Raw genomic sequence first — 56,416 nt, forward strand, 5'->3', positions numbered from 1 at the left:
CGAGTTTTGCGCCTGGGTGGTGGTTTGGGTCTGCCGGTGGGCCGCCCCGCGGGGGGGGGGGGGGCGGCGCCCCGGCCCGCCCCCGCCCCCCCCCGCCCCCCGCGGGGGCGCCGGGGGGGGGCGGCCGGCTAGTCCTTCCGGTCCTTACGGTCCTTGTGCTTGCCGCGCAGGACGACGCCGATGTGGGCGGCGGCCGTGGACAGGTGGCGGCGGACCTCGCGGAGCTGCTCGGCGTCGACGCCGTTGTCCCGGGCGGCGTCGCGGACGTCGTCGCGGAAGCGGTCGAGGAGGCGTTCCAGGTCGCGTGCGGGGTCGTCGGTGACGGCGGCGTCGTCCGCCCCCCACTCGGGGGTCTCGGCGGGCTCGGGCCTGCCGTTCGCGGACGAGTCGGAGGTACGGCCGAACGCGCCGAGCTCACGGGTGAGTTCGGCGAGGCCCTCACGGACGCCCGCCTGCCAGTCGCCGCGCCGGACGTGGTCCTGGACCTCCTCCTGCACGCGGCGCGCGATGCGCTGCACCTCGTCCCGGGCGGCGTCCTGGGCCTCCCTGGCGGCACGGCGCGCGCTGTGGGCCTCCTCGCGGGCCTGCCGGATCTCCTCCTTCGACCGGCGCATCTGCTCCTTCCAGTCGGACTGGGGGTTCTTCGGCTGCGTGCGCGTCGCCTGCTGGGTGGCGGCCCGGATCTCGCGGCGCAGGTCGCCGGCGGCGCCGCGGACGTCCTCGCGGATCTCCGCGGCCAGGGAGGAGACCGAATCGCGGATCTCGTTCTCCAGGTCGGCCAGTTCGTCGTCGCGGGAGGCGAGTTCGGCGCGCCCGGCGTCGGTGATGGAGTACACCTTGCGGCCGCCCTCGGTGGAGTGGGTGACCAGGCCCTCCTGCTCCAGCTTGGCCAGCCGCGGGTAGACGGTGCCGGCGGAGGGGGCGTACAGGCCCTGGAAGCGCTCCTCCAGGAGGCGGATGACCTCGTAGCCGTGGCGGGGCGCCTCGTCCAGCAGCTTCAGCAGGTAGAGGCGGAGCCGGCCGTGGGCGAAGACGGGGGCCATGTCAGACGCCCTTCCGGAACGGATCCGCCGCGTCCGTCCCGTACGCGCCGTCCGGGGAGGGCGGCCGGCGCAGCAGGGCGATCGCGCCGGAGACGGTGGTCGCCTTCAGCCGCGTGCCCCCCGTTCCCAGCCGGCCGGAGATCCGCTTGGCGCCCCACTGTCCGCTCACCCGCAGCTCGTCGAAGGCGCAGGAGACATCGCCGCTGGTGGTGTTGGCGTCCACCTCGGCGTCGCCCGGGTCGGGGATGCGGATGGCGATCTCGCCGGAGACCGAGGTGAGGCGGACCTCGGAGCCGCTGCGCGGGTCCAGGTCGAGCACCATGTTGCCGCTCACCGAGTCGGCCTTGACGTGGCTGGCGCTGCCCTCGACCACGGTGAGGTCCCCGGAGACGGTGTTCACCCGCAGGTCACCGGAGACCGCCTGGGCCTCCACGTTCCCGGCGACCGTCTCGGCGGTCACGGGCCCGGCCTGCCCGACGAGCGTGATGTCGCCGTTGACCCCGCGTACCGCCGTGCGGTCGGAGATGCCCGAGACGACCGCGCTGGCCCCGACGACCCCGACCGAGACCTGGGTGCGCTGCGGCACCGCGAGCGAGACCACGGCATGCCGCCGCCAGCCCTTGCGGTCGAGCCACTTGAGCAGGCCCTTCCACGGCAGGTCCTCGTAGGAGACGGTGAGGGTGCCGCCCTCGTGCGTCACGATCAGCGGCGGCCCCTCCAGTTCGCCGACCTCCAGCCGTGCCGGGCCCTCGTCGACGCCGACGACGTTGACGGCGCCGTTGACGATGCGCACATGCAAGGTGTCGACGGTTCCGTCGAAGACCATCTTGTGCGGCTCGGTGATCTTCCACTCCCGTGTGCCGGGTGTTCCGCTCATTCCGCCCCTCCTCGGGGTCGCCGGGCGCGTGGGCCGCGCCGACACCGACAACGCAACATATCGCGTCTCTCGATAGACACGATATATCGCGTAACGGGGAAGTCAAGCGTCCTCGCGCACCGCGCGGCGCGGAGTCCCCGCCGGGCCTGGGTGTTTGGGGACCGGTTGCCCAGGGCTACCGGTCGGTCGGGTCATCGCGGTGGTGGCGCGGTCACTGCGGCGGGTCCGGGCGGACGGGCCGCCGCGGGGTCATTCGTCCTCGTCGTCGTCCAGCCGGGCGAGCCAGGTGGCCAGCCGTTCCACGGGGATCTCGAACTCGGGGCTGAGGTCGACGAACTCGCGCAGCCGCTCGGCGAGCCACGCGAGAGTCACCTCCTCCTCGCCCCGGCGGTTCTCCAGCTCCTCGATGCCGCGGTCGGTGAAGTACAAGGGGTGCTCCGGATAACTCGGTAAAACGCAGACGGACGCAGACTGACGCTGACTGACAGTGACGGACGCTGACCGCCCTGACGGACGTTTCGCCCGGTCAGGATAGGCGGAATCGGGATTCTCCCGTGCAATGGCCCTCACGGCGATAGCCTGATCATTCGTCATCTCGTGGGGCGGAGGGTTCGATGGGGGAGCGAGCGCGGCCGATCCGGCTGCCGGACGGCACACAGATATGGGCCCGGGTGTCGAGACTCGACGTCGAGGCCGACGGCGCGTACGAGGACGAGTGGGAGGACGTCGGCCTCTGGGACACGGTGACCACCAGGGTCGAGGGGCTGCGGGAGATGGTCGGCGGGGTCGCCGCGTCCGTACGGGAGGCCGCCGCCGCCGCGAAGCCGCAGGAGTGGAGCGTCACCTTCGGTGTGGAGGTGGCCGCCAAGCCGGGCAAGGCCATCGCGCTCCTCGCCGACGGCGAGGCCAAGGCGAATCTGTCGATCACGCTCACCTGGCGGGACGCGGGACAGTGACGCGCCCCCAGGGTCTTGGCGACCGTTCCGGCCAGGACCACCTCGGCGAACTGCTGCGCCTGGTCGGGGAGGCCACCGTCGGCATCCGGGCCCTGCCGGGCCCGCGGGGTGCCGGGCGGGCCAAGGGGTGGGGGAGCGGCTTCCTGGTCGCGCCCGGCTGGGTGCTCACCTGCGCGCACGTCCTGGTGCACTCCGACGGCAGGCGCCGCGGCACCGGCCGCGACGAGGACATCGGCATCGTGGTCGGCGGGCGGGTCGTCCGCGGCCGGCTCGCCTACCACCTGGCCGGGGATTCGGCGGCCGTGGCGGCCCGCTGGGACGGCGGCACGGACTCCGAGCCGTACACGCCCTCGGCGATGGGCATCCACCCCGACCTCGCCCTGATCCGCCTGCTGGAGGACGTGGCGGACCAGTCGTGCGTCTGGCTCACCGACCGCACCTGGGTACCGGTCGGCGACGCCCACATCTTCGGGCGCCAGGACGACGGCGACGACGACCCCGCCGCCGGACCCTGGGAGATCGACTGCCGCCTCGCCGGGCAGGACCGCGGGCAGATCCTGCTCGACGCGGCCGCCCGGCCGCGCCCCGGTGTCTCCGGGGGCCCGCTGGTCGACATGGAACGCGGCGAGGTGGCCGGGGTGGTGAAGGCCCGGGGCCGCGAGGGCACGACCACCGTGCTGGCCGTCCCCCTGTCCGCGCTGCGCGCGCTCACGGCCGACCACCACGTGCCGGGCGCCCCCGACCTCGGACCGCTGCCGTACGACGCCCTCATGCGCCTGCACGACCGGTGGCACGCCGACCGGCAGCGGCCCGGCGGCGGCACGGTCCGCACCTGGGCGGACGTCCAGAAGCACCTCCCGGCCGTCGCGCCCGGCCGGCGCGCACTCGACCGGCTGCGCGCGCTGGAACTCCTTGCGAGCCTGCCCGCCCCGCGCCATGCCGGCCAGGTGGAACGGATCGCCGCGGAGGCGATGCGCGCGCCCGGCCGCACCTGGCCCCAGCCGCTGCCCACGTGGCGCGACGGTCACGGGGTGCTCTACGACCCCGATCCCGGCCGCGAGTCGCGGATGGTCCTGCGGTACCTGCTGTTCGCCGCGGCCGAGGCGGAGCGCGCCGCCCGGGACGGCGAGGACAAGACGTCCCTGGGCCATGCCGAACGGCTGCGGGAGTGGGCGGAGGAGCGCGCCCGTTACCTGGACGTGGACGAGCGCGACGAACTGGGGCGGGTCGGGCGCCGGCTGCCGTCCTCGGTGCTGGTGGAGTTCGAGCCCCGTGCGTACGACGAGGGGACCCCGGTCTTCGACTGGACGATCCGCCTCGGGTACGGCGCCGGCGAGTGGACCTTCGAGAGCGTCGGCGACGACCCGCGGGGGTTCCCCTTCGACTACGCCGTGCGGCTGGTGGAGCACCGGCTGCGCGAGGTGCTGGACGGCGCGGACGGCCCCGGGGGCACCCCCGCCCGGCTCGAGGTGGCACTGCCGGACGAGCGTCTCGGCACCGCGGCCCACCGCTGGCTGATCGCGCAGAACCGCACGGTCGGCCTCGGCCGCGCCGTCGTGGTGCGGGACGTGGGACGCCGCGGTGTCCCCGACCCCCGGTGGGAGGCGCGCTGGCGCCGGCTCACCGGCGCGGAGCGGCTGCAGCCGCTGCGCCTGGCGCGCCCGGGGAGCGTGCTCGGCCGCCACGAGATCGACGCCGGGGCCGACGGGGCGGTGCCCGTGCTCTGCCTCGCCGTCGGTGACGGTCCGGGCTCCGACGCCGCGGGCGTGACCCTGGAGAGCGGATACGCGGTCGCGGTGTGGCGTGCCGACGGCCATGCGCCCGAGCGCTGCGCCGAGGACTGCGACCTCTTCCACTCCCGGATCACCGCCCTCCTCGACGCATCCGGGCAGGGCAGTATGAACGGCTCCGGGGTGTTGCGTGAACTCCCGTGGAGGCTGGGGCAGTTGAGGGAGGACGCGACGAACGGGGCGGCCGCGGCCGGATGGGTCGCGCAGGTCATCCTGCTCTACGACGATCCGGGCAATCCACTGCCCCAACTCTCCGGCCCGCCAGTACACTTCCCCCTTCCGCGGGGCCGGTGACCCGACCGGAATCCGTCGTGACCTTCCGTATGCGTGGGTACTGTCATAGCGTCCCTGTTGAGAGCGTGGACGCCGTCCGACCGCCCCCACCGCCCGACCTCTGACGACGACCTGCTGGCCCGCCAGCGATGAGGAGTGCGACGTGAGCGAGTGGCTGATCTACCGTGGCGCGGGCGCTCCGCACGACGGGATCACCGAGCTGCCGCCGCCCCCGCCCTGGCGGGATTTCGACGGCGAGCCCCTCGTGCCGGAGCCGGCCCCGCTGGACCCCGCCTCCGAGCGCAGGCTCGGTGTGCAACGCCGCCAGGCGGCGTTCCACCGGCCCGGCAACCAGGAGCGCGAACTCGTCAACGCCGCGCTCTACCTGCGCCGCCCGCTGCTGGTGACCGGCGAGCCCGGCAGCGGCAAGAGCACGCTCGCGCACTCCGTGGCGTATGAACTCGGCCTCGGCCGCGTGCTCAACTGGCCCATCGTCAGCCGCAGTACGCTGCGCGACGGCCTCTACCAGTACGACGCCATCGGGCGCCTCCAGGACCTGCAGATCGAACGCAGCGCCGGCGGCTCCGCCTTCGCCGAGGCGAGCCGCGGCGACGAACCGGGCGGCGGCATCGGCCGCTACATCCGGCTCGGCCCTCTCGGCACCGCGCTGCTGCCCTCCCGGCGGCCGCGCGTGCTGCTCATCGACGAACTCGACAAGAGCGACATCGACCTGCCCAACGACCTGCTCAACGTGCTGGAGGAGGGCGAGTACACCATCCCGGAGCTGGAGCGCATCACCGACCGCGCGCGCGAGGTGCCGGTGCGCTGCGACGACGGCACGGTGGTCACGGTCCGCGACGGCAAGGTGCGCTGCAACGCGTTCCCCTTCATCGTCCTCACCAGCAACGGCGAACGGGACTTCCCCGCCCCGCTGCTGCGCCGCTGCATCCATCTGCAACTGGCCACTCCCGACAAGGAGCGGCTGGCGGGCATGGTGCGCGCGCACTTCGGGGAGGCCGCGGCCGAGCGCTACGACTCGGTCATCGAGAGCTTCCTGGCCCGCTCACCGGGCGACGTGCGGGCCGTCGACCAGCTGCTCAACGCCATCCACCTGATCCAGCAGGCCGGCTGGACCGACGAGGAGGAGACCCGGCAGCGGCTCACCGCGGAACTTCTGCGCCCGCTCGACCGGACGAGGTGACCGGCTGTGCCCACCGGGATCGGGGAGGCCGGCCGCCGGCCCCTCACGGACCTCGTCGGGCGGTTGCGGGCGGCGGGGGTCGACCTCGACGCCGAGGGAATCGCCGACGCCCTGTGGCTCGCGCAGTGGGTCGACCCGGGCGACGGCACCGCCGGGGCGGAAGCCGCGCCGGCCGGCGGCGCGACGGCCGACGCGCCAGATCAAGCCAATCTGCGACCGGACTCCGACACCACCGGCACCGGGCCGGAAATCGGCACCGGCACAGGCCGGACCCCGCCCGCCGACCCTGAGCGGGCGCACCAGGGCCGCCGCACCGTCGATCTGCTGCCCGTGCGCAGCGGCGGCCCCGCGGGCGGCCGCGGCCCGCTCAGCGAGATCGCCGTGCCCACCGCGTCCGCCTTCCCCGCGCTGCTCCCGCTCCAGCGCGCGCTGCGCCCCATGCAGCAGTACCGCCCGCCCGTCGCGCCCGCCCGCACCGAACTCGACGAGGACGCGACCGCGGAACGCACCGCCGGCTCCGGCCTGGTCTGGCCCGTCCTGCGGGGCGTACGGCGCCATGAGGCGGACCTGCAACTGCTCATGGACGGCTCGGCCTCGATGGCCGTGTGGGAGCAGATGCTGCAGGAACTGCGCGAGGTCGGCGAACGCGTCGGCGCCTTCCGCAATGTGACGGTCCGTTATCTGCGGCCGTATGCCACCGGCGTCGGCGCGGCCACCGCGCCCGGCCCCGACGAGCCCCTGAGCCCCGCCGAGCAGCTGTACGACCCCACGGGCCGCCGGCTCAGCCTGGTCGTGAGCGACTGCGCGGGCCCGCTGTGGCAGGACGGCCGCATGCACCGCCTGCTGCGGCGCTGGGCGGAGCACGCACCCGTCGCCGTCCTGCAGCCACTGCCGCAGCGGCTGTGGCCCCGTACCTTCCTGCCCGCCGTGCCGGGCGTCCTGCGGCGCCGGCCGGGCCCCTACCGCGCACTGGAGTTCCGTCCGCAGCGCCGGCGCTCCGCCGCGCAGGCGCCGCCGGGCGCGCTGCCCGTACCGGTGCTGTCGGCTGTCCCGGCGGCTCTGGGCTCCTGGGCGCGGCTGGTGTCGGGCACCGCCGGGGTCACCCTGCGCGGCGCCGCGGCATGGGTCGCCGCCGACGCCGGACCCGACCTGCCCGTCGTGCCCGACCTGCGCGACCGGGACCCCGGGGAACTGCTGCACGCCTTCGAGACCTCCGCCTCGCCGCAGGCCCGCCAGCTCGCCGTGCACCTGTCGGCGGCGCCCCTGGCGCTGCCCGTCATGCAGCTCGTCCAGCGCGCCATGCTCCCGCAGACCGGCCCCACCGAACTCGCCGAGGTGCTGCTCAGCGGCCTGGTCGTGCCGGTCGGCCCGCAGGAACCGGCCGGGCCGGCGGGGGACGCGGGCGAGAGCCCCTGGTACGACTTCCTGCCCGGCGTGCGCGACCTGCTGCTGCGCCGGCTGACCGCGGGCGAGGCGGCGCTCGTCCTCAAGCACTGCTCCCTCTACATCGAGAAGGCCTTCGGCCGCAGCGCCCGCAACTTCCCCGCCGTGGCCGTCGCCTACCTCTCCGGGGCGGGCCGCGAACCCGAGACCGGGCCCGACGCCGTGCCCGAACCCTTCGCGCGGGTCTCCGAGCGGGTGCTGCGCCGCTTCGAGCCCTCCCTCGACTTCTCCGTCACTCCCACCTGGCAGGACCCGCCGCAGAACGGCCCCGCCGGACCCGCCGCGCTGGGGATCGCCCGGCTGGAGCGGTACGAGCGCGGGGGCTCCGTCCGCGATCTGCTGGAGGCGGTGCGGCTGCTGCGCGCCGCGGCCGGTCCGTCCGCCTCCGGCACGATCGGCAGCAGGCTCGCCGACGCCCTCCGCCACGCCTGGCGGGAGTGGGGCGACTCCGACGTCCTCGGCGAGGCCGAACAGGCCGCCCGGGCCGGGCTCACGGCCGGCGGCGGCCCGTACGCCCGCCTCGCCCTGGCCCGCGTGCTCGCCGAGCGCGCCGACGCGGGGATCGCCGCCGGACGTGCCGACGCGGCCCTGCCCGGCCTGCGCGAGGCCGCCGGCCACTGCCGGGCCGCCCTGGCCGGCGAAGCCGGCGCGGGCCCGTCGCTGCTGCTGTCCTGCGCTCTGCAGCTCGCGGAGTGCCTGCGGACGCAGTACGCCCTCGAACCCCCGGGTCCGGCCCGCCACGCGCTGCTCCAGGAGGCCGAGGACGTCTGCAACGCCCAGCTGCGCCGCTGGCGTTCGGCGGAACTCCCCAGTGCCCTGCTGCTCGGCCGCGGCCGCGTGCTGCTCGACCGCGCGCGTACCACCGGCGAGCAGTCCTTCGCCGTGCGGGCCGCGGCCGACCTGCGCGCCGCCGTCGGCCTCATGCGGGCCGACCAGGTGCCCGCGGCGGAGCTGCGCCGGCCGCTGCTCGACCTCGCCGAGGCGCTGACCCTGGAGCCCGGCGGGCGGGGCGTGGACGAGGCGCACGACCTGCTCACCGAAGCCGCCGCCATCGCCCGCGAACTGGGCGACGGCCCCGCCGAGGCCGAATGCCTGCGCCGCGTCGCCGAGACCTGCCGGGCCCGCTGGGAGCGCACCGGCGACGCCGCCCATCTGCGGGCCGCCGACACCGCCCTCACCCGGGCCCAGCGCCTCGTCCCGCACGACGCGCCGGTCCATGTGGAACTGCTCGTCGCCCGCGGCGAAGTCGCCCTGAAACGCGCCGAGCTGGACCCGCGGAACACCCGCGTCGTCACCGAGGCCGTCCACGTCCTGCGCGAGGCCGTCGCCGAGACCGCCTCCCACGCCCCGCGCGCCGCCGCCCGCCGGCTGCTCTTCGGGCAGGCCCTGCGGTTGCGGCACGAACGGCAGGGCGGCCTCGCCGACCTCCACGAGGCCGCTTGGGTACTCGAACTCGCCACCCGCGCCGAGGACGCCGAGACCGCCGCCCGCGCCTGGCTGGAGCTCGGCGACGTCCAGGACCTCCTCGCCCGCCGCACCGGCGCCGTCGCCCCCCTCACCCGCGCCGCCGAGGCCTACGCCGAAGCCGCCCGGCGCACGGCCGGCCCGCTCCTCGCCGCCAGGGCCCACCACCGCCGCGCCGTCGTCCTGGAGCGCACCGCGGGCGCCGCCGTGGCCCTGTCGGTCTACCTCAAGGCCGCCGACGCCTGGGAGGCCGCCGGCGCCGCCGACAGCGACGAGGCCCACCGGACCGCGGACCGGATCCGGGCCCTGCGCCCACGACATTGACGCCACATGTGTTTCCCGGGACGTCAGTTCGGGCATCCCCGTCCAGCAGGCCATCCCCAGAGGAGAACAGAGTGCACAGTCCTCCGACGAGCGGACCGCCGGAGGAGCGCCAGGAGCGCACGGAGCCGCTCCCGGACTTCTCCGGAGTCGATGTCCCGTCGCTGCGGGATGCCCCCGGGCACCCGGTGCTTTCCGCGGTCGTGGCCGATCTGCTGGACCACTGGCCGGCGGAGGGGGAGGCGGTGGCGTACTACGACGACAGCCCCGGGAGCGGTGGTTAGCGGGGTCCCGGGCCGGGCCTGAGACGCCTGCGGAACCCCGGCCGGTTCGCGCCGGTCGACCGCACGGGCCGGCGCCCGCCCTGCTGACAGTTGCCCCCTGCATGAAGCATCATCGGGCCGGGTGGCAACCGAGCCGCAGGGAGACTCAGGGGGCAGTGTGGTCGGCACAGCCGGTACGTCCCCGACGGAAGACGACTCCGTACGGCACGCTCCCTGGCCGCTGCGTCTGCTCGACGTCCCTGCCCTGCGCAGGGCGGGCACTCCGGCCGTCCCGTTCCGGCAGTTCGTGCTGAAGCTGCACAGCCGCTGCAACCTTGCCTGCACCTACTGCTACATCTACCAGGGAGCCGACACCAGTTGGCGGGACCGCCCGGTGAGTGTGGCCCCGGCCACCATGCGCCGGACCGTGGCACGTATCGCCGAGCACGCCCGTACCCACGCCCTGCGCAATGTGCAGGTGGACCTGCACGGCGGCGAACCGCTGCTCAAGGGCCCGGAACCTCTTCTCGCGACCGCCGGTCTGCTGCGTTCGGCACTGCCGCGCTCCTGCGCCCTCACCATCGGCGTGCAGACCAACGGAACGCTTCTCAGCGGCACCGTGCTTGCCGCACTCGCCGACGGCGGCATCCGTGTGGGGCTGAGTCTGGACGGCGGTACCGCGGAGCTGAACCGGCGCCGGATCGACCACGCCGGGCGGCCCTCCTGGACGGCCGTATCGGATGCCGCGCGGCTGCTCCGGGACCATCCGCGGACGTACGCCGGTCTCCTCGCCACCATCGATCTCGGCAGTGACCCGGCGTACGTGTACACCTCGCTGCTGGCGCTGGACCCGCCGTTCCTCGACCTGCTCCTCCCGCACGCGAACCGGAGCAGCCCGCCGCCCACCGGTGACGGCGGTCCCGTGCCGTACGGCAGGTGGCTGTCCGAGGTCTTCGACCTGTGGTGGGACGCCGCGGTGCCGGGGCCCCCGGTGCGTCTGTTCCGCGAGATCCTCGGGCTGCTCCTGGGGCGCCCGGGCACCAGCGAGTCCGTGGGGCTCTCCCCGGTGGCGGCCGTCGTGGTCGACACGGACGGCTCGATAGGGCAGGTGGACTCCCTCATGGCGGCCTACCACGGCGGGATGTCCACCGGGCTCAGCGTGTTCACCGACTCCTTCGACACCGCTCTCGACCACCCGGGGATCGCGGCCCGGCAACTGGGGATCGACGGTCTGTCCGACACCTGCCGGCAGTGTTCCCTGGTCAGGGTCTGCGGCGGTGGCAACTATGCCCATCGCTTCTCGGAGGGTAGTGGCTACCTTCACCCGTCCGTGTACTGTTCCGATCTTGAATTTCTGATCCGGCACATCGCCGACCGGCTCACCGCCGCCCTTCCGCCAGCCCGGACGGGCCCCGAATGGGTCAACACGACTGCCTGCAGATCTGTCTGACGGTGCACCATATCCATTAGGGTTTTGAGCCCTACGATGACGTTTGCTCGCAGTAGGGAGACGGTCGCATGGCCGAGCAAGCCCGGACGCCCGGCCCTGGCGAGCATTTCACCATCAGCTATGCGGGCTTCAACCGTCCCTGGGCCGCCTGGATCTCTCACCAGCTGGAGCAACTGGGACACCGCACGGCGATGCTGCGCTGGGATCCGGGAGCCGAGGGGCCGCTGAGCGATGCCCTGCAGGATCTGCTGCGGGCCCCCGGACGCGTCCTGCTCCTTCTGGACAACTGGTACTTCCGGCTCGGTCCGCGCACCCGGGAGGAGTGGACCTCGGCGCTGCGCGAGGTCGTCCCGCCGAACGCCGACCGGTTCGCCGCGGTGAGCGTCGCGACCGAGTCCCTGCCGCCCACCGTCGCCGCTCTGCGCCCCGTCGACCTGCACGAGCTCGCGGCATCCGAGGCACGCCGCCGCATCCTGCGCCGGCTGGACATCGACCCCGCCAGAGTCCCCGCGAACGGCGCGGAGAAGGCGCCGCGCTTCCCCCTCGACCCGCCGGAAATCCGCAGGACCCCTCGGCGCAACGACCGCTTCACCGGTCGCGACCCCCTTCTGGAGAAGCTCCACGACCTGCTGACGTCGGGTGGTGACGAGGGATCGCAGTGCGCCCTGTACGGGATCTCCGGTGTCGGCAAGAGCCAGATCGCCCAGGAGTACGCGCACCGCTTCGGCAACGCCTATGACGTCGTCTACTGGGTCAGCGCCAACTACCGGGGCACCGCGCGCGAACAGCTGGCAGAACTCGCTCCGCGGCTGAACCTCCAGGTCGGCCAGGAGATCGGCGACCGCATCCGCGCGGTCCACGAGGCCCTGCGCACCGGCCGCCCGTACGGACGCTGGCTGCTGGTCTTCGACGGCGCCGACTACATGGACCAGGTCGAGGATCTGATCCCCGAGGGCCGCGGCCACGTGCTGCTGACCACCCTCACCCGCGACTGGTCCGCCGCCGGCCGCACCCAGGAGATCGAGGTCCGCCCCTTCATCCGGGGCGAGAGCGTCGCCTACGCGCTGCGTCGTGCTCCCCGCCTGACAGCCGAGGAGGCCGACGACCTGGCCGAGGCCGTGGAGGACCTTCCCCTGCTCCTCGCCCAGACCACGGCCTGGCTGGACACCAACCCGATGCCGGCCAAGGAGTACATCGGGCTGATCAAGCGCGGCGAGCCCAACCAGTTGGGGATCGGCATCGGTGACAACTACCCGATGAGCTTCCAGACCAGTTGGTCGATAGCTCTCAACACGCTCCGCGAGCGCACTCCCGGGGCCGCCGAACTCCTCAAGCTCCTGGTCTTCTTCTCGCCGGACGCGATCCCCGTCCGGCTGATCCAGTCCGCCCGCGCCCGCGACCTGCCCGAGCACCTCGCCACGCTCGTCGCCGACCCGATCGGCTGGCACACCGCGCTGCGCCGCCTGTCGGAGGCCACCGCCGTGCGGCTGGACTACGAGACGAGCCCCGGCCAGGAGACCGTGGTCGACACCGTGCAGATGCACAAGCTCTACCACGGCTTCCTCCGCAACGACCTGAGCGAGGACGAGCGCGACACCCTGGCCCTGGCCGCCTGCCGGATCCTGGTCCGCGCGGACCCGCGTCGTCCCACGGAACCCGGGGAGTGGCACCGCTACGCCGAGCTGTTCCCGCATCTCAAGCACTCCGGAGCACTGGAGAGCAGCGACGAGGACGTGCAGGACCTCGTCCTCAACTGCATCAACTACCTTCGCACGCGCGGCGAGTACCGCACCGGCCTCGCCCTGTGCGAACAGGCGCTGGCGCGGTGGCGCGGCCGTATCCCGCCGACCCGCCGCATCATGCTGATCGCGATGACGCTCCACACCAACCTGCTGCGCAGGTCCGGCCGTTACCGCGAGGCCGAGGCAGTGGGGCGCTCGGTGGTGCACGCCTTCGCCGACCGGTCGCCGGACGACCCGGACCTGCTGACCGCCCGCAACGCCCTCGGCGGCGCCCTGCTGGCCCTGGGCCGGTTCCGTGAGGCCCGCGAGCTCTACGACGACATGCACGGCCAGTACCAGCGCACCGTCGGACTGGAGAGCCCGCGCACCCTCCAGGCGAGGGAGAACCTGGGCCTCGCCCTCGGACTCCTCGGCCGCTACGAGGAGGCGCTGGAGGCACACGACGACAACGTGGTCGTGCGCACCCGGCTGTACCGGGCCGACAACCCCGACACCCTCCGTTCCGGACTCGCCTCCGCCTGGATGCTGCGGCTGCTGGGCCGCTACACGGAGGCCATGTCCAAGCAGGAGCTCAACGTCCGCCTGCACCGCCAGCGGCTCGGGCCGAACAACCCCGAGACGTTGCGGGCCGAGCACAACCTCGCGCTGTGCATGCGCCGTCAGGGCGACCTGGCGGGGGCCGAGGCGCTGATGAGCAGTGTCGTGGCACGCTGCGCGCAGGTGCAGGGGCCCCGCCACCCGGAGACGCTGATGGTGCAGGCGGACTTCGCCACCTTCACCCGGGAGCACGGCAATCTCGACCAGAGCCGCGAGCTCTCCGAGAGGGTCGCGGAGCGCTACCGCGACCTGGTGGGCGAGGACCACCCGTACACCGTCGGCACCTACGGCAACACCGGCCTGGTGCTCTGGGAGTACGGAGAGCGCGAAGCCGCCCTGGACATCGCCGAACGAGCGCTCGTCGGCATGCGCCGGGCCGTCGGCGACGACCACCCCTGGGTCCTGGGCTGTGCCCTCAACACCTCCGGTGCCCGGCACCTGGCGGGCCACGAGGAGGACGCCCTCGAGTTGAGCCGCCGCAATGTCCAGCAGGCCGTCCGCGTCATGGGCGACACCCACCCCCTGACGCTGTCCAGCAAAGCGGCCCTGGCCGACGACCTGAGGACCCTGCGCCGCGCCGAGGAAGCGAACAAGCTGGAGCGCGAGGCGCTGCAGCAATTGACCGACACTCTCGGCGCCCAGCACCCGCACACGATGTCCGTGCGCCGCCGTGAGCGGCCGTACTGGGACTTCGAACCCCAACCCATCTGAAAGGCGCGACAACGATGCACGACACCCATGAGCCGGTCTCGGACGAAGCGCTGCCGGACCTCTCCGGTCTGGACGTGAGTTCGCTGGCCGGCCGTGCGGGGCGCCCGGCGCTCACCTCGCTGGCACCGGTGCTGCAGGCCCGAGCCGAGGCCGGCGGGACCATGGTGGCGTTCTACGAGGACGGCATCTTCATCGCCTGATCCCGCGATCACACGCACTATGTGGCCCTTGCAGACCCTGGACGTCGCCGGTGTGCGCCGTGCGGGAGTCGCCCCCGTACCGTTCCGGCAGTTCGTGCTGAAGGTGCACAGCCGGTGCAATCTGGCGTGCACGTACTGCTATGTCTACCGGGGAGCCGACGAGAGCTGGCGGGATCGTCCGGCCCGGGTGCCGGAGGAGGTCGTGGCCCAGGCGGCGGAGCGGATCGCGGAGCACGCGCAGACGCACCGCCTCACCACCGTGCACGTCAATCTGCACGGCGGCGAGCCGCTGCTCGCCGGGGCCGCCCCGCTGGTGGACTACACCGCCACGGTGCGGCGGGCCGTGCAGGCCCGGGTGCCGGAGTGCCGGGTGCACGCCTCCGTGCAGACCAACGGCACGTTGCTGACGGAGGCCGCCATCGCGGCGCTGGCGGACGCCGGCATCCGCGTCGGGGTGAGTCTGGACGGGGGCACGGCGGCGCTCAACCACCGCCGCGTGGGCCACAACGGACGGCCGTCCTGGCCCGCCGCGACCCGCGGACTGCGGCGTCTGGCCCGGCGCCCGGAAGCCTATGCGGGCGTGCTGTGCACCATCGACCTCGCCTCCGACCCCGTCGAGGTCTACGAGTCGCTGGCGGCCCTGGAGCCGCCCTCGATGGACCTGCTCCTGCCGCACGCCAACTGGTCGGCCCCGCCGCCCGGCAAGCCCGCCGGCCGCGAGCCCGCCCGGGGCGGCCCCACTCCGTACGCGGACTGGCTGATCCAGGCCTTCGACCGCTGGTTCGGCGCCACGAGCAGCGCGCCGCCGGTCCGGCTCTTCGCCGAGATCATCGGGCTGTTGCTGGGACTGCCCAGCGGCGCCGAGGCGGTCGGCACCTCGCCCGTCGCGGCGGTGGTCATCGACACGGACGGTGCGATCGAGCAGGTCGACTCCCTCAAGACCGCGTACGAGGGCGCTCCCGCCACCGGTTTCGACGTCTTCCACAACTCCTTCGACGACGCCCTGGACCACCCCGGCGTCGTCGCCCGCCAGCTCGGCCCGGACGCCCTCCCGCCGATCTGCCGCTCCTGCCCCGTCGTCGCGGTCTGCGGCGCGGGCAACTACGCCCACCGCTATCTGTCAGGCGCCGGTTTCCACAACCCGTCCGTCTACTGCGCCGACCTGGAGAAGCTCATCCGGCACGTGGCGACCCGGCTTCAGGGCGCGGCGGGCCCGGCGTCGTCCTGACGTCCCGCCCCGCGCCCGTCCGCGGAACACGCGAGGGGCCCCGCACTCGGTGAGTGCGGGGCCCCTCGCGTTCACGGGACCGAGAGCTACGGGGCTACGAGCCTCAGAGCTCGAAGACCTCGTGCACCAGATGCTCCTGCTGCTCCTGGTGCCGCTTGGCGGAGCCGACCGCCGGCGACGAGGAGGACGGGCGCGAGACGCGACGCAGCCGGTCGGCGTTGTCGGGGGCGGCGCCCAGGACCAGGTCGAGGTGGTCGATCAGGTTGAGGGCGATGAAGGGCCAGGCACCCTGGTTGGCCGGCTCGTCCTGGGCCCAGACGTACTTCTGGGCCTTGGTGAACGGGGCCAGGGCGGCCTGGATCTCCAGGCCCGGGAGCGGGAAGAGGCGCTCGATCCGGATGAGGGCGGTGTCGAAGGCACCGCGCTTCTCCCGCTCGGCGACGAGGTCGTAGTAGACCTTGCCGGAGCAGAAGACGACCTTGCGGACCTCTTCCGGCTTGACGGCGGTGTCGCCGATGACCGGCTGGAACTGACCGGAGGTGAACTCCTCGGTCGTCGAGGTCGCCGCCTTCAGGCGCAGCATCGACTTCGGGGTGAAGACGATGAGCGGCTTGTGGTGCGGGTTGTGGACCTGCCACCGCAGGAGGTGGAAGTAGTTCGCCGGGGTGGTCGGGACCGCGACCGTCATGTTGTTCTGCGCGCACAGCTGGAGGAAGCGCTCGATGCGCGCGGACGAGTGGTCCGGGCCCTGGCCCTCGTAGCCGTGCGGGAGGAGCAGGGTGACGCCGGAGGTCTGGCCCCACTTCTGCTCGGCGGAGGAGATGAACTCGTCGACGACGGTCTGCGCGCCGTTGACGAAGTCACCGAACTGGGCCTCCCAGGCCACCAGCGCGTCCGGGCGGGCGAGCGAGTAGCCGTACTCGAAGCCCATCGCGGCGTACTCGCTGAGCAGCGAGTCGTAGATGTTGTAACGCGCCTGGTCGTCGGAGAGGTAGAGCAGCGGGGTGTAGTCCTCGCCGGTCTCCCGGTCGACCAGGACGGCGTGCCGCTGGCCGAAGGTGCCGCGGCGGGAGTCCTGGCCGGCGAGCCGGACCGGGGTGCCCTCCATCAGCAGGGAGCCGATGGCGAGGGTCTCGCCCATGGCCCAGTCGATGGTGCCGTCCTCGACCATGGCCGCCCGGCGCTGCAGCTGCGGCAGCAGACGCGGGTGGACGGTGATCCGCTCGGGGATGTTGACCTGCGAGGCCGCGATCCGCTTGACGGTCTCCTGGCTGATCGCGGTCGCGACCGGGACCGGGAACTCCGGTCCGGTGGACGCGTTCTCCTCCTCCTGCGAGGTGGCGGGCGCGGTGGCCTCGCGGACCTCGGTGAAGACCTTCTCCAGCTGGCCCTGGTAGTCCTGCAGCGCCTGCTCGGCCTCTTCCAGGGTGATGTCGCCGCGGCCGATCAGGGACTCGGTGTAGAGCTTGCGCACCGAGCGCTTCTTGTCGATCAGGTCGTACATCAGCGGCTGGGTGAAGGACGGGTTGTCGGCCTCGTTGTGACCGCGGCGGCGGTAGCAGATGAGGTCGATGACGACGTCCTTGTTGAACGCCTGGCGGAACTCGAAGGCCAGTCGCGCGACGCGGACCACGGCCTCGGGGTCGTCGCCGTTGACGTGGAAGATCGGCGCCTCGATCATGCGCGCGACGTCGGTGCTGTACATCGACGAGCGCGAGGACTCCGGGGCGGCGGTGAAGCCGACCTGGTTGTTGATCACCACGTGCACGGTGCCGCCGGTGCGGTAGCCGCGCAGCTGCGACATGTTGAGGGTCTCCGCGACGACGCCCTGGCCGGCGAAGGCCGCGTCACCGTGGAGGACGACCGGCATGACGGTGAAGTCGGTGCCGCCCTTGCCGATGACGTCCTGCTTGGCGCGGGCGATGCCCTCGACGATCGGGTCGACCGCCTCCAGGTGCGAGGGGTTGGCGGCAAGCGAGACCTTGATCTGCTCGCCGTCCAGGCCGGTGAAGGTGCCCTCGGCGCCCAGGTGGTACTTCACGTCGCCGGAGCCGTGCATCGACTTCGGGTCGAGGTTGCCCTCGAACTCCCGGAAGATCTGCGCGTACGACTTGCCGACGATGTTGGCCAGCACGTTCAGCCGGCCGCGGTGGGCCATGCCGACGACGACCTCGTCCAGGCGCGACTCGGCGGCCGCGTCGATGACGGCGTCGAGCAGCGGGATGACGGACTCGCCGCCCTCCAGCGAGAAGCGCTTCTGGCCGACGTACTTGGTCTGCAGGAACGTCTCGAAGGCCTCGGCGGCGTTCAGCCGGCGCAGGATGCGCAGCTGCTCGTCGCGCTCGGGCTTGGTGTGCGCGCGCTCGACGCGGTCCTGGATCCACTTGCGCTGCAGCGGGTCCTGGATGTGCATGAACTCGATGCCGACGGTGCGGCAGTACGAGTCGCGCAGCACGCCGAGGATGTCGCGCAGCTTCATCAGGGACTTGCCGGCGAACCCGCCGACCGCGAACTCGCGCTCCAGGTCCCACAGGGTGAGCCCGTGCTCGGTGATGTCGAGGTCGGGGTGCTTGCGCTGCTTGTACTCCAGCGGGTCGGTGTCGGCCATGACGTGGCCGCGGACCCGGTAGGAGTGGATCAGCTCGAAGACGCGGGCGGCCTTGGTGACGTCGTCGTCGTGGCTGGCGTCGATGTCCTTGAGCCAGCGGACCGGCTCGTAGGGGATGCGCAGCGACTCGAAGATGTCGTCGAAGAAGTTGTTCTCGCCCAGCAGCAGCTGGTTCATGATCCGCAGGAACTCGCCGGAGGCGGCACCCTGGATGACCCGGTGGTCGTAGGTGCTGGTCAGCGTCATGACCTTGGCGATGCCCAGCTTGTTCAGGGTGTCCTGGGAGGTGCCCTGGAACTCGGCCGGGTAGTCCATCGAGCCGACGCCGAGGATCACCGACTGCCCGGGCATGAGCCGCGGCACCGAGTGGACGGTGCCGATGCCGCCGGGGTTGGTCAGGGAGGCCGTGACGCCGCTGAAGTCGTCCATGGTCAGCTTGCCCACGCGGGCGCGCCGGACGATGTCCTCGTAGGCCTGCCAGAACTCGAAGAAGTTCAGGGTCTCGGCCTGCTTGATCGCCGCGACGACCAGCTGGCGGTCGCCGTTGGGCTTGACCAGGTCGATGGCCAGGCCCAGGTTGACGTGGTCGGGCTTGACCAGCGTCGGCTTGCCGTCCTTCTCAGCGAACGACCAGTTCATCGACGGCATGATCTTCAGCGCCTGCACCATGGCGTAGCCGATGATGTGCGTGAAGGAGACCTTGCCGCCGCGGGCGCGCTTGAGGTGGTTGTTGATGACGATGCGGTTGTCGAACAGCAGCTTCACCGGGATGGCGCGCACGGACGTGGCCGTGGGCACCTCCAGCGAGGCGTGCATGTTCTTCGCCACGGCCGCGGACGGACCGCGCAGCGTCACGAACTCGGGACCCGCGGCGCTGTCGGTGACCGGGGCCTTGGGGGCCGGGGTCGGATGCTGCGCCGGGGTGGGCTTCACGACGGCGGGCTTCGCCGGGGCGGGAGCCGCGGCGGCGGCCGGGGCCGGGGCGGGCGCGGCAGGGGCGGCCGCGGCCGGCTTCACCGGCGCGGGGGCCGGAGCCGAAGCAGCCGGAGCCGGAGCCGCGGGGGCCGGCGGAGCGGCCGGCGCTGCGGCGGGGGGCGTCTGAGGACGGCCCGTGGCGACCGCGGAACCCGTATCCGCTCCCGGCTTGTAGTCGGCGAAGAAGTCCCACCAGGCTCGGTCCACCGAGTTCGGGTCCTGGAGGTACTGCTGGTAGATCTCATCGACAAGCCACTCGTTCGGCCCGAAGCCGGCGGCAGGGTCCTGACCCTGCCCGTCGGTCACGGGCCTGGGGGTACCGCCCGGCCGGAGGCTGGGGGAACTCGAGCTATTGGGGGACTGTGGCGACACGGCGGTAACCGCCCTCTTCCGCTTCACAAGGTGATGGACAGCGGGAATAAAGGCTACGCCTATTGGACCGGTTCATGCAGGCCCGGGGGCCAGTCGTCGCCTAAGTCACATCGAAAGTGCGGTTTCGGCGCGGAGATTGGCGGGAAAGGGGTCCCGAATCGACTGCCTCTGGCCGGGCGCGAGCCGCCGCCCGGCCGTACGGCGCACCTGGGTTACTTGCGTCACGTGCGGTGTGTGCGGTGCGTGCGTTGCGTCAGGCAGGCGCCGGGGCGGACCCCGGCAGGGCGACGTGGATGCGGCAGCCGCGCGGGGACTCGGCCACCTTGATGTCGCCGCCGTGCAGGTCCACCGCCCAGCGGGCGATGGCCAGCCCCAGTCCCGTACCGCCGTCGCCGGGGCCCGCGCTGCCGCGGTTGAAGCGCTCGAAGACGCGGGTGCGCTCCGCCTCGGGGATGCCGGGGCCCTCGTCCAGCACTTCCAGGTCCAGGCTGCCGGGACCGGCGCCGCGCCGGGCGCGGACGGTGACCCGGCCGCTGGGCGGGCTGTGCTTGACGGCGTTGTCGACCAGATTGGCGACCACCTGGTGCAGCCGCTCGGCGTCCGCGTACGCGGTGAGCTCCGGCGGCGAGACGTCCAGGTGCAGATGGACGTCCTTGCGCGGCCGGGCGCCCGGCCCGCTGTCCTGAAGCCCGAGGCTCGCGGCCTTGAGCACCGCGGACAGATACGGCCACACCTCGAAGCGCTTGGCGTCCAGCGGCACGATGCCGCTGTCGAGGCGGGACAGGTCCAGCAGGTGGGCGACGAGCAGGCTCAGCCGCTCGGCCTGCTGCAGCGCGGTGCGCATGGTCTCCGGGTCGGCCTCGGAGACGCCGTCGACGACGTTCTCCAGGACCGCGCGCAGCGCGGCGATCGGCGTGCGCAGCTCGTGTGAGACATTCGCCACCAGCTCCTTGCGGTGCCGGTCGACGGCCTCCAGGTCGGCGGCCATCCGGTTGAAGGCGTCGGCCAGCTCGCCGACCTCGTCACGGCGGGCGGCGGTGACCCGGCGGCTGTAGTCGCCGCGGGCCATGCCGATGGCCACCGAGGTCATCTCCCGCAGTGGCGCGGTCAGCCCGTGGGCGACCAGCTGGGAGATGAGCAGCGAGGCGATGATCGAGAAGATCGTGATGATCCTGATCTCGGTCGCGGAGTGCATCGCCACATAGATGAGGAATGTGGTGATCGCCACGGAGGCGATGACCAGGAACTGCAGCGCCGCCTTGATGGACCGGAACGGGTCCCACGGCCGCAGCGCGGCCCACACGCGGTCCCGCAGGCTCGGCGGGCGTGGCGCGCTGTAGGGGCTCATGGCGTGGGGGTCTCGAGGGCGTAGCCGACACCGTGGACGGTACGGATGCGCTCCGCGCCGATCTTGCGCCGCAGGGCCTTGACGTGGCTGTCGACGGTCCGGGTGCCCGAGGCGTCGGCCCAGTCCCAGACCTCCGCGAGCAGCTGCTCGCGGGAGAGCACGGCGCGCGGCTGCTGCGCCAGGCACACCAGCAGGTCGAACTCGGTGGGCGTCAGGTGCACGTCCGCGCCGCGGACCCGGACCCGTCGCTGGGCGTTGTCGATCTCCAGGTCGCCGAGCTGCATGTTGGCGCCGCGCGGGTCGCGGGCGGCGATGGTGGCCCGCTCCACGCGGCGCAGCAGGACGTGCACCCGGGCGACGAGCTCGCGCAGCGAGAACGGCTTGGTCATGTAGTCGTCGGCGCCCACGCCGAGGCCGACGAGCATGTCGGTCTCGTCGTCGCGCGCGGTGAGCATCAGCACCGGCACGGGCCGCGCGGCCTGCACGCGGCGGCAGACCTCCAGGCCGTCGTAGCCGGGCAGCATGACGTCGAGCACCAGCAGGTCGGGCTGCCAGGAGGCGGCGGTCTCCACCGCGGCCGGCCCGTCGCCCGCGGTGCGGACCTGGAAGCCCTCCGCCCGCAGGCGTACGGCGATGGCGTCGGCGATCGTCGCGTCGTCCTCGACCACCAGCACCCGGCGCTGCGCGCCGGGGGTGGCCGCGACCGCTGCGGCGTCGCCCGGAGTCTGAGTGGTGTCCATGTGCGGTCCCCCATGGTCGTTTGCGTTGCGCAGCAGCGTACGGGGCACGACGGCGCCGCGGCTATCCGGGTGTGATTGCCAGGTGCACGACATCCGGAACGCCCCGATTCACGGGGGTCTCCATCGTCCGGACCTGCGTGAACCGCGCAGACCGCAGTGCGTCCTCGAACGCGGCGGACGGCTTGGCCGACCATACCGCCAGTACGCCGCCGGGTGTGAGCCGTGCCCGGCAGGCCGCCAGGCCCTCGGGGCCGTACAGCCCCCGGTTGTCGTCGGTGACCGTCCAGTGGGGGCCGTTGTCGATGTCCAGGCACAGGGCGTCGTAGGTCGCGTCCGCCTCCCGCAGATACGCCACGAGGTCGCCCTCCAGCACCGTCACCCGCGGATCGTCCAGCGCGTGCTCGGAGAACGGCGCCAGGTGTCCGGCGCGGTGCCAGTCGACGACCGCCCGCTCGCGCTCGGCCACCGCGATCCGCTCCCAGCGCGGCTCCCGCACCGCGTGGGCCAGGGAGAAGCCCACGCCCAGGCCGCCGATCAGCACCGACAGGCCGGTTCGGTCCGCCGGCAGGGCGGCCAGGGCGGCGTCGACCAGCAGCCGTTCCGAGCGGCCGTCGGAGGTGTCCATCAGAAAGGTGCCGTTGGCGATGATCTCGAACCGCTCGCCGTGCCGGCGCAGGGCCACCTCGCCGTACGGTCCCTCGCGGCGGTCGAGTGTGACGGGTCGTCCCTCTTCGTTCGCGTGCATGGACTCAGCGTAATGAGCGGCAGGTCAGCGGCCGGTCGGGGGCCGGTCGGGGGTCGATCGCTCAGAGCGAACACGGTCCGGGGAACACCGGGGGCATCAGAAGCATTGAGTCTGCATAGCTCAACTTGATTGCTTAGGGAGAGATAATGGCTCAATCGTCTTCGTCGGCGTTCGCGCCGCTCACCCTGCCCGTGCTGCCGCTCGACGACGCGGTGGTCCTGCCGGGCATGGTCGTGCCCGTGGACCTCACCGACGCCGAGGCGCGTGCCGCCGTCGAGGCGGCCCAGGCCGCTCAGCGGTCCGGTCTGCCCGGTGTCGGCAACAAGCCGCGGGTCCTGCTCGTTCCCCGCGTGGACGGCGACTACGCGGGAGTGGGCACGCTGGGCACCGTCGAGCAGGTGGGACGGCTGTCGGACGGCGATCCCGGGGCCGTGATCCGCGGCGTCAGCCGTGTGCGCATCGGCGCGGGCACGACCGGACCCGGCGCCGCCCTGTGGGTGGAGGGGACCGAGATCGCGGAACCGGTGCCCGCCGAGGCGCCCGGCACCGTCGCGGAACTCGTCAAGGAGTACAAGGCGCTGGCCACCAGCTGGCTGCGCAAGCGCGGTGCCTGGCAGATCGTGGACCGCGTCCAGCAGATCGACGACGTCTCGCAGCTGGCCGACAACGCCGGCTACTCCGGCTTCCTCACCACCAAGCAGCGCGTCGAGCTGCTGGAGACCGTCGACCCAGTCGCCCGGCTGAAGCTGGCCACCCAGTGGCTGCGCGACCACCTGGCCGAGCAGGACGTCGCCGAGACCATCCGCAAGGACGTCCAGGAGGGCATGGAGAAGCAGCAGCGCGAGTTCCTGCTGCGGCAGCAGCTTCAGGCCGTCCGCAAGGAGCTGGCCGAGCTGAACGGCGACCCGGAGGACGAGGCGGACGACTACCGTTCCCGCGTCGAGGCCGCCGACCTGCCCGAGAAGGTGCGCGAGGCCGCCATGAAGGAGGTCGAGAAGCTGGAGCGGTCCAGCGACGCGTCCCCCGAGGGCAGCTGGATCCGCACCTGGCTCGACACCGTCCTGGAACTGCCGTGGAACACCACGACCCAGGACGCCTACGACATCCCCGGCGCGCGGGCGGTGCTGGACGCCGACCACGCGGGCCTGGACGACGTGAAGGAGCGCATCACCGAGTACCTGGCCGTGCGCAAGCGCCGCACCGACCGCGGTCTCGGGGTCGTCGGCGGGCGCCGCGGAGGCGCGGTGCTGGCCCTGGTGGGCCCGCCCGGCGTCGGCAAGACCTCGCTCGGCGAGTCCGTTGCCCGCGCGATGGGACGGAAGTTCGTGCGCGTCGCGCTCGGCGGCGTCCGCGACGAGGCGGAGATCCGCGGCCACCGGCGCACCTACGTCGGCGCGCTGCCCGGCCGCCTGGTGCGCGCCATCAAGGAGGCCGGGTCCATGAACCCGGTGGTCCTGCTCGACGAGATCGACAAGGTGGGCTCCGACTACCGCGGCGACCCGACCGCGGCCCTGCTGGAGGTCCTGGACCCGGCCCAGAACCACACCTTCCGGGACCACTACCTGGAGGTCGAACTGGACCTGAGCGACGTGGTGTTCCTCGCCACCGCCAACGTCCTGGAGGCCATCCCGGAGCCGCTGCTGGACCGCATGGAACTGGTGCGGCTGGACGGCTACACCGAGGACGAGAAGCTCGTCATCGCCCGCGACCACCTGCTGCCGCGCCAGCGCGAGCTGGCCGGGCTCGGCGAGGACGAGGTCATCGTCGACGACGCGGCCCTGCGCAAGCTGGCCGGGGAGTACACCCGCGAGGCGGGCGTGCGCACCCTGGAGCGGTCGATCGCCCGCATCCTGCGGAAGGTCGCGGCCAAGCACGAACTCGGCGAGCACGAGCTGCCGTTCACGGTGACCCCGGAGGAACTGCGGGATCTCATCGGGCGGCCGCACCACGTGCCGGAATCGGCGCAGGACCCGCAGGAGCGGCGCACGGCGGTGCCGGGTGTGGCCACGGGCCTGGCGGTGACCGGCGCGGGCGGCGACGTCCTCTACATCGAGGCGTCGCTGGCCGACCCGGAGACCGGCGGCAGCGGACTGCAGCTCACCGGTCAGCTGGGCGACGTGATGAAGGAGTCCGCGCAGATCGCGCTCTCCTTCCTGCGCTCGCACGGCGCCGAACTGGAACTGCCGGTCGGCGACCTGAAGGAGCGCGGCGTCCACATCCACGTCCCCGCGGGCGCGGTCCCGAAGGACGGCCCGAGCGCGGGTGTCACCATGACCACCGCGCTGGCCTCGCTCCTGTCGGGGCGCCGGGTCCGTGACGACGTGGCGATGACCGGCGAGGTGTCGCTGACCGGGCGCGTGCTGCCCATCGGCGGCGTCAAGCAGAAGCTGCTGGCCGCGCACCGCGCCGGGATCACCACCGTCGTGATCCCCAAGCGGAACGAGGCGGACCTCGACGACGTCCCCGCCGAGATCCTGGAGAAGCTGGAGGTCCACGCGGTCTCGGACGTCCGGCACGTGCTGAAGCTGGCCCTGGAGCCCGCCGTGACCGGCGCGGACTCCGGCCTGGAGGTCTCGGTCGCGGCGTGAGTGAGGCCCTGACCGGGTGAGAGAAGAGAGCGGCCCCTCCCAAGCGCCTGAGGAGGGGCCGCTCTCGTGTGCGCGGGGGCGGCGGCGGGGCGGGGCGCGTGGCACGTGGTGGGGGAGTGACACCGGCCGCGGACGTGCCCCTGGTCACGTCGTTGATCCACGTCTGCGAAATACTGGGGACGCTGCGCATACGGCGGCCCCTGAAGAGAAGTTTCCGTCCTGAAAGCGGGTGACCGCGTGGCCGAGACGGCCGGGTCCCACGGAGGTGCCGACCCCGTGATGGAGGCGCTCGAACGCGAACTGACCGTCCTGTTCCGGCGGGCCAGGGCCTCCCAGGGCGAAATGGCCCGCGAGGTCCACCCCGAACTCGAACCCGCGGCGTACGGGCTGCTCGCCCGGCTCGCCGAGACCGGGCCGCAGCGGGCGACCGTCCTGGCCGGGTACTTCGGGGTCGGCAAGGCGACGATGAGCCGCCAGCTGCGCGCCCTGGAGGAACTCGGGCTGATCCTGCGCGAACCGGACCCGGCGGACGGCCGGGCCTTCCTCGTCGAGCTGACCGAGGAGGGCGACGCCCGCTTCGCCCGCGTGCGGCTCGCGCGCCGGGCCCGCTACGTCAGCCGGCTGCGCGGCTGGGACCGTGGCGAACTGTCCGAACTGGCCCGTCTGCTGGGGCAGCTGAACGATTCGCAGGAAGGTGTGTGAGCGCTGCGCCGCACTGCGCTGCGTTGCACCCGGGCCGGGCCGGGCCGAGTGACCGGGTCTGTCCGGCGTCAGAGCTCCACGAACACCGCGGTGGCGTCGTCGCTCGCCTTGCCGCGCGGGAAGCGGGTGCCGTCGGGGTCGGCGGACTCCGCCGTGCGGACCCGGCGGACGAGTTCGTCGGGCCCGGCCTTGCGCAGCAGGGCGACCAGGCCCGCCCGGTCGGTCTCGCCGAACACGTCGGCGAGGCGGGTCGCTCCGTCGGTGAGGGCGGCGATCGCGCGCACCGACGTCCTCGGCCGTACACCGGTGACGGCGGCGCGGGCCGCCACGCCCGGGTCCGCCGCGGCGGTGAAGAAGCCGCCCTCGGCGTTGCGGAGCGCCTCGACGGCCTCGACGTACGCCGCCGCGGCCCGTGCGCGCTCCGCGGTGCCGCGCGGCAGCGCGCGGACGGCGGCGCGCAGCGCGGGCACCGGAGCGGGCAGGTGGTCCAGGCGGTCGTCGAGGACCGCGGCCACCGCGCCGGACGCGTCCTCGATGAGCAACTCCGAGTCGGATAGCACCAGATGCTCCACGCTGTCCGCATTCCACCGGACCGCCACGACCGTCGCCTGAGGGGTGCGCCGGTGATAAAGGTCACAGGTCGCGCGGTGCGTGTCGGCGGTCCGCGCGATGGCCTGTGCGAGACACTCCGCCAGCGGCGGTGCCGAGAGCGAAACGGACAGTTCGATCATGGAACCGCCCAGCTCGGAGACGTACCAGGGGACCGAGTGGCGGCAACCGGTGGGGCCGTCGGGCGGGGTGACGCCGTCCAGCAGGACCAGTGAACCGCCGCCACCTGATGCGGGCATGGCGACTGCCACGAAGTCCTCGTTCGGGCGATCGGGGGTGCCGGGCTCGGTGGCCGTCTCGACGCGCATGCGTCCAGTGTGCGGCAGCCGCTCGCGCGGCCTGTTCGAACCCCGGCGGCGGTCCGTCGCGAGGTCCGGGCGGTGAAGGGGCGCATCCTGCCAGGACCGCGCGGAGGACGCCAGTTCCCCGCCGTTCGCGCTCGCGAACCCGCGGGTAACGATCCCGCGCGGGAGTTGGACGTCAACTTGTGCGTGCGATTCACTCGTTCGGGTGTCGAGGTCAGGGACGCACATCTGCATTCCGGGTCGGCCTGAGATGGTCGGGACGATGCCGGGAAGAGGCCAGACGTTGCCGTGCTCGGCGCTCGGCCGATGTGTCGTCATCTCGGGACAACTTGGACCAGGCGAGACGGGATAGCGAGCACCGGTGCGAACACGACGTAACCCGCGGACCAAGCGCGTGCGGCAGAGACTGCTCGGTGCTCTGCTGATCTGCGCCGTCACGGTTCTGGCCGCCTCCGCGCCGGGGGTGGCGACCGCCGTACGGGACCTCGCGGAGTCCCAGCGACTGATCGGCATGGCCCGCCTGCAGGCGCAGGCCGTCTCCCTCAGCCACGCGCTCGCCGACGAGCGCGACGACATGGCGGTGCTCGTCGCCACCGGCCGGTCCACCGCGGGCGGCACGGGCGTCTCGGAGACCGAGCGGGGGCGTGTCGACCGGCAGATCAAGGAGATCCGCGCGGCCGCCGCGGACGCCGACACCGCCGACGCCCCGGCCTTCGCCGCCGCGCTCGCCGAGGTCGACCGCCGGCTCGGCGAACTGCCCGCGATCCGGCAGAAGGTGCTCGCCGGCCCTGGCGGCGTCGTCGCCGCCGGCACGGCCTATCAGCCGCCCATCGACGCGCTGAACGGTCTGGGCGCGGCCGTCGCCCGTTCGCTGCCCGCCCGCGGCGGCTCCGCCGACACCACCGCGCTGCCCTTCCTCGCGCGCGCCGTCGACCAGGCCTCGTTCCAGCGCGGCCTGCTGGTCGGCGCGCTCGCCGCGGGCGGCCCCCAGGCCGAAGCGGTGGGCGCCGCGCAGGCCGCCGCGGTGCGCGAGCGCACCGCGCTCGCCGACTTCCACGCCACCGCGTCGACCGCCGCCGGCGAGCAGTACGAGCAGACCGTCACCGGGTCCGACGTCACCACCGCCGACCAGCGGCTGAAGTGGCTGCTGGACGCGGGCTCGCTCTCCGTCACCGACCAGGCGCTCAAGTCCGCGTCCGTGCAGTCCGCGCTCTCCGCGCGGATCGACCTGATGCGCGGGGTCGAGTCCTCGCTCGCCGCGGCTTCCGCCGACCGCCTCGCCGCGCTGCGCGCCGACGACGTGACCGGCCTCGAACTGCATGTCGCGCTGGCCGGCGTCTGCTTCCTGCTGGTGCTCGGCACCTGCGTCTCCACCGCCCGCTCGATCACGCGTCCCGTCGCCGCCCTCAACCGCTTCGCACGCGGTGACGTCCCGGCCGACGAGCAGGTCAAGGCCGTCGGTTCGGACGAGTTCGCGGCGGTGGCCCGCGCCGTCAACGCGCTACGGGCGGAGAACGCGGGCCTGCGCGAACGCGTCGCCGCGCAGGACGCCGAGCACACACGGGTACAGGGCGTGCGCGACGCGCTCGCCGCCGAACGCGACCTGCTGCGGAGCCGGCAGGAGGCGCTGACCGCCGAACTCGCCACTCTGCGCGGCAGCGTCAGCGCCACCTATGTGAACCTCACGCTGCGCACCCTCGGCCTGGTCGAGCGGCAGCTCACGCTCATCGAGAAGCTGGAGGAGCTGGTCCACGACCCGGACGAGCTCGCCCAGCTGTTCCGCCTGGACCACCTGGCGACCCGCATGCGCCGCAACAGCGAGAACCTGCTGCTGCTCGCGGGCACCGAGCACGGCCACGCGCACCCCCGGCCGGTCCCGCTGGTGGACGTGGCGCGTGCCGCGGTCTCCGAGATCGAGAAGTACGAGCGGGTCCGCATCCAGCAGCTGCCCGCCGGGCGGATCGCCGGATTCGCCTCGGACGACCTCAGCCACCTCGTCGCCGAACTGCTGGAGAACGCCACCACGTTCTCGGCGCCGGAGACCGAGGTGCAGCTGTCCGGCTGGCTGCTGGAGAGCGGCGAGCTGATGCTGTCGGTCGAGGACGGCGGCATCGGCGTCCCGGCCGCCCGGCTGGAGGAGCTCAACGCCCTGCTGGCGCAGAACGACCCGGCCGCGCCGGCCTCCGAGTCCACCGGCATGGGTGTGTACGTGATAGCCCGGCTCGCGGCCCGGCACGGCATCCGCGTCCAGTTGCGCGAGGCCAAGCGCGGCGGCACGACCGCGGTCGTGGTCGTCCCGGCCTCGCTCACGGCGCCCGCGGAGGACCCGGAGGGCCCGCAGACCCCGGTCGAGGCCGCGGTCGCCGGGGAGCCCTGGCAGCCCCGCGCCGCCCGGTCCGCCCGGTCGTCCGCACGATCCGCGCCGCTGCCGGCGCCGCGCGAGGAACGGGACGGACTGCCGGCCGGCGGGGACGCGGGGGAGCGCGTCGCCGCGGCGGACGAGGCCCGGCACGAGCCGATCGAGCACGCCCGCGCCGACCAGCCGGTGCCCGAACCGGCGCCCGGACCCGCGCCCGAACCCGCCCAGGGCGGGGAGCGGCTGACCGCCAAGGGGCTGCCGCAGCGCGTCCCGCGCGCCACCGGCCTGTCGGGCGAGCCCCAGGTCCGTGACGCCCGCCAGGGCAGCGCGGTGGACCCGGAGGAACTGCGGCGCAAGCTCGGCGGCTTCGCCCAGGGCCTGCGCGAGGGACGGGCGGACGCGGACGCCGAGACACGCGAGATCCGGCGCGACACGGACGCGCCTTTGGGGACGACGGAAGCAGCGGAAGAGAAAGTCAGCCCGGGGGGACCACAACAAGTCGAAGCCGAAGGCGTCGAGGAGGCACGCGGTTGATGTCGGCCAGAACGGACACCCAGAGCGAGCGGGACCTGAGTCACGAGGCACGCAATCTCCAGTGGCTGTTGCGCAATTTCGTGGATGACGTGCCGGGCGTCCGCTCCGTGGCCGTCGTCTCGTCGGACGGACTGCTGCTGCTGAGCTCCGAGTCGGACGAACCCGAGGCCACCGTGGACGCGGCGGACCAGGTGGGGGCGGCGGACGCGGCTGACGCCTCGGACGCGTCGCCGTCGGAGCAGTCCGCCGGCGGCGCCGCCGCAGGACGGCCCAAGAGTCCGGCCGGCACCTTCGCGAACCTGGCGACGGTGGTCTCCGGCATCGCCTCGCTCACCGACGGCGCCGCGCGCCTGATGGAGGGCGGCGGGGTCCGGCAGACGGCCGTCGCGATGGAGAACGGCAGCGTGTTCGTGATGACGATCAGCGACGGCTCGCTGCTGGGCGTCCACGCGGACGCCGAGTGCGACATGAGCATCGTGGCGTACCACATGGCCCTCTTCGTCGGCCGGGCCGGGCATGTGCTCACCCCGCAACTCCGCACGAAACTGCGGCAGGCGATCGAAGGAGCCCTGTGATGGCCCGGCACGCCGGGGCGCTGCCGGTGCGCGGCGCGGGGCGCCGCTCGGCCCGGGTGCGCCCGTACGCGCTGACCGGCGGCCGGACGTCCTTCGGGCATGTGCTGCTCGTCGAGACCTTCGTGGCCACGATCGACGGCGCGCAGGAGCGGCGGGAGCTGACCTCCGGGGGCTGGGCGGAGCGCGTGATGCCGGAGATGCGCGCCATCGTCGAACTGTGCCGCCGGATGCGCTCGGTCGCCGAGATCTCCGCGCTGCTGCGCATGCCGCTGGGCGTCGTCCGCGTGCTGCTCAGCGATTTGGCCGATCAGGGAAGGATCCGTGTGTACGGGACCGGGCACGGGCCCGGCAGCCCCGATCGCGCGCTGCTGGAGAGGGTGCTCGGTGGACTTCGCAGGCTCTGAGATGACGTCGGTGGTGGAGGAGGAGGGCCTGCAGGAGTGGCAACTGGACATGAGCCGCGCGCCCACCTCGACCAAGATCGTCGTGGCGGGCGGCTTCGGCGTCGGCAAGACCACCTTCGTCGGCACGGTCTCCGAGATCACCCCGCTCACCACCGAGGCGGTGATGACCCGGGCCAGTGAGGACATCGACGACCTCGGCTCGACCCCGGACAAGACCACGACCACGGTGGCGATGGACTTCGGCCGGATCACCCTCGACCGGGAGCTGGTGCTGTACCTGTTCGGCACCCCCGGCCAGCAGCGGTTCTGGTTCATGTGGGACGACCTGGTGCGCGGCGCGATCGGCGCGGTCGTGCTGGCCGACACCAGGCGGCTGGCGGACGCCTTCCCCGCCCTGGACTACTTCGAGAGCAGCGGCCTGCCGTACGCGGTCGCGGTGAACCACTTCGAGGGCACCACCGCCTACGACGAGATCGACGTCCGTGAGGCGCTGGCCGTGCCGGACGAGATCCCCGTCCTGATCTGCGACGCGCGCGACCGTCCCTCGGTGATCCAGGTGCTGCTGGCCCTGGTCAAGCAGGCCCTGGTCGCCCACCCGGAGTAGCGGTCCCCCTGGGGCGTGCCCCCCGGGGGCGCCTCCGGCATCCCCACCCACCTCACCCATGTTCAGCAGCACCGTACGAGAGAGCGTGCCGTCTTGCGCAGAATACTGATCGTGGGGGCCGGGCAGTCCGGCCTCCAACTGGCCCTGGGTCTGCAGTCCCACGGGTACGAGGTCACCGTCATGTCCAACCGCACGGCGGACGAGATACGCGAGGGGCGTGTCATGTCCACCCAGTGCATGTTCGACACGGCCCTGGGTCACGAGCGGGACCTCGGCCTGAACTTCTGGGAGGACCAGACCCCCCGGATCGAGGGCCTGGGCGTCTCCGTCGCGGCCCCCGACGGTTCACGTCCGATCGACTGGGTCGGCCGGCTCGACGGGTACGCCCAGTCCGTCGACCAGCGGGTGAAGATGGCCGGCTGGCTGGAGACCTTCGGCGAGCGCGGCGGCAAGCTGGTCGTCCACGGTGTCACCCTCGGCGACCTGGACTACTTCTCCCGCGCCTACGACCTGGTGCTGGTCGCGGCCGGCAAGGGCGAGCTGGTCTCGATGTTCGGCCGGGACGCCGCCCGCTCCCCGTACGACAGCCCGCAGCGCGCGCTGGCCGTCGCCTATGTGCACGGCCTCGGCCCGCGGCCGGAGCATCCCGACTTCCACGCGGTGCGGCTCAACATGGTCCCGGGGGCGGGTGAGTTGATCGTCATCCCGGCGCTGACCACCTCGGGCCCGTGCGACATCCTCTTCTGGGAGGGCCTGCCCGGCGGCCCGCTGGACGTCTTCGCGGGCGTGAAGGACCCGGCTGAACACCTGCGCATCACCCTCGACCTGATGAAGCGTCACCTTCCGTGGGAGTACGACCGGGCCCGCGACGTCGAACTGACCGACGCCGGCGGCACCCTGGCCGGACGCTTCGCCCCGGTCGTCCGCCGGCCGGTCGCCGAACTGCCCTCGGGCGGACTCGTCCTCGGCGTCGCCGACGTCGTGGTCGCCAACGACCCCATCACGGGCCAGGGTTCCAACAGCGCCTCCAAGTGCGCCGCCGCCTACCTCGCCGCGATCGTCGAGCGCGGTGACGAGCCCTTCGACCGCGACTGGATGGAGTCCGCCTTCGCCCGCTTCTGGGCATCCGCCGAGCCGGTCACCAAGTGGACCAACGCCCTCCTCGGCCCGCCCCCGGAGCACATCCTCGGCCTGATCGGCGCGGCCGGCCAGTTCCCCGCGGTGGCGAACCGCTTCGCCAACGGCTTCGACGACCCGTCCGACTACGAGTCGTACTTCTACGACCCGGACAAGACCGCCGCCTACCTGGCCTCGGTCGCGGGAGCCTGACGGGCTTCCGGCCGTCGTCACCCGCCGCTATCGGCCGCCCTCGGACGGCCCGGAGACGGCCCCGGTTCTTCTGCCGGGGCCGTTGACGTTTCCACTACCGGCCGAGGGTGCGGTCGCTGCGCAGCAGCAGCACCATCACCGCTCCTCCTCCGATGAGCCAGGCGATCAAGGCGACCGCGCTTTGCCCCATCCCGGCGGCAACGGGTATCACCGACAAGGCAACCGTCAACAGGCCTGCGGCCGCCCGGCCCATTCCGCCACCGCGCCACACCTCCCGAAGCATCCCGGGGCGACGCCACATGATCACCATGGTGACCAGGTAGCAGACGGCAAGCCAGACCATGAACGTAGCGGAAACCGGGGCAATGCGCGCGGGCCCCGCATTCCCTTTCAAGAGGTCGAGCGCGCCGACGAAAATCGTGACAGGTCCGGCGATCGCGAAAACGGCGGCGATACGCCGAGCGCGAGGCAATGACCTGCCGGCACTCGCTCGCCCGTGTTCGGGATCGTCCACCCACCGGAACGACGATGCCATTCCGGCCAAGTCCACGAAGCGCTCCGCCGCGCCTCGATAGTTGGCGGCGATGATGACGCCGAACCCGGTGGCGCCGAGGCCCCAAATAAGCTCGAACAGGCCGGAGTCGGATTGTTGCTTCACAGCGGCATACATCGACAGGTCCCCCTCGGGCCACCCCGGCTGTGCGGGCGTGTTGGTGTCAGGTGGTGATGTCAGGAATGGGGCTGCCCTTGAGGTGCGTCCGCATCGCCATTCGCGGTGCGCTTGGCTCTCACCGGCCTGCCGAGGACCTGAAGAACCGCGCCGAGTACGACCAGAGCCAAGGCCACGGTGGCGAGATCCGCACCCACTCGATAGGACCACCCGGCCAGCCTCGGTACCCCCTCCAAGGCCAGGCCGCCGCCCATCACGATCGCACCCCAACCGGCCATGTGGTGCTGCCGGTACTGCGCCGCTCGCCAGCCGTTCAAGGTCGATGTCCCCATGGCTGCCATCACGCATCCACAGGCCAGCATGATCCACGCTGTCATGACACCCCTCCGCCAGGAAGTTACCGCGTGGGCGGTCGGGTCTCCATGGGCGGGTCACGTTCATGAAAGGGCCTGAAAACCGTCGGTGGCAGCGGGGGTGCCCCTTCCCGCGGACGTCCGCAACATCGCCCGCGGATCCGCTCGGCGGACCAAGACGTTGTCCCTTACGGCGGTATGGTCGTGGACATGGCGGGCGGATCGCGAGGACTGGACCGGGACGACTGGTACGGGCCCGGTACTCCGCTCGTACAGCGCGTACGGCACTATCGGCCCAATCGCAAGGGACGGATGAAGCTCGTGCGCTGGCTACGCGTCGGTCTCTGCCGGATGGTGGCCTGCCTTCTCGCCTGCATGGCCCTTGTCGTTGTGTCGGATTCCTCGATCGATCGTGTGGGTTGGCATCGCGCCCTGGTGGGCGCTTGGGTACTCCTGCTGGCATCCGTCTGCTGGCGCTTCTCCCTCATCAGGGTGGTGCTGCGACCCGGTGAGATCGTGCGCTGCGGTGTGTGGCGCCACGTTGTCGTGCCCTGTGCCGCAGTGAAGCGATTGCACCGGGAGTCGTGGCGCGGTGGCCTCATCCTTGAGACGCGTGCAGGGGACGAGATCGACTTCGCCTGGTTCGACGGCTCCCTGTGGGACCTGCTCTACAACTTCTCTGCCGTCTGCGAGGACGCGATGCGGAGTCATGCAGGCTCCACCGGGGGCCGGGCCCCATCCCGCGGAACCTCCGGTCTCCGGCGGCGGTTCACCTGGTCGATCGGTGCGGATCTGCCCGCCGCCGGCGCCGTGGCCTGTGTGGTCGTGGGCCTGTTCGCGGCAGCGGGCGGCTGACAGGCGCGGGCCGTCCCGGCACGGCCCACCGCCGGCCCGAAAGACCGCCGCGGCGGTCAGCGGGCGAGGAACGGGACGAGCGCCGCGAGGAGTTCGGTGGGTGAGTCGAGCGCGATGAGATGGGCCGCGGCCGGGAACTCGACGAACGTGGCGCCGGGGATCTCGGCGGCGTAGCGGCGGGCGATGTCCTGGAAGTCGGCGATGTCGAGCCGCCCGACGCCGACCAGCGTGGGGACGGTGATCGTGGCGACGTCGCGGTCCGTGCCGCCCTGGGAGTGCTGCCCGACGACGTCCTGATGGGTCAGTGCGATCCGCATCGGTTCCCGGAGTCGGTCGGCGAGTCCCGGGGCGACGTCCTGCCAGCCGCGGCTCGGGCCGCGCAGCCACATGTCCAGGTTGACGCGGACGGCGGTGTCCAGGTCGCCCGCGGCCAGGGCCGCCGTCTCGGCCTCGTCGTACGCGACCATCTCCGCCGACCAGTCGTATCCCCGCCACGGCGGGGCGAGCATGGTCAGCGAGTGGACGCGGTCCGGGTGGGTGAGCGTGAAGTCCGCGGCCACGCGGCCGCCCCAGGAGGCGCCGACGACCCGGACCCGGTCGTGGCCGAGGTGGTCCAGGAGGCGGCGCAGGTCGTCGGTCTCGCTGAACGGGCCGGTCGGTGGCGGGGACTGGCCGAAGCCGCGCAGGTCGTACCGGATGACGGTGTACCGCTCCGCGAGGGCGGGCGCGACCGCGTCCCACATGCGGTGGTCCGCGACGCCGGCGTGCACGAGCACGACGGGCGGGCCTTCGCCGCCGACGGTGCAGGAGAGTCGGCCGAGTTCGTCTATGAGAGTGAGCATCCGCGCATGTTCGCAGGCCGGTCCCGCACCGGCCACCGAATTGACGGCCGGACCGGACGCGGGCCGGTCAGCCGCGGACGTCGACCACGACCGTGTGGCCCTCGCGCACACCCGCATGGTCCACCAGGCGCTTCCGGGCGGTGACGAAGACCAGCGGCAGGGCGCCGGTCACGAGCCGGTGGAGCCCAGCGGAGTCCGGTCCTTCGCCGTGTCCGGAGCGGTCGGCGGGACGTAGTGCTTCATCGACGGCTCGTCGGAGTCCGGGCGGACCGCGCCGAGGATCGGGTTGGCGGCGATCGGGGAGATCTTGACGACGTCGCCCGTGCGGGGCGCCTGGATGACCATGCCGTTGCCGATGTACATGGCCACGTGGGTGGCGCCGGGGAAGTAGACCACGAGGTCGCCGGGGCGCAGCAGGTTGAGCGGGATGTGGGGCAGCCGCTCCCACTGCTCCTGGCTGGTGCGCGGGATGGGGGTGCCGGCGTGCAGCCAGGCGCGCGAGGTGAGCCCCGAGCAGTCGTACGCCTTCGGGCCCTCCGCGCCCCAGATATAGGGCTTGCCGATCTGTGCGTAGGCGAAGGACAACGCGCTGTTGCCGACCTTGGAGGGCGCGAGCGAGAGGCTGCCGAGCTGCCCCGATCTCAGGAACGCCTCCTGAGCCTGGTCGATGCCCTGTTCCTCCAGCTTCTGGAGGTCGGCGAGCTGAGCACCCGTCAGGCCGGCGAGGATCTCCTCGACGTTCGCGAGCTGCTTCTCGACCTCCTCCTTGGCCTCGCGCTGCTGGTCCGCGAGCTGCAGCGAGCCGTCCAGCGCGTGCTGCTGGGCGCGGCTGAGGGCGGCGATCCGCTTCTCGCCGTTCTCCAGCTGGGCGACCAGCTCGGCCTGGCTGCCGGCGGCGCGGTCGAGCATGTGGCCCTGGGTGAACGCGTCCTGCGGGTCGCCGCTCAGCAGCAGGCTGAGGTACGGGGAGACCCCGCCCTCCTTGTACTGCTCGCGGGCGAGCTGCCCGGCCAGCGCGCGGGCGTCCGCAAGCGCCGTGCGCTCCTCGGCGAGCTGGCGGTCCAGGCGGTTGGCCTTGCCGCGGTTCTCGCTGAGTTCGGACTCGGCCTGGTCGTAGGTCTCGGTGGCCTCTTCGGCCTTGAGGTACAGGTCCTGCAGCCGTTCCAGCAGGACGACCAGGGTCGGGCCGGTGGGTTGCGGGTCGTCGGGCACCGCGAACGCGTTCTGCGCGGGCAGTCCGAGGGCCGCGGCGGCCAGCAGCGTCCCGCAGACGAGTGCCCTGCGCACCCACTCCTTGGGTCTGCTTGCTGCTGACATCCCTTCACCTCCGACTGTATTACGGTCTGCTTGCCGGTAGATCCTTACATGACCGGGTCGCCTGCGACAGGGTGACCCGGCCGGAATGGGTGGCTCCGAGGCAATTGGAGCCACCCGTTTCCCGGATGTCAGCCGAAGTACGAGTCGAAGTTCCGCTGGAATTCCCAGTTGCCGAACTTGTCCCAGTTGATCGACCACGTCATCAGACCGCGCAGATTCGGCCATGTTCCGTGTGTGGCGTAGGAGCCGCAGTTGGCCCGCTTGGTCAGGCAGTCGAGCGCTTTGTTCACTTCTGACGGAGTTGTCCATCCGTTGCCCGCGTTGGAGGTCGCGGGCAGTCCGACGGCCACCTGGGAAGGCGCGAGCGCCGGGAAGACGTTGGCCGTGTTGCCCGCCACCGGGAAGCCGGTGAGCAGCATGTCGGTCATCGCGATGTGGAAGTCGGCGCCGCCCATCTGGTGGTACTGGTTGTCCAGGCCCATGATCGGCCCGGAGTTGTAGTCCTGAACGTGGAGCAGCGTCAGGTCGTTGCGCATCGCATGGATGACGGGGAGGTAGGCGCCGGCCCTCGGGTCCTGCGCGCCGTTCGGGCCCGGGCCGTAGAACTGGTAGCCGAGCTGCACGAAGAAGGTCTCGGGTGCCATCGTCAGCACGAATCCGCTGCCGTATCTGGCCTTGAGGGTCTTCAGCGCGGAGATCAGATTGACCACGACCGGTGTGGTCGGGTTCTTGAAGTTCGTGTCACCGGCGTTGAGGGAGAGCGAGTGGCCCTCGAAGTCGATGTCGAGACCGTCCAGTCCCCAGGTGTCGATGATCCTGCCGACGGAGGAGACGAAGGCGTCACGGGCGGCGGCGGTCGTCAGCTGCACCTGGCCGTTCTGGCCGCCGATGGAGATCAGCACCTTCTTGCCCTGCGCCTGCTTCGCCTTGATCGCCGCCTTGAAGTCCGCGTCGGACTCCACGTTCGGGCACTCGGAGACGGGGCAGCGGGTGAAGCGGATGTCGCCCGAGGTGGTCGTGGTCGGCTCGCCGAAGGCGAGGTCGATGTAGTCCCAGCTCGCGGGGACGTCGGCCATGCGCACATAGCCGGAACCGTTGGCGAAGCTGGAGTGCAGGTAGCCGACCAGCGCGTGGGAGGAGGGGCCCGTCGGGGTGTCGGTCGGCGTCGGGGTGGGCGTCGGCGTGGGTGTCGGGGTCGGGGTCGGCGTGGGGGTGGGGGTGGGGGTGGTCGGGCCGCCCGGGCCGGTGAGCGAGACGTCGTCGGCCCAGAACGTGGGCTGGGCGTACCAGCCGTGCACGTAGACGGTCGCGCTCGTCTGGCTCGCGCCGGTCGTGAAGCTCACGCTGAGCTGCTGGTACGCCCCGCCGGTGCCCGGGGTCCAGGTGCTGGTCCCGCCGTCCACGCCGATGTAGACGTAACTGCCCTTGACCTGCGCGGAGTAGGTGTACGTGGTGCCGGGCGCCACGCTGACCGTCTGCTTGCACTGCGCGGTGCCGGACGAGCCCGGGGTGCCGGCCAGGGCCCAACTGCCGCTCTTCGCCTGGCCGGTGACGGCCTGGGTGGTGCCCGCGTCACAGCTCCAGCCGGTCAGGTTGCCGTTCTCGAAACCGCCGTTGACCAGGAACTCGCCCGCGTGCGCGGAGGGCGCGAGGGCGACCAGCCCGCCGAGGGCGGCGGTGAGGGCGAGGGTCGCCGTCACGGCGACGAGGGATCTCATGGGGACCGCTCCTTGGGGGGCGAGGAGATGTGCGCATGACAATCCGCAGCAAACAGGTCTGGACCAATCCTGTCAATGGTCCGGACCAGAACACGGCACCGGTGCCCCCGGCGGGAGCCCGGCCGCGGCGCTCAGGCGCGCGGCTTCGACCAGGGCCAGCGCGGCTTCTCCGGCCGGTTCCCCTCGGGGTCGTAGACGAAGACCCACCGCGTACGGCGCTGCGCGCGCGTCCCCGGGCTGGGCTCGCGGTGGTAGACGTGCACGACCGGGGCCGCGCCGTCCGGTTGCGGCACCGGCACCTCGTACACCTTCGGGGGCTGCCCGGTGATGCCCGTCAGCACCCCCAGCACGCGGCCGTCCAGCGGCCCCCCGACGAATTCCGTGTCCTCATGCCTCACGGGGTCAGAGTAGGCCCTAGGGCGGGGCCCGTGTTCATGGAATGGCAGGTGGGAGCAGATGTGCGACGGCCTGTGCGAGCGGCGCGACCCGGCGGGCCAGATCACCTGCGGGGCTGCCCGGGCTCTCCCTCCCCAGGGCGGCCAGCGCGACCTCGGCGGTCTCCTGGTCGGTCGTGGAGCTGACCAGCAGCAGCGCCGTGAAGTGGTCGACCAGCCACCGGCGCAGCTCGTGGGCCGGTGGCTGCTTGCCCTCGTCGATCCAGGTCAGCGACACGGCCTCGACGCTCGCGATCCACGAACGCACCATCATCGCCAGCCGCGGACCCGGCCGGGGGGCGCCCAGGTGCAGGAGGATCTGCTCGGCGGCACTGCGCCGCACCTCGTCCACGATGGCGCCGGTGCGGCTGGTCTCTGCGACGCTGCCGCCGCGCAGCAGCGCGGAGTACGCGGCGTCGTGCTCGTCCACGTACGACAGGTAGCGGTCCAGCGCGTTCGACAGGCGCTGGGTCATCTCGCCCGCCGCGGGCTCCACGAAGCAGTCCCGCAGCTCGTCGGCGGCACTGCGCATGGCGGCCTCGTACAGCTGCTGCTTCCCGCCGGGAAAATAGCGGTACACCAGGGGGCGGGAGACCCCGGCGGCGGCGGCCACGTCGTCGACCGACACGTCCTCGGGGCGGTGGTGCCCGAAGAGCGCCACGGCGGCGGCGAGCAGCTGGGTACGGCGCTGCTCGACGCTCAGCCGGCGGTAGGCGGGGGCGGCGGGCGCCGGCGTCGAACGGCCGTTCATGACCGCCAGCGTATCCGGCCCGCCCGTCGTCCTACCCGAGAAGCCCCGAGCTGCGCCACATCCGGCGTACCCCGCGGCCCTCGAACATGCCGACCTCCTCCAGGAAGTCCATCAGCTTCTTCGCGGACTGCCGCATCACGTCGCGGCGGTGCGGGCTGGTGCGGGCCAGCTCGGCGGCGTACTTCGGGTCCAGCCCCACCGACGCGTACACCTGCGGGCTGATCAGCGACCGGGCGATGACCCGGGCCGCCTCGGCGGAGGAGACCCGGGTGAGGGCCAGCTCCCAGCGCGGCGCCGTCGCCATCTGCCGGCGCAGTTCCTCGCGGGCGTAGCGGATGTGCCGGGCCTCCTCGACCACGTGGATGCGGGTCACGCCGCGGGTCAGCGGCTGCACGCGCTCGTCCGGGAAGGTCAGGCGCTGCATCCAGTCGAGGATCTCCTCGGCCAGCAGGGTGCCGGTGAACGCGCCGGGCGTGGTGGAGACGGTCTTCAGCACCCGGCCGAGGTTGTGGTCCAGCCGGGCCGGCCGGTAGACCGGCGTGCCCAGCCGGGTCACCAGCCGCGCGAACATCTTCGAGTGGCGGCACTCGTCCGCGATCTCGGTCAGCGCGTAGCGCACATGCCCGCTGGTGGGGTCCAGGTCGTAGGAGTGCCGCAGCAGCAACTGCATCAGGATGATCTCGAACCAGATGCCGATCGAGGCCAGCGAGGCCGCTTCGTGCCTGCTCAGCTCGATCCGCTGCTCCTGCGACATGTGCTTCCACAGCGGGGTGTCGTACAGGGAGACCAACTCGGGGGGCCAGAACCACCCGCCGTCCTCGAAGGGGGCGTCCCAGTCGAGCTCGGTGTCCGGGTCGAAGGAGTGCTTCGCGGAGGCGTCGAGCAGCCGCTCCGCCACTTTTTCTCGCGTTGCAAGAGGGGTGCCAGCGGTCATGCTCTTATGAGACTGTGTGTCAGCAAGCTCGTCAAGAGTCGAGGAGGCGCCAATGACGTCGCAGGACCACCTGTGGGAGATCCCGGCCTCCGGAGCGGCCCGCTTCTCCTGGGAGTACGACGACGGGCGCGACCGGCTGCTCGCCCTGTACCAGAAGGGCAAGGACAAGCAGTGGGACGCGGTGACCCGCATCGACTGGGACATCGAGGTCGACCCGTACGACCCGCTCGGCGTCCCGGACCAGAACCTGACCGTCTACGGCACGTCCCACTGGGACAAGATGTCCGAGCAGAACAAGCGCGACCTGCGCCGCGCCTACGCCTCCTGGCAGTTCAGCCAGTTCCTGCACGGCGAGCAGGGCGCGATGGTCTGCGCCGCCCGCATCGTGGAGTCGGTCCCGGACCTCGACGCGAAGTTCTACTCCGCGACCCAGACCATGGACGAGGCCCGGCACGCCGAGATCTACTCGCGCTTCCTGCGCGAGAAGGTCGGCATGGTCTACCCGGTCAACGACTCGCTCCAGGCGCTGCTCGGCGACACCCTGCGCGACTCCCGCTGGGACATGCCCTACCTCGGCATGCAGGTGCTCATCGAGGGCCTGGCCCTGGCCGCCTTCGGCATGCTCCGCGACACCACCGACAAGCCGCTGCCCAAGCAGATCCTCGCCTACGTCATGCAGGACGAGGCCCGGCACGTGGCCTTCGGGCGGATGGCGCTGCGCGACCACTACCGGCAGTTGTCCGACGCCGAGCTGCGCGAGCGCGAGGAGTTCGTCATCGAGGGCTGCTACCTCATGCGCGACCGGCTGCGCGGCGCCGAGGTGCTGGAGGACTTCGGCATCCCCCGTCAGGAGGCCGAGGAGCTGAGCGAGCGGTCGGAGTATCTGACGCTCTTCCGGAAACTGCTGTTCAGCCGCATCGTGCCGTGCGTGAAGGACATCGGCCTGTGGGGCGAGCGGCTGCAGCGCGCCTATGCCGACATGGGCGTCTTCGAGATGGGGGACTCCAACCTCGACCTGCTCATGGCCCAGGACGAGGAGATCGCCGAGAGGCTCGACGCCGAGCGCTTCGCCAAGGAGGAGGACGCGCGGGTCGCCGAGGTCGCCGACACCATCGCGCTGGGCCGGGAGTGAGCCGGGAGTGAGCCGGCCCCGGGGCGGCCGTCAGCCCCGGCCCAGCACCGCCTCCATCACCGCGCGGGCGACCGGCGCCGCGTTGCCGCCGCCGCTGATGTCCGCGCGGTCCGCCGCAGCGTCCTCCACGACGACCGCGACGGCGACCCGGGCGGGGCCGCCGGCGGAGTCCTTCGCCCAGGCGATGAACCAGGCGAAGGGGGTGCCCCGGTTGTTCTCGCCGTTCTGCGCGGTGCCCGTCTTGCCGCCGACCACGGCGTCCGGGATGGCGGCGTTGCCGCCGGTGCCCGACCGGACCACCTCGGTCATCATGGTCTGCATGTCCCTTGCCACCACCGCGTCCATGACCTGCCCGTAGGCCCGGTCGCCGGTGAGCGCGACCGGCAGCCCGGAGCTGTCGGTGGTCCGGTCCACCAGGTGCGGGTACATCAGCGTGCCGTCGTTGGCGACGGCCGCGGCGACCATCGCCATCTGCAGGGGCGTGGCACGGGTGTCGTACTGGCCGACGGAGGACAGGGCCAGCTGCGCGTCGTCCATGCGGCGGTCGAAGACGCTCACCGCGGCGTGCGAGGGGATGCCGAGGGAGTCGTCGTTGAAGCCGAACGCCTCGGCGGTCTCCCGCATCGCGGTCAGGCCGACGTCGTCGCCGAGCTTGCCGAAGACGGTGTTGCAGGAGATGGCGTACGCGTACAGCAGCGGCGCGTCCTCGCAGTCCTCGGCGTCCGACTCGTTGCGCAGCAAGGTGGTCGAGCCGGGCAGCGGATAGGGGTTGGGCGAGTCGGTCGGTGCGTCGATATTGGTGATCGTGCCGTGGGTCAGCGCCGCCACCGCGGTCACCGTCTTGAAGGTCGAGCCCGGCGGGTAGGTCTGGCGCAGCGCCCGGTTGAGCATCGGCTGGTCGCGGTCGGAGGTGAGGGACTTCCACGCCGCGGCGGCCCCGGGACCGCTCCCGGCGATCCGCCCGGGGTCGTACGAGGGGGTGCTCACCAGCGCCAGGATCCGGCCCGTCATTGGGTCGAGGGCGGCGACCGCGCCCTTTTTGCCGCCCAGCGCCTCGTACGCGGCCCGCTGGGCGGCCGGGTCGATGGTGGTGCGGACGTCGCCGGCGGGCTGCGGCTGCCGGGTGATGGCGTTCCACACCGGCAGCGTGGCCAGTTGCGGGGAGGTGCCGGAGAGGATGGCGTCCTCGGCGGCCTCCAGCAGCGTCGTGCCGTACGTCTGGGAGGCGAAGCCGGTGACGGGCGCGTACAGCGGGCCGTCGGTGTAGGTGCGTTCGTAGTCGAGCATGCCCTCGGTGGGGCGCGAGCCGGTCACCGCGTGCTTGCCGACGTAGATATCGCCGCGGGGCCGCTCGTAGCGGGCGATGGCGACCCGGCGGTTGGCCGGGTTCTCGTTGTAGGCCGGGGCGCTGAAGACCTGCAGCCGGGTCGCGTTCAGCAGGAGCGCGACGAAGAGCAGCATGCAGAAGGCGGCGGCCCGGCGGGCGTGCGGGATCACCCCGGCACCGCCGCGTCCGGGCCGGACCCGGGCCGCCGGGCGGTGTCGCTGAGCAGCACCAGCAGCGCGACCATCACCCAGTTGGTGACGACCGAGGACCCGCCCTGTGCCAGGAACGGCATCGGCATACCGGTGAGCGGGATCAGATCGGTGACCCCGCCCGCGATCACGAAGACCTGGAGCGCCCAGATCGAGGCCAGCCCGATCGCCAGCAGCCGCCCGAACGGGTCGCGGATCGCCAGGCCCGCGCGGTAGCCGCGCGCCACGAGCAGCCCGTAGAGCAGGAAGAGCGCGGTCAGCCCGGTCAGCCCCAGCTCCTCGCCCGCGGTGGCCAGCACGAAGTCGGACTTGGCGGCGAAGCCGATGAAGACCGAGTGCCCCTCGCCCAGGCCCGTCCCCAGCAGGCCGCCGGCCGCGAACGCGAACAGCGACTGCGCCAGCTGTCCCGGCCCCTGCCCGGCCTCGATGCTGGCCAGGGGGTGCAGCCAGTCCTGCACCCGGGAGTGCACATGCGGTTCGAGCGAGCCGACCAGGAACGCGCCCGCGCCCGACAGCAGCAGCCCGATCGCGATCCACCCGGTCCGCCCGGTCGCGACGTACAGCAGGATCACGAACAGCCCGAAGAACAGCAGGGATGTGCCCAGGTCGCGCTCCACCACCAGCACGCCCACGCTGATCGCCCAGACCGCCAGCACCGGCCCGAGCACCCGGCCGGTCGGCAGCTGGAGCCGGCGGAAGCGCCAGATGTGGCGGCCGGTGTACGCCAGCGCACTGCGGTTGTCCGCCAGGTACGCGGCGAAGAACACCGCGAGCAGCACCTTGGCGAACTCCCCCGGCTGGAAGGACAGTCCACCGAACCGGATCCAGAGCTTCGCGCCGTTCACGGCAGGGAAGAGGATCGGCGCGACCATCAGCGCGAGCGCGGCCACGACACACACGTACGCGTACACGGCCAGCGACCGGTAGTCCCGCAGCGCGAGGACCACCAGCAGGAACAGCGCGACGCCCGCCCCCGACCAGACCAGCTGCGCGGGCGCGGCGGCGTCCGGGGTGGACAGGTCCAGGCGGTGGATCAGCACCAGGCCCAGACCGTTGAGCAGCACCGCGATCGGCAGCAGCAGCGGGTCGGCGTACGGCGCGCGCAGACGGACGGTCAGATGCGCCAGCAGCGACAGCGCGCCGAGGGCGGCACCATAACCCGCGGCGCCGGGCGGCAGGGTGCCGTCCCGGGCCAGGCCGACCTCGCAGTAGCCGTAGACCGAGATCAGGACCGCCCCGCACAGCAGCCCCAGCTCCACGCCGCTGCGGCGGTGCGGCGGCGCACCGGGCCCGGGCTCCTCCAGGCTCCGCCGGGGGGACTCCCACTCGGGCGAAGCTCTGGGGGAGGGTGCGCTCATGGGCGAAAGGTATCAAAAGTTATCAAAAGAGCATTCCTTTCGGGTCTTCCCGGCGCTGTCGGTGGGCACCGCTACCGTGACGCCATGACCCACAAGGCGCCGACCTCCTTGTCCGAGCTCCCGTACGCGCATGTGCTGGAGCCCTTCACCGAGTCCCGCCTCTTCGTCGAAGAGCGGTACGACACGCTGCATTTCGCCGGGCTCACCCTCGACGACCAGGACGCGGGCGGCGCCCAGTTCCTCGAATGCGCGGTCACCGACTCCGTCCTGAACGGCGGCAGCCTGCGCCGCGGCCGGCTGAACGAGGTATGGCTCCAGGGCGACCGCTTCGTCGGCACCTCGTTCGCCGAGACCAACTGGACCGACGTCACCGCGGACTCGTGCGTGTTCGCCGGGGTCGAGGCCTTCGGGGCGGTGCTGCGGCGCGTGGTCTTCCGCCGCTGCAAGTTCGACTCGGTCAACCTGCGCAGCGCCTCGCTCCACGAGGTCGTCTTCGAGGACTGCGTCCTGCGCGACGTGGACCTGGGCGGCGCGCGGCTCAAGGGGGTCGCCTTCCCCGGCACCCAGCTCGAACGGCTGCGCATCGGCCACGCGGCGTTCGACGCCACCGACCTGCGCGGCACCACGCTCCTCGACATCGCCGACGGCCACGAGTCCCTGCGCGGCGCCGTCATCGGCAGCGCCCAGCTGCTGGACCTCGCCCCGGCGCTGGCGGCCGCCCTCGGCATCGAGGTCCGCGACGACGACCGGGGCACCCGCCGCTGACACGCCGCTGACGCACCGCCGACCATCGACACAGTGACAAATCGACGGCGGAATCCAGGCCACCGTCGGAGAATCACTCTCATGGGAAAGACATACGAACGTATCGACGGGCGCCTGCGCGCCTTCATCGAAGAGCAGCAGATCTTCTTCACCGCCACCGCGCCCCTGTCGGGCGACGGCCATGTCAACCTCTCGCCGAAGGCCCTCGACGGGTCCTTCGCCCTCCTCGACGACCGCACCTTCGTCTACGCCGACCTCGGCGGCAGCGGCGCCGAGACCATCGCCCACCTGCGGGAGAACGGCCGCATCACCCTGATGTGGTGCGCCTTCACCGGGCCGCCGAACATCGTGCGCGTCCACGGGCGCGGCGAGGCGGTGCTCCGCGACGACCCCCGCTGGGACACGTTCATCCCGCACTTCTCCGACGAGGTCCGCAAGCGGACCGACGTGCGCGCGATCATCGTCGTCACCGCCGAACGCATCAGCGACAGCTGCGGGTTCGCCGTGCCGTACATGGACTTCCGCGAGGAGCGGGACCTGCACACACAGCGCTTCTCGCGCGAGACCGACGAGTCCTTCAGCGACTACTGCGCCACCAAGCCCTACGTCGGCGTCAGCCTCGACGGGCTGCCCGGTCTCCCGCTCCCGCTGCCTCCCCGGACCTCGTGACCGCCTGAACCGATACGGACGCGGGGTCCAAGTCGGCGCGGGACGGTTGTGATTGGGGCGCATGAGCGATTCCCGAACGCGCTCTTGCGGCCACAAGATCCCTCTGGCGTACTTGTACGGCCGTATGTCCGGAACGGAGAGGTGGTCCCCCCATGCCCGTACGGCCCGTACGAGGTCGCCACCGCAGACCCCAGCCGCCCGGCCGCCTCTCGCAGATGTCCGTGGCCGTGACGGCCGCGTCCGGTGCCGGGCTGGCGCTGCCGCTGATCGCCGCGACCGGCGCGGGGGCGGCGACGGCCGGCACGTGGGACAAGGTCGCGCAGTGCGAGAGCAGCGGCAACTGGAGCATCAACACGGGCAACGGCTACTACGGCGGGCTGCAGTTCACGCCGTCGACGTGGAAGGCGTACGGGGGGACGAAGTTCGCCTCACGCGCCGACCTGGCCACCAGGGACCAGCAGATACGCGTCGCGGAACGCGTCCTGGACGGGCAGGGCCCCGGGGCGTGGCCGGTGTGCTCGCAGCGCGCGGGGCTGACGCGGGGCGGACCGGAGCCGCGTACGGGGATTCCGGCGCAGAAGAAGACGCGGACGGAACGCCCGGCCGCGCACGAGAAGGTGACGAGGCATCAGGAGGACGTCCGCGAGGCGTCCTACCGGGTCGTCAGCGGGGACACCCTCTCCGGCATCGCCGAGGAGCAGGACGTACGCGGCGGCTGGTCGTGGCTCTACGACGCGAACCGCCCGGTCGTCGGCGCCGACCCGGACCTCATCTTCCCCGGCCAGGAACTGGCGCTGCCCGGCGCGCCGGCCAAGGCCGCACCGCGCACCAAGCCCCCGGCCAAGTCCGGCACCAAGTCCGGCACCAAATCCGCAAGCAAGTCCGGCACGAAGCCCGGTGCCAAGGGCCCTCAGCAGAAGCCCGCGGCGAAGTCCAAGCCCGCCGCGGCCACCACCGCGTTCGTGGCACCGGTCAGCGGATCGATGGGCACCCCCTACCACCGGGCCGGCTCCCACTGGGCCAGCGGCTACCACACCGGGCAGGACTACCTCGTGCCCACCGGCACCTCCGTCAAGGCCGTGGCCGCCGGCACCGTCGTCGAGGCGGGCTGGGGCGGCGCGTACGGGTACCAGGTGGTGATACGGCACGCGGACGGGATGTACACGCAGTACGGCCACCTCTCGTCGCTGACCGTACGGGCCGGGCAGACGGTGTCCGCGGGACGGCAGGTGGGCCGCTCCGGGTCGACGGGCAACACGACCGGGCCGCATCTGCACTTCGAGGTGCGCACCGGCGAGGGCTACGGGACCGACGTGGACCCGGTGGCCTACCTGCGCCGCCACGGGGTGCGGATGTAGGGCGCCGGGGCGGCCCGTGCGGACCGCCCGGGCACCCGCCGCCGGGACGTCAGCGCTCGCGCTCCACCAGGTCCTTGAAGCGCCGCAGATCGTCACGGACCGTCCGTTCGATCGCGCTGACCTGGGCGAAGCCCTTGGGGCCGCCGAACGCCTCGCGCACCTCGCCGGCGTCGTACTCCATGCGGACCTGCACCCGGCTGTGCTTGTCGTCGATCGGCAGCACCGAGCACGTCCCGCTGATCTCCGGGGTGCCGCTGGTGCGCCAGGCCATCTCGCGGGTGGCCCCCCGCGCCTGCGGCCGGTCCGCGATCTCCGTGTCGATGGAGGCGTCGTCGCCGCCGCCGCGGGCCACCTCCAGCCGCGCTCTGCTCTCCCCCTCGGCCGCGGCGTCCAGGACGCCGCCGACGAACTGCGGATACTCGCCCACGCTGTGCAAGTGCTTCCACGCCACCTCGGACGGAACGCCGAGGTCGATCTGTTCCTCGAGTCTGCTCATGGGATGCCACCTGCCTTCCACCTTCCAGCCTGCGCCCGCGGCGTCGCACCCGCCACGTTGCAGGCCGCTGCCCCGGGCGGCGGACCGCCCGGGGCAGCGGCAGGTCAGGCGACGCTGCCGATGGACTCCGGCGTGACGGACGCGGCCGTCGTCGGCATCACCGCGAGCACGGTGTCCAGGACCTCCGTGACCGCCTCGGTCACCGCGACCCGCCCGCCGAGGCGCGGCGCGGCGACCAGGCCCGCGTCGCCGTCGAGCAGCAGGCGCACGGCGGCCCAGGGCAGGTTCACCCCGGTGAAGGCCGTCTGGAAGATCCCGGCGGAGGGCCGGGGATTGGCCTCCAGCAGGACCGGCTCCCCGAAGCGGTGCCGCAGTTGCACATTGGAGAGGTACGCGAGGCCGAAGTGGGCGACCAGCCGGCGCGCGATGTCGGTGATGCCCGGGTCGTCCAGCAGCAGCCGGTAACGGCCCTCCTTGGCACGCGGTATCGCGGCGAGCAGTTCGCCGCCGCGGGTGGACAGGCAGTCGACGCTGACCTCGGGACCCTCCAGGTAGGGCATGACGATCAGCGGGGGCACGTGCTCGCCCTCGTCCGCCGCCTGCTTCATCGCCTGGGCGACCGCGTCGACCGAGGCCATGGGACGGGCGGGTTCCAGCAGGTCGCGGAGGACCATCGGCCGGTCCTCCAGGATGCGGAAGCCGAAGGCGGAGAACTCGCCCGCGGGCTTGAAGCAGAGCGTCTCGCCGGTCGCCGACAGTTCCTCCACGGCCGTCCGCAGACCGTCGGCGTCCCCGACGACCCGCCACGGCGGCACCGGGATGCCGGCGGCGAGCGCCTCCTCATAGGTACGGCTCTTGCTGGTCAGCACCTTGACCGAGCGCGGTGGTGAGCACATCAGCCGGGTGCCCACGGCCGCGAACTCCTCCGTCAGGCCCGCCAGCGCGCTCAGCCGCCGGGGCGGGATGAGCACGTCGATCGCGTGCCGACGGCAGAAATCGAGGGCGAAGTCGGCGTAGACGGGATCGGCGACATGACGGGGTTCGACCTCGGCCACGTCGCACGCGCCGAGCGCCGCCGCGGTCGGATCGACATTGGTGCCGTAGATGCGGACATCCACGGCGTCGGGGTTCCCGCGCAGCATGGCCATCACCTGTGTGGTGGCCACCCCCGCGCTGCTGAGCCATATTCGGAGGGCTATCGGAACGCTCCCCTCAGTGCAGGGACGGCCGGCCGTGGGCATGCTGCGGCACGGGCTTCCGCCGTTCGGGATCATGTGTGAGGCGGATCATACTGCCGTTCGATGACGTCGGTGTTTCCGGTCCGCGGAGCGTACGGAACGAACACACGGCGCGCCGTCACCCGCTCGCCCCACGGGGCGAGCGGCGCGGGAACGGCGGGCGAACGCTGGAAGGCGACCTCCATCCCTTCCGCGAAAGAGGGACGACGCCACCATGGACATCGACACCGACCCGATCCCCCGCACCCCGCCCCGCCCCCGACGCATACGCACGGCCGCACCCCTGACCGCGGTGCTCGCCGCGGCGGCCCTGGCCGCCGGGCCCATCGCCGCCTCCACTGCCGCCGCGGCCCCGGGCGACGGCCGCACGGGCGGCGGCGGCAAGCCGACCGTGGTGCTCGTGCACGGCGCCTTCGCCGACGCGTCCAGCTGGGACGAGGTCGTCCGCCGCCTGGAGGGCGAGGGATACGACGTGATCGCCCCCGCCAACCCGCTGCGCGGCCTGACCAACGACTCCACGTACATCGCCAGCGTGCTCAGGAGCATCAAGGGCCCGATCGTGCTGGCAGGCCACTCCTACGGCGGCGCCGTGATCAGCGAGGCGGCCGCGGGCAACCCCGACGTCAAGGCGCTGGTCTACGTATCGGCCTTCATGCCGGACCGTGGCGAGACGCTTGCCGCACTGGGCGCGAAGTTCCCGCAGACCCGTCTGGGCGACGTGCAGCGCATGGTGCCCTACCGCGACGCGACCGGCAGCGGAGTCGACGTGTACATCCGGGACGCGAGCTTCCACAGCGTCTTCGCCGCCGACCTCCCCGCGGCGCGGGCCCGGCTGATGGCCGCCGAGCAGCGGCCCATCGCCACCACGGCCTTCACCCAGGCGGCGACCGGCGCGGCCTGGCGGACCGTGCCGTCCTGGGCCCTGGTCGCCACCGAGGACCACGCCATCAACCCCGCCCTGGAACGCTACGAGGCCGAGCGCGCCGGCTCCCACACCGTCGAGGTCGGTTCCTCGCACGTCGCGATGATCTCCCACCCCGACGTGGTGACCCGCCTCATCCGCGAGGCCGCCGCCTCCGCCGCCTCGCCCGCCGCGGCCACCTCCGGCGCCCCCGCGCTCGCCGACACCGGCTGGCGCGAGACCATCGTGACCGCCATCGGCGGCATCGCGGGCGCCGCACTCATCATGGGCGGCGTCTTCCTCGCCCTGGCCCGCAAGTCCCGCGGCTGACCGGCTCCGGTGGGCGGATGCGGTCGTACGATGCCCTCCGCCCACCGCGGGGCGTCAGCCCTCGCGCACGGCGATCGCGGCCAGGTGGTCCGCACCCGCGGCGACGTCGTGGACCTGCCAGCCGGCGGGGCCGGGCGGCGGCGTCGCAGCGGTGCCGAGGTAGTCCGCGGACAGGTCGCGCGAGAGTCCGGTGCCCAGGGCCTTGAGGTACGCCTCCTTGCGGACCCAGGCGCGGGCGAAGGCCGCGGCGCGTTCCGGTTCGGCGAGAGCCTGGAGCTCCGCGACCTCGCGGGGGTGGAGGGTCTGCCACACGCCGTCCGCGGCCGGGCCCCGGGGCACCTCCTCCACGTCGGCCCCGACCGTGCCCGCGGCGAAGGCGAGCAGCGACAGTCCCCGGGTGTGCGAGAGCGAGAAGTGCGGCCGGCCCTCGGGCACCGCGGGCCGGCCGTGGGGGCCGCCGCAGGTCGGGCAGGTCTCGCGGACGAACGTCACCGCGCCGGGTGCCGTGCCGAGGTACGCGCCGAGCAGCATGCGAAGGGCCACGTGCGCGGACACGTAGGCGTCCCGGTCGTGGTCGAAGTGGAACGCGGCCGCGCGCCGGCGTTCCCCGGCGTCGAGCACGTCCGGCGCGAGCCGGGCGGCGCCCGCCGCGGTGGCGGCGCTGTCCACCAGCCACAGCCGGGGCGGCTCGCCGGGGCCGGGCGGCGCCGGGTCGGACGGCGGCGCCCCCGGGTCGAACCGCTGCGCAACGAGCGTCACGGCCGGCCCGCCGCTTCGTCGGTTTCGTCTGCGTCCCGCGCGCCCCGGACGATCGCCGGCGCCTCGACCTCCAGCAGCAGCTCGGGCCGGAAGAGGGCGGCCACCTGTACCGCGGTGCTGGCCGGGGGGCGGGCGGTGTCGATGTGGGCGTCCCGCGCCTCGCGCACTGCGGGCAGCACGGCGATGTCCGTGACGAAGAAGGTCAGCTTGGCGACGTCGCCCCAGCCCGCTCCGGCAGCCGCCAGGCAGCGTCCGAGGTTCGCGAAGACCTGGCGCGCCTGCGCCGCCGCGTCGCCGGGGCCGACCACCTCGCCGTCGGCGTCCAGCGCGATCTGCCCGGAGATCGCCACGAAGCGGCCCTCGCCCAGGACGACGTGGCTGTAGCCGTTGCCCGGGGCGACCCCGTCCGGCGCGGCGATGTGGGTGAGGTGCGACATGGGTTCCCCCCGGCGACGTACGACGTGCGGCGACGGTCCATGATCCCGCACGTCGTCGCGGGCCGGCGATCGGCCTACGTCACAGCAGGTGTCATTGGGGAGTCATTCTCTGGGCATAAATGGTCATAAGGTGCGGAGACAGGAGGTTCCCCACATGTCCCACTCCGAAACGTACGAACTCACGTTCCCCGTTTCCGGTGACACCGTGGTCGTCCGGCGCACCGAGCGCAAGGGTGCCGGCGGGCACCCCGTATACAGCGACGACACCGGCATCGTGCAGGCGGAGATAAGCGACCGCGGAGAAGTGCGCATGCTCGCCACCGGCGGGCATCAGCGTCCCGACATGCCCTCGCGCGCCAGGCCGTACTGACAGGCGGCGGCGGTCACCGCGCGATCGGCGGCCGTCCCGCAGAACGCCCGCCCGTCGGGCCCCGTCCGGCAGGAGCGCCGCCCGCACCGACCCCGCGGCGCCCTCCGGTACCGGCTGCCTGCCGGGCGCGCCCATGTCCGTGCCATGTCCGTGCCATGCCGTGACCGCGGCCGCGTCGCCGGCGCCATCTCACCGCTGACGTCGAGCGGCCGGGCGTACCGTGCGGCCGGGTAGACCGTTGCGGCCCGCTGCGGTCAGGCCTGCGCCTGCGCGCCGTCGAAGACCTTGTCCAGGAAGGCCGCCAGATTGGCCCGCGCACGCTCCACGCGCTCCTCGGGCGTCAGCGTCTCCTCCATGCGTCGCACCAGGGCCGAGGTCTTCTTCCCGCGTACGTACAGCGAACAGGCGAGGTCGGCGCAGATGTAGGTGCCGACGGTGTTGCCCTGGCGGCCGGACGGGCCGACCTTCGGCGCGGTGAGCAGGTCGACGCCGGAGCTCGCGTGCGAGGTGAGGCAGATGGAGCACAGGCTCGTCCTGAGCAGGCTCCTGCGCGCGGCGGAGGGCGCGCGCATCGACAGGCCCACCATGCGGCCGTGCCGCTCGGCGACCAGGTATCCGCGGTCCGGGGCCCCCTGGTCGCGCCACCCGAGGAAGTCCAGATCCGCCCACGGCAGCTCGGCCAGGTCCCGCGGCAGGCCGGCCCGGCGCGCCTCGCCCTTGGAGCAGTTGACGAACGCGTCGCGGATCTCGGTCTCGGTGAGCGGGTCCATGGTGCCGGAAGCTAACACCGGCGCGCGCCGGCTGTCGCGGGAATTTCGGGCGGTGCGCGTTCGCGTTCGCGTACGCGCACACGACGGTGCCGGGCGTCCCCCCGCGGGATCGCCCGGCACCGTCGTCGCCCCGTGTGTCAGCCGATGTCGGCCCCGTACACCTGGAGCGCGTCCGTGACCGGCTGGAAGAAGGTCTCCCCGCCGCCGTTGCAGTCACCGCTGCCGCCCGAGGTCAGGCCGAGGGCGGTGCTGCCGGAGAAGAGCGCGCCGCCGCTGTCGCCCGGTTCGGCGCAGACGTCGGTCTGGATGAGCCCGGAGACCGAGCCCTCCTGGTAGTTGACGGTCGCGTCGAGCCCGGTGACCGTGCCGCTGTGCACCTGGGTGGTGCTGCCGCTGCGCTGCACCGCCTGGCCGACGGTGGGCAGCGCGGCGCCCGTGATGGCCTGCGTCGAGCCGTTGTAGAGGTCGACCGCGCTCGGGTGGGCGACGCCGGTGCCGGTGTACCTCACCAGCGCGTAGTCGTGGCCGGGGAAGGTCGCGGCCTCCACCGAGCCGATCTCGGAGCCGCCGGGGGAGTCCGACCAGCTCGTGAAGGCGACGCCGCAATGGCCCGCGGTGAGGAAGTACGGCTGCCCGTCCTTGACGACGTTGAAGCCCAGCGAGCACCGGGCGCCCGAGGCGTGGATCGCGTCGCCGCCGGCGACGAAGGGCTTGAACGCGCCCTTGGAGCGGTGGATCCGGGCCGTGCCGGCGCCGAGGCCGTCCACCGCCTTGTCCAGGCGGGCCATCTCCGCGGCCGAGACGGTCGCGTCGGCGGTCACCACCACCTGGTTCGTGCGCGGGTCGATCGCCCAGGCCGTGCCCGGGACGCGCGCCTTCGTGCCCAGGGTGCGGGTGGCGGAGCGCAGTTCGGCCGTGCTGTTGCCGACGGTCTTCGCCACGGCGCCGGCCGCGCGGACCGTGTCGGCGGCGTCGCCGTCGAGCACGTTGACCACCAGGCGGCGGGTGGCGGCGTCGTAGTACGAGCCCGCCGTGTCAGCGGCGCCGAGCCGCGAGGTGAGGCGGTCGGCCAGTGTCAGGGCCGATGCGGCGCTGAACGTCTTCGGGGCGGCCTCGGAGGAGGGGGGCTGCGAGGTCGCCGCGTTGGCCTGCGGCAGCAGGATCGCCGCCGCCAGCACGGCGGTGGCGCCGGTGCCGGCGAGTACGGCCTTCCGCCTGGATATGCGTCGGTGCTTCAAGTCCTGTACCTCCGGTGGGGGGACGGGTCCGCTCGACTGCGGCGCACCCGGGAGATCTTCCGGTCGCAGGCACCGCATTCCGCAAGGAATGCATGTCCACGCCAAGCAATGGCGTCGAGATTCCGAGGCGTTTCCGCGACCGGCAAGGCCCGGTCGGGGTCTGCACAGCCGTCACACAGGACATCCCGATTCCCTTGGAGGAACCTTTCCTCGACCATCGGAACCCGGCCATCCGCTTCCCCCGGCGCCGCGCGGACCGCCCAGGCCCGACCACGGGCGCTCACGCCCGCCCCGCACGTCCCGGCGCCGTGGGCGTCGGCGCAGGCCCACGCTCGTCAACAGCCGCCCTGGCGCCGCGTGTTCGGGGCCTCCGGAGCACTCCCGTGACGCCCCGCGGGCCCCCGGTCCGCTCCGCATGATTCATGGCCAAAGCCCACGTTTTTCCTGCGTGATTCCGGCGTTCCGCCGCCGGGGCAGGGGTAGGAGCCGGTCAGTGGGGATGGCCGAAAAGCATTCCTGGCCCGTTGTCCGGGCCGGGAGGGGGAGCACGTGGTGGACAAGGCGACGGCGTACGCATGCACGCACACTCCGGCACCGGAGGCCCCCGCGGGCACCCTGCCGGTGCCGGCCGCGGCGACGGTCCGCGTCCCGGGGCCCTCGTCGTTCAACCCGGCTCTGTGGCAGGTGGAACCGCAGGTCGCGGCCTGGGCGCGGCGCACCGGACTGCTGTCGGAACGGACCGCGGAGCAGGCCCGCCGCGAACGGCACGCGGCCATGGCCGCCCATGTGTGGCCCTGGGCGCCGACCCACCGGCTGACCGAACTGGCCCGGCTGACCCTGTGGATGTTCGCCGTCGACGACCGCAGCGACGCCGGTGAGCGGGACCCCGCGGCGGTCCACGCCGAACTGGACGCCATGGTCCGCACCATCACCTTCGCGGTCCCGGCGGTACCAGCTATCGCGGCGGTCCCGGCGTCGGCCGCGCCGGCCGTACGCGCCCTGGCCGACACCGTGCCGCGGATCGGCGCGGCCATGGGACCGGCCTGGCGCGACCGTTTCCATCGCCACCTGATCGCCTGGCTGCGCACCAACCAGGACATGCTCCGGCACCGCGCCGACCGCGCCGTGCTCACCCCGGAGGCCTACGCCGCCTGGCGGCGGGTCTCCGGCGCGACCGGCTGGTTCTTCGACCTCATCGAGTACGCCGAGGACGCGGAGCTCACACCGGCCGAGTGGTCCGCCCCCACCTGCCGCCAACTGCGCGAGGCCGCCGCCGACGTCATCGGCTGGACCAACGACCTGTTCTCGCTCGACAAGGAGCTGGCGAGCGGCGAGAGCGCCAACCTCGTGCTCGTGCTGCGCCACCACCGTCGGCTGCCGCTGCGTGAGGCCGTCGCCGAGGCCCAGCGCCTGCACGCCCACCGCGTCGCCGAACTCGCCGCCGCCGGCCGCGCCCTGCGCGCCGAGCCCACCACCCCCTCCCGCCGCACCGCGCTCCGCCGCTACACCGACGGCATCCACGCCTGGGCCCGCGGCTTCCTCGACTTCTCGCGCGAATCCGCCCGTTACGCGGCCACCTAGGACCCGGGTCAAGGGGCCGGACGGTTTCCGGCCGCCGCACCGGCTTGTTAGGTTCTTGACCGGCCTTGGGGGGCGGCGCTCGGTGACTGGGAGGGTGTTCTGATGGAGGATGCTGCGCCGCTGGATCTGGTCGGGGTGGACCCCGAGGCGGAGAAGGCCTATCGCCACCTGCTGGCGCGCGGCGGCGGGACCGTCGACGACGTGGTGGCCGCGCTCGGGGTGACGTATCCGGAAGGGCTGGCGCTGCTGGAACGGCTGCACCGCTTCGGGCTGGTCAGCCGTCGTACCTCGGGGGAGTTCCTCACCGTCGATCCCCGGCACGCGCTGCGGGCGCTGGTGGAGTCGCGCGAACGGCAACTGGCCTCGGTACGCGACGCGGCGGGCTCCCTCGGCGCGATCTTCGACACCGCGAAGCGGGCCAGGAACGGCGGCCACGGGACCCTCGTGATCAGCGGGCCGGAGGCGGTCGGCGACCGCTACTACCGGCTGAAGCAGGCCGCGCGCGCCGAGATCTGCTGCCTGGACCGCCCGCCGTTCCTGCTGGTCCCGAACGCTCCGATCGACGAGGCGGCGGTGGGCCGCGGGGTACGGGTGCGTGCCGTCTACGCGGCCGCCAGCTTCGTCGCGGACGGCGGCTGGCAGGAACTGGGCAGCCTGGTGTCGCGGGGCGAGGAGGCCAGGATCACGCCGACGCTGCCGATCAAGCTCGCCATGGCCGACCGGTCGGCCGCGATGGTGTCCCTGAGCCTTGCCGCCGGGAACACCGACTGCCTCTACACCGAGTCGCCCCCGCTGCTGGAGGCACTCGCGGAACTCTTCGAGCGCTACTGGGCGGCCGCCTCGCCGCTGGCAGGCACCCCCGGCCCCGGTGACCCGCTGCCCTCCCCGGCCGGTCCCATGGAGAAGGACCGCAAGCCCACGGACGAGGAGCGCAATCTGCTCGCGCTGTTCGCGGCGGGCGTCAAGGACGAGGCGATCGCCCGGCAGTTCGGCATCTCGTCACGGACGCTGCGCAGACGTATTCAGGACCTTTACGCGGAATTGGGGACGTCCAGCCGTTTCGGCGCCGGCGTCGCCGCGGCGCGCCGCGACTGGGTCTGAACGCGGCGGCGATTCCCCACTGTCGCTCAACTGACCTGCTGGAAAGCAGTAATTGACGGTACGTCAATGCGGGTCAATATGTTCGTAACAAAGCGCGGGAATTGCCGCGGGGGAACTGCCGTCTGTCCACTTGAGGACAATGGCCCT

Annotated in this window: 49 protein-coding genes; 25 read left to right on the forward strand and 24 right to left on the reverse strand. The window is 72.6% G+C overall.

Going from position 1 to position 56,416, the window contains the following annotated elements:
- Positions 1-128 precede the first annotated feature (128 nt).
- The 3 genes from ACFWVC_RS05745 to ACFWVC_RS05755 form a co-directional block, all read right to left on the reverse strand.
- Positions 129-1,043 carry a helix-turn-helix transcriptional regulator gene (locus ACFWVC_RS05745; RefSeq protein ID WP_384278336.1) on the reverse strand — a complete coding sequence of 305 codons (915 nt, stop codon included), beginning with the start codon at positions 1,041-1,043 and terminating at the stop codon, positions 129-131.
- A 1-nt stretch (position 1,044) separates the two neighbouring features.
- Positions 1,045-1,920 carry a DUF4097 domain-containing protein gene (locus ACFWVC_RS05750; RefSeq protein WP_384278339.1) on the reverse strand — a complete coding sequence of 292 codons (876 nt, stop codon included), beginning with the start codon at positions 1,918-1,920 and terminating at the stop codon, positions 1,045-1,047.
- Between the two features lie 249 nt (positions 1,921-2,169).
- Positions 2,170-2,349, reverse strand: coding sequence for a DUF6104 family protein (locus ACFWVC_RS05755; protein WP_384278345.1), 180 nt, complete (start codon positions 2,347-2,349; stop codon positions 2,170-2,172).
- A 185-nt stretch (positions 2,350-2,534) separates the two neighbouring features.
- On the opposite strand from ACFWVC_RS05755, the gene ACFWVC_RS05760 reads away from it, so the two are divergent.
- The 9 genes from ACFWVC_RS05760 (at position 2,535) to ACFWVC_RS05800 (ending at position 15,559) form a co-directional block, all read left to right on the forward strand.
- Positions 2,535-2,876: a CU044_2847 family protein gene (locus tag ACFWVC_RS05760; RefSeq protein ID WP_384278349.1), complete on the forward strand. Its 342-nt coding sequence runs from the start codon at positions 2,535-2,537 to the stop codon at positions 2,874-2,876.
- A complete protein-coding gene (locus ACFWVC_RS05765) occupies positions 2,873-4,960 on the forward strand; it encodes a trypsin-like peptidase domain-containing protein (protein ID WP_384278353.1) in 2,088 nt (695 codons plus the stop codon). Before ACFWVC_RS05760 ends, ACFWVC_RS05765 begins: the two co-directional genes overlap by 4 nt.
- A 142-nt stretch (positions 4,961-5,102) precedes the next feature.
- Positions 5,103-6,140, forward strand: a complete 1,038-nt coding sequence (locus tag ACFWVC_RS05770) for an AAA family ATPase (protein ID WP_384278359.1) — start codon at positions 5,103-5,105, stop codon at positions 6,138-6,140.
- Between the two features lie 6 nt (positions 6,141-6,146).
- Positions 6,147-9,371 (forward strand): SAV_2336 N-terminal domain-related protein, encoded by a 3,225-nt coding sequence (locus tag ACFWVC_RS05775; protein WP_384278364.1) that lies wholly within the window; start codon positions 6,147-6,149, stop codon positions 9,369-9,371.
- A gap of 71 nt (positions 9,372-9,442) precedes the next feature.
- Complete coding sequence (locus ACFWVC_RS05780) at positions 9,443-9,652, forward strand: YxD-tail cyclophane-containing RiPP peptide (RefSeq protein WP_384278368.1); 210 nt, start codon at positions 9,443-9,445, stop codon at positions 9,650-9,652.
- Positions 9,653-9,872: 220 nt separating this feature from the next.
- Positions 9,873-11,081, forward strand: a complete 1,209-nt coding sequence (locus ACFWVC_RS05785; RefSeq protein WP_384278659.1) for an FxsB family cyclophane-forming radical SAM/SPASM peptide maturase — start codon at positions 9,873-9,875, stop codon at positions 11,079-11,081.
- Between the two features lie 68 nt (positions 11,082-11,149).
- Positions 11,150-14,131: an FxSxx-COOH system tetratricopeptide repeat protein gene (gene fxsT, locus ACFWVC_RS05790; RefSeq protein WP_384278373.1), complete on the forward strand. Its 2,982-nt coding sequence runs from the start codon at positions 11,150-11,152 to the stop codon at positions 14,129-14,131.
- 14 nt (positions 14,132-14,145) lie between these two features.
- A complete protein-coding gene (locus ACFWVC_RS05795; RefSeq protein ID WP_384278378.1) occupies positions 14,146-14,331 on the forward strand; it encodes a hypothetical protein in 186 nt (61 codons plus the stop codon).
- Positions 14,332-14,350: 19 nt separating this feature from the next.
- A complete protein-coding gene (locus ACFWVC_RS05800) occupies positions 14,351-15,559 on the forward strand; it encodes an FxsB family cyclophane-forming radical SAM/SPASM peptide maturase (protein WP_384278382.1) in 1,209 nt (402 codons plus the stop codon).
- A gap of 103 nt (positions 15,560-15,662) precedes the next feature.
- Here the strand turns inward: ACFWVC_RS05800 and ACFWVC_RS05805 are convergent, their stop codons facing one another.
- The 4 genes from ACFWVC_RS05805 to ACFWVC_RS05820 form a co-directional block, all read right to left on the reverse strand.
- On the reverse strand, positions 15,663-19,514 hold the full coding sequence (locus tag ACFWVC_RS05805) for a multifunctional oxoglutarate decarboxylase/oxoglutarate dehydrogenase thiamine pyrophosphate-binding subunit/dihydrolipoyllysine-residue succinyltransferase subunit (RefSeq protein WP_384278389.1): 3,852 nt from the start codon (positions 19,512-19,514) through the stop codon (positions 15,663-15,665).
- Positions 19,515-19,767: 253 nt separating this feature from the next.
- A complete protein-coding gene (locus tag ACFWVC_RS05810) occupies positions 19,768-20,862 on the reverse strand; it encodes an ATP-binding protein (RefSeq protein WP_384278396.1) in 1,095 nt (364 codons plus the stop codon).
- On the reverse strand, positions 20,859-21,602 hold the full coding sequence (locus ACFWVC_RS05815; RefSeq protein ID WP_384278402.1) for a response regulator transcription factor: 744 nt from the start codon (positions 21,600-21,602) through the stop codon (positions 20,859-20,861). Before ACFWVC_RS05815 ends, ACFWVC_RS05810 begins: the two co-directional genes overlap by 4 nt.
- A gap of 61 nt (positions 21,603-21,663) precedes the next feature.
- On the reverse strand, positions 21,664-22,347 hold the full coding sequence (locus ACFWVC_RS05820) for a spermidine synthase (RefSeq protein ID WP_384278410.1): 684 nt from the start codon (positions 22,345-22,347) through the stop codon (positions 21,664-21,666).
- Between the two features lie 146 nt (positions 22,348-22,493).
- Between ACFWVC_RS05820 and lon the strand changes: the two genes are divergently transcribed.
- A complete protein-coding gene (lon, locus tag ACFWVC_RS05825; RefSeq protein ID WP_384278417.1) occupies positions 22,494-24,935 on the forward strand; it encodes an endopeptidase La in 2,442 nt (813 codons plus the stop codon).
- A 279-nt stretch (positions 24,936-25,214) separates the two neighbouring features.
- Positions 25,215-25,637, forward strand: coding sequence for a MarR family winged helix-turn-helix transcriptional regulator (locus ACFWVC_RS05830; RefSeq protein WP_384278664.1), 423 nt, complete (start codon positions 25,215-25,217; stop codon positions 25,635-25,637).
- 68 nt (positions 25,638-25,705) lie between these two features.
- Here the strand turns inward: ACFWVC_RS05830 and ACFWVC_RS05835 are convergent, their stop codons facing one another.
- A complete protein-coding gene (locus tag ACFWVC_RS05835; RefSeq protein WP_384278423.1) occupies positions 25,706-26,554 on the reverse strand; it encodes a hypothetical protein in 849 nt (282 codons plus the stop codon).
- A gap of 358 nt (positions 26,555-26,912) precedes the next feature.
- On the opposite strand from ACFWVC_RS05835, the gene ACFWVC_RS05840 reads away from it, so the two are divergent.
- From ACFWVC_RS05840 to ACFWVC_RS05860, 5 genes are all read left to right on the forward strand, one after another.
- Positions 26,913-29,444: a nitrate- and nitrite sensing domain-containing protein gene (locus ACFWVC_RS05840; protein ID WP_384278429.1), complete on the forward strand. Its 2,532-nt coding sequence runs from the start codon at positions 26,913-26,915 to the stop codon at positions 29,442-29,444.
- Complete coding sequence (locus tag ACFWVC_RS05845) at positions 29,444-30,019, forward strand: roadblock/LC7 domain-containing protein (RefSeq protein ID WP_384278433.1); 576 nt, start codon at positions 29,444-29,446, stop codon at positions 30,017-30,019. Before ACFWVC_RS05840 ends, ACFWVC_RS05845 begins: the two co-directional genes overlap by 1 nt.
- Entirely contained in the window at positions 30,019-30,423 is a 405-nt protein-coding gene (locus ACFWVC_RS05850; protein WP_384278438.1) for a DUF742 domain-containing protein, read from the forward strand. Before ACFWVC_RS05845 ends, ACFWVC_RS05850 begins: the two co-directional genes overlap by 1 nt.
- Before the next feature lies 1 nt (position 30,424).
- Positions 30,425-31,027, forward strand: coding sequence for an ATP/GTP-binding protein (locus ACFWVC_RS05855; RefSeq protein ID WP_384278444.1), 603 nt, complete (start codon positions 30,425-30,427; stop codon positions 31,025-31,027).
- A 93-nt stretch (positions 31,028-31,120) separates the two neighbouring features.
- On the forward strand, positions 31,121-32,356 hold the full coding sequence (locus ACFWVC_RS05860) for a styrene monooxygenase/indole monooxygenase family protein (RefSeq protein ID WP_384278451.1): 1,236 nt from the start codon (positions 31,121-31,123) through the stop codon (positions 32,354-32,356).
- Between the two features lie 94 nt (positions 32,357-32,450).
- On the opposite strand, the gene ACFWVC_RS05865 is transcribed toward ACFWVC_RS05860, so the two are convergent.
- Entirely contained in the window at positions 32,451-33,026 is a 576-nt protein-coding gene (locus tag ACFWVC_RS05865; RefSeq protein WP_384278456.1) for a hypothetical protein, read from the reverse strand.
- A gap of 59 nt (positions 33,027-33,085) precedes the next feature.
- Positions 33,086-33,403 carry a hypothetical protein gene (locus tag ACFWVC_RS05870; RefSeq protein WP_384278461.1) on the reverse strand — a complete coding sequence of 106 codons (318 nt, stop codon included), beginning with the start codon at positions 33,401-33,403 and terminating at the stop codon, positions 33,086-33,088.
- Between the two features lie 288 nt (positions 33,404-33,691).
- Here ACFWVC_RS05870 and ACFWVC_RS05875 point away from each other — a divergent pair, with 288 nt between their 5' ends.
- The gene (locus ACFWVC_RS05875) at positions 33,692-34,234 is read left to right on the forward strand and encodes a hypothetical protein (RefSeq protein ID WP_384278467.1); all 543 of its coding nucleotides are present in this window, start codon (positions 33,692-33,694) and stop codon (positions 34,232-34,234) included.
- 56 nt (positions 34,235-34,290) lie between these two features.
- Here ACFWVC_RS05875 and ACFWVC_RS05880 read toward each other — a convergent pair whose 3' ends face one another.
- The 6 genes from ACFWVC_RS05880 to ACFWVC_RS05905 all read right to left on the reverse strand — a co-directional run bounded on the left by ACFWVC_RS05880 (position 34,291) and on the right by ACFWVC_RS05905 (position 40,230).
- Positions 34,291-35,076: an alpha/beta fold hydrolase gene (locus ACFWVC_RS05880; protein ID WP_384278472.1), complete on the reverse strand. Its 786-nt coding sequence runs from the start codon at positions 35,074-35,076 to the stop codon at positions 34,291-34,293.
- 168 nt (positions 35,077-35,244) lie between these two features.
- Positions 35,245-36,393 carry an NlpC/P60 family protein gene (locus ACFWVC_RS05885; protein WP_384278475.1) on the reverse strand — a complete coding sequence of 383 codons (1,149 nt, stop codon included), beginning with the start codon at positions 36,391-36,393 and terminating at the stop codon, positions 35,245-35,247.
- A gap of 128 nt (positions 36,394-36,521) precedes the next feature.
- Positions 36,522-38,111, reverse strand: coding sequence for a chitinase (locus ACFWVC_RS05890; protein ID WP_384278478.1), 1,590 nt, complete (start codon positions 38,109-38,111; stop codon positions 36,522-36,524).
- 131 nt (positions 38,112-38,242) lie between these two features.
- Complete coding sequence (locus ACFWVC_RS05895; RefSeq protein WP_384278481.1) at positions 38,243-38,509, reverse strand: hypothetical protein; 267 nt, start codon at positions 38,507-38,509, stop codon at positions 38,243-38,245.
- 34 nt (positions 38,510-38,543) lie between these two features.
- Positions 38,544-39,296: a TetR/AcrR family transcriptional regulator gene (locus tag ACFWVC_RS05900; RefSeq protein WP_384278484.1), complete on the reverse strand. Its 753-nt coding sequence runs from the start codon at positions 39,294-39,296 to the stop codon at positions 38,544-38,546.
- A gap of 31 nt (positions 39,297-39,327) precedes the next feature.
- The gene (locus tag ACFWVC_RS05905) at positions 39,328-40,230 is read right to left on the reverse strand and encodes a diiron oxygenase (protein WP_384278486.1); all 903 of its coding nucleotides are present in this window, start codon (positions 40,228-40,230) and stop codon (positions 39,328-39,330) included.
- A gap of 52 nt (positions 40,231-40,282) precedes the next feature.
- Here ACFWVC_RS05905 and ACFWVC_RS05910 point away from each other — a divergent pair, with 52 nt between their 5' ends.
- On the forward strand, positions 40,283-41,362 hold the full coding sequence (locus ACFWVC_RS05910; RefSeq protein WP_384278489.1) for a ferritin-like domain-containing protein: 1,080 nt from the start codon (positions 40,283-40,285) through the stop codon (positions 41,360-41,362).
- A 30-nt stretch (positions 41,363-41,392) separates the two neighbouring features.
- On the opposite strand, the gene ACFWVC_RS05915 is transcribed toward ACFWVC_RS05910, so the two are convergent.
- Together ACFWVC_RS05915 and ACFWVC_RS05920 are read right to left on the reverse strand one after the other, a co-directional pair.
- Positions 41,393-42,859 (reverse strand): penicillin-binding transpeptidase domain-containing protein, encoded by a 1,467-nt coding sequence (locus ACFWVC_RS05915; RefSeq protein WP_384278492.1) that lies wholly within the window; start codon positions 42,857-42,859, stop codon positions 41,393-41,395.
- Entirely contained in the window at positions 42,856-44,256 is a 1,401-nt protein-coding gene (locus tag ACFWVC_RS05920; protein WP_384278495.1) for an FtsW/RodA/SpoVE family cell cycle protein, read from the reverse strand. Before ACFWVC_RS05920 ends, ACFWVC_RS05915 begins: the two co-directional genes overlap by 4 nt.
- Before the next feature lie 84 nt (positions 44,257-44,340).
- Here ACFWVC_RS05920 and ACFWVC_RS05925 point away from each other — a divergent pair, with 84 nt between their 5' ends.
- The 3 genes from ACFWVC_RS05925 to ACFWVC_RS05935 all read left to right on the forward strand — a co-directional run bounded on the left by ACFWVC_RS05925 (position 44,341) and on the right by ACFWVC_RS05935 (position 47,048).
- Positions 44,341-45,021 (forward strand): pentapeptide repeat-containing protein, encoded by a 681-nt coding sequence (locus tag ACFWVC_RS05925; RefSeq protein ID WP_384278499.1) that lies wholly within the window; start codon positions 44,341-44,343, stop codon positions 45,019-45,021.
- Between the two features lie 81 nt (positions 45,022-45,102).
- Positions 45,103-45,690 carry a pyridoxamine 5'-phosphate oxidase family protein gene (locus ACFWVC_RS05930; RefSeq protein WP_384278502.1) on the forward strand — a complete coding sequence of 196 codons (588 nt, stop codon included), beginning with the start codon at positions 45,103-45,105 and terminating at the stop codon, positions 45,688-45,690.
- 152 nt (positions 45,691-45,842) lie between these two features.
- Positions 45,843-47,048, forward strand: coding sequence for a transglycosylase family protein (locus ACFWVC_RS05935; protein WP_384278505.1), 1,206 nt, complete (start codon positions 45,843-45,845; stop codon positions 47,046-47,048).
- Positions 47,049-47,097: 49 nt separating this feature from the next.
- Here the strand turns inward: ACFWVC_RS05935 and ACFWVC_RS05940 are convergent, their stop codons facing one another.
- Both ACFWVC_RS05940 and ACFWVC_RS05945 read right to left on the reverse strand, forming a co-directional pair.
- Positions 47,098-47,544: an SRPBCC family protein gene (locus tag ACFWVC_RS05940; RefSeq protein WP_384278508.1), complete on the reverse strand. Its 447-nt coding sequence runs from the start codon at positions 47,542-47,544 to the stop codon at positions 47,098-47,100.
- Positions 47,545-47,648: 104 nt separating this feature from the next.
- Positions 47,649-48,710, reverse strand: coding sequence for an ATP-grasp domain-containing protein (locus ACFWVC_RS05945; RefSeq protein ID WP_384278511.1), 1,062 nt, complete (start codon positions 48,708-48,710; stop codon positions 47,649-47,651).
- A 286-nt stretch (positions 48,711-48,996) separates the two neighbouring features.
- On the opposite strand from ACFWVC_RS05945, the gene ACFWVC_RS05950 reads away from it, so the two are divergent.
- The gene (locus tag ACFWVC_RS05950; protein WP_384278514.1) at positions 48,997-50,013 is read left to right on the forward strand and encodes an alpha/beta fold hydrolase; all 1,017 of its coding nucleotides are present in this window, start codon (positions 48,997-48,999) and stop codon (positions 50,011-50,013) included.
- A gap of 54 nt (positions 50,014-50,067) precedes the next feature.
- Here the strand turns inward: ACFWVC_RS05950 and ACFWVC_RS05955 are convergent, their stop codons facing one another.
- Entirely contained in the window at positions 50,068-50,772 is a 705-nt protein-coding gene (locus ACFWVC_RS05955; RefSeq protein ID WP_384278517.1) for a 4'-phosphopantetheinyl transferase family protein, read from the reverse strand.
- Entirely contained in the window at positions 50,769-51,209 is a 441-nt protein-coding gene (locus tag ACFWVC_RS05960) for a RidA family protein (RefSeq protein WP_384278521.1), read from the reverse strand. The genes ACFWVC_RS05955 and ACFWVC_RS05960 overlap by 4 nt, the downstream gene beginning before the upstream one ends.
- Positions 51,210-51,363: 154 nt before the next feature.
- Between ACFWVC_RS05960 and ACFWVC_RS05965 the strand changes: the two genes are divergently transcribed.
- Positions 51,364-51,579, forward strand: a complete 216-nt coding sequence (locus tag ACFWVC_RS05965; RefSeq protein ID WP_384278524.1) for a DUF6296 family protein — start codon at positions 51,364-51,366, stop codon at positions 51,577-51,579.
- 254 nt (positions 51,580-51,833) lie between these two features.
- Here the strand turns inward: ACFWVC_RS05965 and ACFWVC_RS05970 are convergent, their stop codons facing one another.
- A complete protein-coding gene (locus ACFWVC_RS05970; RefSeq protein WP_384278529.1) occupies positions 51,834-52,349 on the reverse strand; it encodes an FBP domain-containing protein in 516 nt (171 codons plus the stop codon).
- A gap of 137 nt (positions 52,350-52,486) precedes the next feature.
- Complete coding sequence (locus tag ACFWVC_RS05975) at positions 52,487-53,587, reverse strand: S1 family peptidase (protein ID WP_384278533.1); 1,101 nt, start codon at positions 53,585-53,587, stop codon at positions 52,487-52,489.
- 552 nt (positions 53,588-54,139) lie between these two features.
- On the opposite strand from ACFWVC_RS05975, the gene ACFWVC_RS05980 reads away from it, so the two are divergent.
- Together ACFWVC_RS05980 and ACFWVC_RS05985 are read left to right on the forward strand one after the other, a co-directional pair.
- The gene (locus ACFWVC_RS05980) at positions 54,140-55,168 is read left to right on the forward strand and encodes a terpene synthase family protein (RefSeq protein ID WP_384278537.1); all 1,029 of its coding nucleotides are present in this window, start codon (positions 54,140-54,142) and stop codon (positions 55,166-55,168) included.
- Between the two features lie 102 nt (positions 55,169-55,270).
- The gene (locus ACFWVC_RS05985; RefSeq protein ID WP_384278539.1) at positions 55,271-56,269 is read left to right on the forward strand and encodes a LuxR family transcriptional regulator; all 999 of its coding nucleotides are present in this window, start codon (positions 55,271-55,273) and stop codon (positions 56,267-56,269) included.
- Positions 56,270-56,416: the final 147 nt, after the last annotated feature.

Origin of the sequence: Streptomyces sp. NPDC058691 (assembly GCF_042714775.1) — a bacterium.
GTDB lineage: Bacteria > Actinomycetota > Actinomycetes > Streptomycetales > Streptomycetaceae > Actinacidiphila.

Bases quoted from the DNA above. Each gene is read 5' to 3' on its own strand.
- ACFWVC_RS05745 (WP_384278336.1), bottom strand. From the start codon at position 1,043: ATGGCCCCCGTCTTCGCCCACGGCCGGCTCCGCCTCTACCTGCTGAAG.
- ACFWVC_RS05750 (WP_384278339.1), bottom strand. From the start codon at position 1,920: ATGAGCGGAACACCCGGCACACGGGAGTGGAAGATCACCGAGCCGCAC.
- ACFWVC_RS05760 (WP_384278349.1), top strand. From the start codon at position 2,535: ATGGGGGAGCGAGCGCGGCCGATCCGGCTGCCGGACGGCACACAGATA.
- fxsT (WP_384278373.1), top strand. From the start codon at position 11,150: ATGGCCGAGCAAGCCCGGACGCCCGGCCCTGGCGAGCATTTCACCATC.
- ACFWVC_RS05795 (WP_384278378.1), top strand. From the start codon at position 14,146: ATGCACGACACCCATGAGCCGGTCTCGGACGAAGCGCTGCCGGACCTC.
- ACFWVC_RS05800 (WP_384278382.1), top strand. From the start codon at position 14,351: ATGTGGCCCTTGCAGACCCTGGACGTCGCCGGTGTGCGCCGTGCGGGA.
- ACFWVC_RS05810 (WP_384278396.1), bottom strand. From the start codon at position 20,862: ATGAGCCCCTACAGCGCGCCACGCCCGCCGAGCCTGCGGGACCGCGTG.
- ACFWVC_RS05815 (WP_384278402.1), bottom strand. From the start codon at position 21,602: ATGGACACCACTCAGACTCCGGGCGACGCCGCAGCGGTCGCGGCCACC.
- ACFWVC_RS05820 (WP_384278410.1), bottom strand. From the start codon at position 22,347: ATGCACGCGAACGAAGAGGGACGACCCGTCACACTCGACCGCCGCGAG.
- lon (WP_384278417.1), top strand. From the start codon at position 22,494: ATGGCTCAATCGTCTTCGTCGGCGTTCGCGCCGCTCACCCTGCCCGTG.
- ACFWVC_RS05830 (WP_384278664.1), top strand. From the start codon at position 25,215: ATGGAGGCGCTCGAACGCGAACTGACCGTCCTGTTCCGGCGGGCCAGG.
- ACFWVC_RS05835 (WP_384278423.1), bottom strand. From the start codon at position 26,554: ATGCGCGTCGAGACGGCCACCGAGCCCGGCACCCCCGATCGCCCGAAC.
- ACFWVC_RS05845 (WP_384278433.1), top strand. From the start codon at position 29,444: ATGTCGGCCAGAACGGACACCCAGAGCGAGCGGGACCTGAGTCACGAG.
- ACFWVC_RS05850 (WP_384278438.1), top strand. From the start codon at position 30,019: ATGGCCCGGCACGCCGGGGCGCTGCCGGTGCGCGGCGCGGGGCGCCGC.
- ACFWVC_RS05855 (WP_384278444.1), top strand. From the start codon at position 30,425: ATGACGTCGGTGGTGGAGGAGGAGGGCCTGCAGGAGTGGCAACTGGAC.
- ACFWVC_RS05865 (WP_384278456.1), bottom strand. From the start codon at position 33,026: ATGTATGCCGCTGTGAAGCAACAATCCGACTCCGGCCTGTTCGAGCTT.
- ACFWVC_RS05870 (WP_384278461.1), bottom strand. From the start codon at position 33,403: ATGACAGCGTGGATCATGCTGGCCTGTGGATGCGTGATGGCAGCCATG.
- ACFWVC_RS05875 (WP_384278467.1), top strand. From the start codon at position 33,692: ATGAAGCTCGTGCGCTGGCTACGCGTCGGTCTCTGCCGGATGGTGGCC.
- ACFWVC_RS05880 (WP_384278472.1), bottom strand. From the start codon at position 35,076: ATGCTCACTCTCATAGACGAACTCGGCCGACTCTCCTGCACCGTCGGC.
- ACFWVC_RS05885 (WP_384278475.1), bottom strand. From the start codon at position 36,393: ATGTCAGCAGCAAGCAGACCCAAGGAGTGGGTGCGCAGGGCACTCGTC.
- ACFWVC_RS05890 (WP_384278478.1), bottom strand. From the start codon at position 38,111: ATGAGATCCCTCGTCGCCGTGACGGCGACCCTCGCCCTCACCGCCGCC.
- ACFWVC_RS05900 (WP_384278484.1), bottom strand. From the start codon at position 39,296: ATGAACGGCCGTTCGACGCCGGCGCCCGCCGCCCCCGCCTACCGCCGG.
- ACFWVC_RS05905 (WP_384278486.1), bottom strand. From the start codon at position 40,230: ATGACCGCTGGCACCCCTCTTGCAACGCGAGAAAAAGTGGCGGAGCGG.
- ACFWVC_RS05910 (WP_384278489.1), top strand. From the start codon at position 40,283: ATGACGTCGCAGGACCACCTGTGGGAGATCCCGGCCTCCGGAGCGGCC.
- ACFWVC_RS05920 (WP_384278495.1), bottom strand. From the start codon at position 44,256: ATGAGCGCACCCTCCCCCAGAGCTTCGCCCGAGTGGGAGTCCCCCCGG.
- ACFWVC_RS05925 (WP_384278499.1), top strand. From the start codon at position 44,341: ATGACCCACAAGGCGCCGACCTCCTTGTCCGAGCTCCCGTACGCGCAT.
- ACFWVC_RS05930 (WP_384278502.1), top strand. From the start codon at position 45,103: ATGGGAAAGACATACGAACGTATCGACGGGCGCCTGCGCGCCTTCATC.
- ACFWVC_RS05935 (WP_384278505.1), top strand. From the start codon at position 45,843: ATGCCCGTACGGCCCGTACGAGGTCGCCACCGCAGACCCCAGCCGCCC.
- ACFWVC_RS05940 (WP_384278508.1), bottom strand. From the start codon at position 47,544: ATGAGCAGACTCGAGGAACAGATCGACCTCGGCGTTCCGTCCGAGGTG.
- ACFWVC_RS05950 (WP_384278514.1), top strand. From the start codon at position 48,997: ATGGACATCGACACCGACCCGATCCCCCGCACCCCGCCCCGCCCCCGA.
- ACFWVC_RS05960 (WP_384278521.1), bottom strand. From the start codon at position 51,209: ATGTCGCACCTCACCCACATCGCCGCGCCGGACGGGGTCGCCCCGGGC.
- ACFWVC_RS05965 (WP_384278524.1), top strand. From the start codon at position 51,364: ATGTCCCACTCCGAAACGTACGAACTCACGTTCCCCGTTTCCGGTGAC.
- ACFWVC_RS05970 (WP_384278529.1), bottom strand. From the start codon at position 52,349: ATGGACCCGCTCACCGAGACCGAGATCCGCGACGCGTTCGTCAACTGC.
- ACFWVC_RS05985 (WP_384278539.1), top strand. From the start codon at position 55,271: ATGGAGGATGCTGCGCCGCTGGATCTGGTCGGGGTGGACCCCGAGGCG.